General features: G+C 75.3%; 30 protein-coding genes (1 of these 30 only partly in view). 12 read left to right on the forward strand and 18 right to left on the reverse strand.

The window, feature by feature from the left end; translation table 11 throughout:
- Both GPA10_RS17110 and GPA10_RS17115 read right to left on the reverse strand, forming a co-directional pair.
- On the reverse strand, positions 1-336 hold the beginning of the coding sequence (locus GPA10_RS17110) for a polynucleotide kinase-phosphatase (RefSeq protein ID WP_246259233.1). 2,391 nt of this gene lie to the left of the window's left edge; only the first 336 of its 2,727 coding nucleotides appear in the window; it begins with the start codon at positions 334-336; the stop codon falls past the left edge of the window.
- A complete protein-coding gene (locus GPA10_RS17115; protein ID WP_343040990.1) occupies positions 333-1,925 on the reverse strand; it encodes a 3' terminal RNA ribose 2'-O-methyltransferase Hen1 in 1,593 nt (530 codons plus the stop codon). Before GPA10_RS17115 ends, GPA10_RS17110 begins: the two co-directional genes overlap by 4 nt.
- Positions 1,926-2,264: 339 nt before the next feature.
- Between GPA10_RS17115 and GPA10_RS17120 the strand changes: the two genes are divergently transcribed.
- Positions 2,265-2,747: a hypothetical protein gene (locus GPA10_RS17120; protein ID WP_157166250.1), complete on the forward strand. Its 483-nt coding sequence runs from the start codon at positions 2,265-2,267 to the stop codon at positions 2,745-2,747.
- A gap of 185 nt (positions 2,748-2,932) precedes the next feature.
- On the opposite strand, the gene GPA10_RS17125 is transcribed toward GPA10_RS17120, so the two are convergent.
- The gene (locus tag GPA10_RS17125) at positions 2,933-3,856 is read right to left on the reverse strand and encodes an LLM class F420-dependent oxidoreductase (protein ID WP_157166251.1); all 924 of its coding nucleotides are present in this window, start codon (positions 3,854-3,856) and stop codon (positions 2,933-2,935) included.
- 263 nt (positions 3,857-4,119) lie between these two features.
- On the opposite strand from GPA10_RS17125, the gene GPA10_RS42495 reads away from it, so the two are divergent.
- The gene (locus GPA10_RS42495; RefSeq protein ID WP_246259235.1) at positions 4,120-4,536 is read left to right on the forward strand and encodes a hypothetical protein; all 417 of its coding nucleotides are present in this window, start codon (positions 4,120-4,122) and stop codon (positions 4,534-4,536) included.
- Between the two features lie 22 nt (positions 4,537-4,558).
- Here GPA10_RS42495 and GPA10_RS17135 read toward each other — a convergent pair whose 3' ends face one another.
- From GPA10_RS17135 to GPA10_RS17150, 4 genes are all read right to left on the reverse strand, one after another.
- A complete protein-coding gene (locus GPA10_RS17135; protein ID WP_058849420.1) occupies positions 4,559-5,041 on the reverse strand; it encodes a DUF6099 family protein in 483 nt (160 codons plus the stop codon).
- A gap of 432 nt (positions 5,042-5,473) precedes the next feature.
- Positions 5,474-5,797, reverse strand: a complete 324-nt coding sequence (locus GPA10_RS17140) for a nucleotide pyrophosphohydrolase (protein ID WP_058849421.1) — start codon at positions 5,795-5,797, stop codon at positions 5,474-5,476.
- A 13-nt stretch (positions 5,798-5,810) separates the two neighbouring features.
- Entirely contained in the window at positions 5,811-6,998 is a 1,188-nt protein-coding gene (locus tag GPA10_RS17145) for an AAA family ATPase (protein ID WP_058849422.1), read from the reverse strand.
- A gap of 602 nt (positions 6,999-7,600) precedes the next feature.
- The gene (locus tag GPA10_RS17150; RefSeq protein WP_058849423.1) at positions 7,601-7,984 is read right to left on the reverse strand and encodes a cell division protein SepF; all 384 of its coding nucleotides are present in this window, start codon (positions 7,982-7,984) and stop codon (positions 7,601-7,603) included.
- A gap of 227 nt (positions 7,985-8,211) precedes the next feature.
- On the opposite strand from GPA10_RS17150, the gene GPA10_RS17155 reads away from it, so the two are divergent.
- The 6 genes from GPA10_RS17155 to GPA10_RS17180 all read left to right on the forward strand — a co-directional run bounded on the left by GPA10_RS17155 (position 8,212) and on the right by GPA10_RS17180 (position 14,560).
- Complete coding sequence (locus GPA10_RS17155; RefSeq protein WP_157166253.1) at positions 8,212-8,499, forward strand: hypothetical protein; 288 nt, start codon at positions 8,212-8,214, stop codon at positions 8,497-8,499.
- Between the two features lie 122 nt (positions 8,500-8,621).
- Positions 8,622-11,051, forward strand: a complete 2,430-nt coding sequence (locus GPA10_RS17160; protein ID WP_157166326.1) for a heavy metal translocating P-type ATPase — start codon at positions 8,622-8,624, stop codon at positions 11,049-11,051.
- A gap of 380 nt (positions 11,052-11,431) precedes the next feature.
- Complete coding sequence (locus GPA10_RS17165; RefSeq protein ID WP_058849425.1) at positions 11,432-11,926, forward strand: copper chaperone PCu(A)C; 495 nt, start codon at positions 11,432-11,434, stop codon at positions 11,924-11,926.
- A gap of 126 nt (positions 11,927-12,052) precedes the next feature.
- Complete coding sequence (locus GPA10_RS17170; RefSeq protein WP_157166254.1) at positions 12,053-12,691, forward strand: ATP-binding cassette domain-containing protein; 639 nt, start codon at positions 12,053-12,055, stop codon at positions 12,689-12,691.
- Between the two features lie 154 nt (positions 12,692-12,845).
- Positions 12,846-13,787 (forward strand): metal ABC transporter permease, encoded by a 942-nt coding sequence (locus tag GPA10_RS17175; protein WP_246259238.1) that lies wholly within the window; start codon positions 12,846-12,848, stop codon positions 13,785-13,787.
- Entirely contained in the window at positions 13,676-14,560 is an 885-nt protein-coding gene (locus GPA10_RS17180) for a metal ABC transporter solute-binding protein, Zn/Mn family (protein ID WP_157166255.1), read from the forward strand. Before GPA10_RS17175 ends, GPA10_RS17180 begins: the two co-directional genes overlap by 112 nt.
- A 256-nt stretch (positions 14,561-14,816) precedes the next feature.
- Here the strand turns inward: GPA10_RS17180 and GPA10_RS17185 are convergent, their stop codons facing one another.
- Complete coding sequence (locus GPA10_RS17185) at positions 14,817-16,580, reverse strand: class I adenylate-forming enzyme family protein (protein ID WP_157166256.1); 1,764 nt, start codon at positions 16,578-16,580, stop codon at positions 14,817-14,819.
- 1,100 nt (positions 16,581-17,680) lie between these two features.
- The gene (locus GPA10_RS17190; protein WP_157166257.1) at positions 17,681-19,549 is read right to left on the reverse strand and encodes a CoA transferase; all 1,869 of its coding nucleotides are present in this window, start codon (positions 19,547-19,549) and stop codon (positions 17,681-17,683) included.
- Positions 19,550-19,722: 173 nt separating this feature from the next.
- Between GPA10_RS17190 and GPA10_RS17195 the strand changes: the two genes are divergently transcribed.
- On the forward strand, positions 19,723-20,949 hold the full coding sequence (locus GPA10_RS17195) for an acyl-CoA dehydrogenase family protein (RefSeq protein WP_157166258.1): 1,227 nt from the start codon (positions 19,723-19,725) through the stop codon (positions 20,947-20,949).
- Positions 20,950-21,100: 151 nt separating this feature from the next.
- Here the strand turns inward: GPA10_RS17195 and GPA10_RS17200 are convergent, their stop codons facing one another.
- Together GPA10_RS17200 and GPA10_RS17205 are read right to left on the reverse strand one after the other, a co-directional pair.
- Positions 21,101-22,279 (reverse strand): sugar ABC transporter permease, encoded by a 1,179-nt coding sequence (locus GPA10_RS17200; protein ID WP_343040991.1) that lies wholly within the window; start codon positions 22,277-22,279, stop codon positions 21,101-21,103.
- A gap of 50 nt (positions 22,280-22,329) precedes the next feature.
- Positions 22,330-23,487, reverse strand: coding sequence for an MFS transporter (locus GPA10_RS17205; RefSeq protein WP_246259240.1), 1,158 nt, complete (start codon positions 23,485-23,487; stop codon positions 22,330-22,332).
- Between GPA10_RS17205 and GPA10_RS17210 the strand changes: the two genes are divergently transcribed.
- From GPA10_RS17210 to GPA10_RS17220, 3 genes are all read left to right on the forward strand, one after another.
- Complete coding sequence (locus tag GPA10_RS17210) at positions 23,474-23,695, forward strand: hypothetical protein (RefSeq protein ID WP_157166259.1); 222 nt, start codon at positions 23,474-23,476, stop codon at positions 23,693-23,695. The genes GPA10_RS17205 and GPA10_RS17210 overlap by 14 nt on opposite strands.
- Positions 23,696-23,929: 234 nt before the next feature.
- Positions 23,930-24,763: a hypothetical protein gene (locus GPA10_RS17215; RefSeq protein ID WP_157166260.1), complete on the forward strand. Its 834-nt coding sequence runs from the start codon at positions 23,930-23,932 to the stop codon at positions 24,761-24,763.
- Between the two features lie 261 nt (positions 24,764-25,024).
- A complete protein-coding gene (locus tag GPA10_RS17220) occupies positions 25,025-25,633 on the forward strand; it encodes a sigma-70 family RNA polymerase sigma factor (protein WP_157166261.1) in 609 nt (202 codons plus the stop codon).
- A 144-nt stretch (positions 25,634-25,777) separates the two neighbouring features.
- Here GPA10_RS17220 and GPA10_RS17225 read toward each other — a convergent pair whose 3' ends face one another.
- From GPA10_RS17225 to GPA10_RS17255, 7 genes are all read right to left on the reverse strand, one after another.
- Positions 25,778-26,692 carry a 3-hydroxyacyl-CoA dehydrogenase family protein gene (locus GPA10_RS17225; RefSeq protein ID WP_157166262.1) on the reverse strand — a complete coding sequence of 305 codons (915 nt, stop codon included), beginning with the start codon at positions 26,690-26,692 and terminating at the stop codon, positions 25,778-25,780.
- Between the two features lie 79 nt (positions 26,693-26,771).
- The gene (locus tag GPA10_RS17230) at positions 26,772-27,824 is read right to left on the reverse strand and encodes an HAD-IIIC family phosphatase (protein ID WP_157166263.1); all 1,053 of its coding nucleotides are present in this window, start codon (positions 27,822-27,824) and stop codon (positions 26,772-26,774) included.
- A complete protein-coding gene (locus tag GPA10_RS17235) occupies positions 27,821-29,083 on the reverse strand; it encodes an acyl-CoA dehydrogenase family protein (protein WP_343040993.1) in 1,263 nt (420 codons plus the stop codon). Before GPA10_RS17235 ends, GPA10_RS17230 begins: the two co-directional genes overlap by 4 nt.
- Complete coding sequence (locus GPA10_RS17240; RefSeq protein ID WP_157166264.1) at positions 29,080-29,364, reverse strand: acyl carrier protein; 285 nt, start codon at positions 29,362-29,364, stop codon at positions 29,080-29,082. Before GPA10_RS17240 ends, GPA10_RS17235 begins: the two co-directional genes overlap by 4 nt.
- A 65-nt stretch (positions 29,365-29,429) precedes the next feature.
- Positions 29,430-30,440 carry a 3-oxoacyl-[acyl-carrier-protein] synthase III C-terminal domain-containing protein gene (locus tag GPA10_RS17245; protein WP_157166265.1) on the reverse strand — a complete coding sequence of 337 codons (1,011 nt, stop codon included), beginning with the start codon at positions 30,438-30,440 and terminating at the stop codon, positions 29,430-29,432.
- Positions 30,441-38,093: a non-ribosomal peptide synthetase gene (locus GPA10_RS17250; RefSeq protein ID WP_157166266.1), complete on the reverse strand. Its 7,653-nt coding sequence runs from the start codon at positions 38,091-38,093 to the stop codon at positions 30,441-30,443.
- A partial coding sequence (locus tag GPA10_RS17255) for a non-ribosomal peptide synthetase (RefSeq protein WP_157166267.1) occupies positions 38,090-42,624 on the reverse strand: 4,535 nt, incomplete at its 5' end. The genes GPA10_RS17255 and GPA10_RS17250, both read right to left, overlap by 4 nt.

The following is a 42,624-nucleotide window of genomic DNA, read 5'->3' on the forward strand; positions in this document are numbered from 1 at the left end:
GTCGGCGACGAGCCCGCGGCAGAAGTCGCTGGACAGGACCTCGGTGGGCTTGAAGTGCCGCCGGGCGAACGTGGACTTGCCCGAGCCGGTGGCGCCGACGAGCACGACGAGGGAGAGGTCGGTGACGGCGAGGCGGCGGGGCGGGGCGGGCGTGCCCGGGGCCGCGGTGCGAGCACCGCGCTCTCCGGATTCCACCCTGGTGGCCGCCGCGGCTATGGCTGCGGCGGCTCTGTCCGCGCCGGCTGTGTCCGCGCCGCCGGTCGCCGTGTCTGTCATAGCCACCGAGGTCGTCGAGGTCGTCATGGCCGCGTGTGCGTCGTTGCGGTCGTTCGTCATGCGGCCCGCACTTCCTTCCCGTTTCCCGTGCTGTTGCCCGTACCGTTGCCCGTGCCGTCGCTCATACCGCTGTCCGTACGCGTGAAGACCGCCATCTGCGTCGGCGGCCCCACCTCGGGGTCGTCGGGGCCGACCGGGGTGAACTCCACCGTGTACGCGTGGCCGCGGGCGACCCCGTCCGCCCAGGCCCGGAACTCCTCGCGGGTCCACTCGAAGCGGTGGTCGCTGTGCCGGACGTGGCCCGCGGGGAGGGATTCCCAGCGGACGTTGTACTCGGCGTTCGGCGTCGTCACGAGAACGGTGCGGGGGCGCGCCGAGCCGAACACCGCGTGCTCCAGGGCGGAGAGGCGGTCCGGGTCGACGTGCTCGACGACCTCGCTGAGCACCGCCGCGTCGTACCCCTTGAGGCGCTTGTCGGTGTACGCGAGCGAGCCCTGGAAGAGCGCCACGCGCTCCGCCTGGCGCTCGCCCATGCGCTCCAGCTTCAGCCGCCGGGCGGCGTCGGTCAGGGCGCGCACCGACACGTCGACACCCACGACGCGGGTGTACCGCGTGTCCTTCAGGAGCGCCTGCACCAACTGGCCCTGCCCGCAGCCGAGGTCGAGGACCCGGGTGGCCCCCGAGGCACCGAGCACGGCGAGGATCGCCTCGCGGCGCCGCACGGCGAGCGGTACGGACGGCTCCGCTTCCGGGGCGGCGTCGGTGGTAACGCTCTCGGCGACAGCCGCGTCGGTGGCGTCGTCCATGATGGCCGCGTCGTCGTCGGTGACCGCGTTGTCGATCTCGTCGACGTCCGTGTCGTCGGCGTCGGCGAGCCTGACCAGTTCGAGCCGCTCCATGGCCGTACGCGTGAGGGACCAGCGGCGCGCGAGATAGCGGCTCGTGATGAGGCGCTGCTCGGGGTGGCCCGCGAGCCAGCCCGCCCCGGCGCGCAGGAGCTTGTCGACCTCGTCGGCCGAGACCCAGTAGTGCTTGGCGTCGTCGAGCACCGGGAGCAGCACGTACAGGTGGCGCAGCGCGGCGCCGAGGGTCAGGACGCCGTCCGGCACCTCGAGCACGAGGCGCACGTACCGCGAGTCGCCCCAGTCGGGGAACCGCTTGTCGAGCGGCACCGGATCGGCCGCGACCGTCCAGCCCAGCGGCTCGAACAGCGCCCGCACCAGATCGGGTCCGCCGCGCGCGGGCAGCACGGGCACCTCCACGCGCAGCGGCAGCGGCTGCCCGGCCCGCTCGGGCAGGGCCTTGCAGAGATCGCGCAGCGCGCTGGAGAACACCGCGCCGAGAGCGACGGCGAGCAGCGAGGACGCGGCGTACGGCCGGTCGTTCACGTACTGCGCGAGCGCCGCGTCCGGGGCGCCGCCGCGGCCCTTGCCCCCACCGCCCTTGCCCTGCCGCACCAGTGCCACGGGATCCACTTCGAGCAGGAGCGCCGCCGTGCAGCGCTCCTCGGTCGCCTCGGGGTAGAAGACGTGCGCCTGCCCGTAGGACGTGGAGAACGCCTGCGCCTTGCCGGGATGCTTGTGCAGCAGGAACCCGAGGTCGGTGGCGGGGTGTTCGGGGGAACCGGTGGTGGTGAGGGTCAGGAACACGGTGGTATGCCTCGATACCTGCTCTGGGGGTGTGGTGGGTCGCGCCAAGGCCGGCGCCGACTCCTTCCGGAGCCGTGCCCAGGTCCTTCGCCAACCTGTGGGACTGCCGTGTACGCCGTGGCGCGGCCCTCTCGCAGCTGACCGTCCTCCCCCGGCGCACCTGCACAAACGTACAACGAACACCCCGAAAGCACTCATGGATTTCTCGGCGCCCGCCGCCACTCGGTCCGAGCGATTCGCTCGCAAGCCGACCCATCCGCTCGCCGGTCGCGTGCGAACTACTGGCGACGGCGGTGTTGCCGCCGCTCGCCCCGCACGCCTCCAACGAAAGGAAAGCCCGTGAGCCGAACAACCGTCCCGGCGCCCAAGGCACTCTTGGCGGCGGTACTCCTCGCGCTCGTCGCGGTGGTCGGGGCCTTCGCCCCCCAGTCGCACGCGTCGGAGCCGGCCGCGCGCAACTCGCCGGCAGCGCACATGGCGCAAACCACCACGGCGCTCGGAACGACGACCCGAGCCGCGGTCGCCTCCGACTTCGTCATCACGTCCCTCATGTGTTCCGCGAATCGGACACAGGGCGGCCCGGGACAGATCACCTGTACGGTCAGGTGGACCGGTGGCGAGCCCAATTTCGACCCGGTGTTCAGGGCCGATCCTGGGGGAAGCACGCCGGTGACGAGCTCCAGCAACGCCAACCGGTTCGCGACATTCACCTTCGGCTGCGTCCGCAGCATCGAATACACCGTGACCGTGTTCATCCGCGACCGGAACGGCATCGAGACCCCGCCCCAGACGCGTCCCTACATCCCGTGCGGCAACTTCTGACACCACTTTCCGGCACCAGTACTGACAGCCTGTCGCCGCACGCAGGGTGAGGCAGCGGCGCGGGCATGATCCCGGTGAGGGCGAGGTGGTGCGGACGGGCGCGGGCGTGCTCGACGCCTGCGCCAGGTCGTGGGCGGTCGCCGGGCGCGGTGGCCGCCCACGACGCGGGGAACCGGCTCGCGCGGTCAGGCGAGCTGGGACTGGACCTGCGCCGAGATCAGCTCCAGGTGGTCCAGGTCGGACAGGTCCAGGCACTGGAGGTAGACGCGGCTCGCGCCGATCTCCGCGTACCGGCCGATCTTGTCGACGACCTCGGCGGGGGAACCGGCGAGGCCGTTGGCCTTCAGCTCCTCCACGTCGCGGCCGATGACCGCCGCGCGGCGCGCGACCTCGGCGTCGTCCTTGCCGACGCACGCCACCAGGGCGTTGGAGTACACCAGGTCGTCGGGCTCGCGTCCGGCCTGCTCGGCCGCGGCCCGCACCCGGCCGAACTGCCGCTCGCTGTCCTCGACCGAGGCGAACGGGATGTTGAACTCGTCCGCGTACTGCGCGGCGAGCCGGGGCGTGCGCGTCGCGCCGTGGCCGCCGATCAGGACCGGCACCTTGGCCTGCGCGGGCTTGGGGAGCGCGGGCGAGTCGGTGAGCTGGTAGTGGGTGCCCTCGTACGAGAACGTGCTGCCGGGCTCCGTCGCCCACAGCCCGGTGACGATCGCGAGCTGCTCCTCCAGGCGCGCGAACTTCTCCTTCGGGAACGGGATGCCGTACGCCTTGTGCTCCTCCTCGAACCAGCCCGCGCCGAGTCCGAGTTCGATCCGGCCGCCGGACATCTGGTCGACCTGGGCCACCTGGATGGCGAGCACACCGGGCAGCCGGAAGGTGCCGGCCGTCATGAGCGTCCCGAGCCTGATCCGCCGCGTCTCACGCGCGAGGCCCGCAAGGGTGATCCAGGCGTCCGTGGGCCCCGGCAGGCCGTCGGCCGATCCCATGCGCAGATAGTGGTCGGAGCGGAAGAAGGCGTCGAAGCCCAGGTCCTCGGTGGCCTTGGCGACGGTGAGCAGCGTGTCATAAGTGGCCCCCTGCTGGGGCTCGGTGAAGATGCGAAGATCCATGGGTCCATCCTGCACGCTCGAACGCCCGTCAACCTTCCCCGTACGGGCCGGGCGCCGCCGCCCCGGTCGGGTGAAATCCGCGCGCTCGACGGCCGGGGCGGGGCCGTCGCAGTGACTGGGCCGCACGGGAGATCGTTGGCCGGGGCGGAGCCGGGCCGCCCGGCGCCCGCGCCGGCGGCCTCGCCGGGGCGCCCCCGCATCCACCGCCTTGCCCGGCCGGGGCGCGTCCCCGGACCGGCGGGGCGCGGGCCGAGGAGGCCGTCATGTCCCAGGAAGCCGTGCCCGAGCAGACGCACGATCCGCGCGCGCCGGAGCAGTCACGCCGCGAGGTCGTGCCGGAACCGGCCCGCGGGCAGGCCCGTGCCGCGCGGCAGGGCGCGCCCAGAGGTCTGTTGCAGCAGATGGAGGAGCTGATGGCCGCGCTGAACGCGGATCTGACGCGCCTGGACGCCGATCTTCAGCAGTCCGCCCTCCAGCAGCCCGATGTGCAACGGCCTTGCCCTCAGCAGCCCGTTCTCCAGCCGCCCGGCTCACCGCAGCCCGGCCCCTCGCAGGTCGGCTCTTCACTGATCGACGCCCCGCAGTCCCACCCTCCGCGGTTCCACTCCCCGCAGTCCGTGCGCCCCGGTGCGGGCACGCCGGTGCGTCCGCCGGTGGACGGCGGTCCCGGCGGCGTCTGAGGAGCGGTCCGGGCTGTCCGGCTCAGCACATCGGCCGGGTCCCCGAGGGCTCCGGCGCGTCGCGCGCTCTGGCCGCGAGTCTGCGGAGCATCTCCAGGACGCGGTCCCGGGCCTCGTCGGCCGCGTCGATGGCCTCCATGCACTGCCAGTACACCCCCTCGTCGTCGGCGCCCATCGCTACCGTGACCAGGGCGATGCCCACTTCACCCAGGAGCACGCCGAGGCCGAGGAGGGTGTCGTGGGCATCGCCTATCGTCGTCAGCTTCGCCGCCCGTATCTCCTGGGGCTCGGGCGGGGGATGACTCAGGACCGCGCAGCCCCTGCCGCTCAGTTCGCTGAGGCCCAGCGCCTCGCCCCGTAACTCCGGGGGTCCCGCGACCGCCAGGCGGCTGCCGATCGCCTGCGCCAGAGCCTGGGACTGCCACACCTCCGCCACGAGGGAGGCGGACTCCTGACTTCGCGCCAGGGCGCACCTGCTCGCCTCGATGAGCCGCATCGCATCCATGCGCCGTCCCCATTCATTCCGCGCCCATACACAGCACGTGCAACCAAACTCCTCTATCCACTACCCACAGTGAGCGCCTTCAGGACGAAAAGCCAGAGGAAGCCTGAAATCTGTGGACAAAAAATCGCCAATGGACAATGCATCCACTTCGGAGAGTGACGATGAGGTGTCTTTGGGGGGCTTTCGGCATGTCCAACGGGTGGTGACGGCACAGGACTTGAGGGGCGGGGGTGCGCGCCGTGTGCGCCGTGAATGCCGGGGGCTCAGCACCGGTTGTGCGGTGGAGCGGCTCGGCGCCGGACGGCGGGGCCGCTCCCTCGGAGAGCCGCCGGGCGGCACGGCCGCTCCATCGAAGGTCCGCCGGGCGGCACGGCCGCTTCACCGGAGAGCCGCCGGGCGACGGGGGGCGTACTGAGGGAGTGCGGCGCTGCCCTAGGGCGCCGGGAAGCGATGCTCGTTCCGGTCGATCTTCGCGGCGAGCGCCGTGAGCGGATCGATTCCGAGGCGGCTGCAGAACTGCAGCAGATAGGCGAGGACGTCGGCGACCTCGTCGGTGACGCGGTGCGCCGACTCCGGTTCGTCCATGATCCGGGCCGACTGCTCGGGAGTCAGCCACTGGAAGATCTCCACGAGTTCGGCCGCCTCCACGCTGAGCGCGGCGGCCAGGTTCTTGGGGGTGTGGTACTGCTCCCAGTCGCGCGCCGCCGCGAACTCGGCCAGCCTGCGCTGCAGTCCCGCTACGTCATGATCTGTCACGGCCCCAAGTCAACTACATCCCGGCAGGTCCGGGGCGCCCCAGGTCCACCACGGTCACCCCGTCCGCCGCCGCGGCCCAGGCCGCGTCGGCGACGGCGCCGATCAGCCGCAGATGCCCGCGGGCGCACATCCGGGCGGCGAGGTCGGCGAGGGCCCGCTTCTGGCGCTGGTCCAGGCAGCGGTCGAAGCCGTCGGCGAGGACCGTGAGGCTCTGGTAGGCCTCCGGGACCTCCGCCACCGGGTCGACCTCCAGGACCCGGGGGCCGGTGAGCAGGACCAGGGCGAGGGCCAGATAGCGCAGTTCGCCGTCGCCGAGGCGGCCCATGGAGGTGCGTACGCCGTCACCGCGGTCGAGCACCCCGAGGAGCGCGCCGTCCCGTGTCTCCTCGGCCCGCACGTCGGCCACCGGCCCCGCGCAGCCGGCCCGCACCGCCGTCACCAGCTGGGCGTGCCGGGTGCCGCACTCGGCGCGGGTGCGCCACAGGACTTCCGCGAGGTTGTCGCAGCCCGTCAGGAGGCGGCCGGTGCCGACGAGGCCGGGCGGCACCGGCTCGCGCATGCGGGCGGGGCGCGGGTCGCAGGCGAACACCGACCGCAGGGCGACGACGACCTGCTCGGCGGCGGCGAGCACCAGCCGCTGGCCGTCGGTCTTGCCCGCGACGCGCAGCGGCAGCAGGGCCGTGCCCAGACGGTCGTCGGGCAGCGGGGCGCGGGTGACCGGCGCGGCGCCCGCCGTGTGCCAGGCCGCCTGGACGGCGCGCCGGCCCGGGTCGCGCAGGGCGGTCTCCAGGAGCGTGAGCCCGTCGCGCGTCAACCGTTCGCCCGCGATGCGCAGTTCCGGCTCGGCCTGCACGGCCACGTCCAGGCGTACGGGTCCCGCGGGGCCGTCGACCGTGCAGCCGATGCGGAAGCCGCGGCGGGCCTGGCCGTCGGCCCGTGCCCGCTCGGGCACGCAGCGGCCGGGCTGCGGGAAGACGTCGATCAGCTCGGCTCCCGCGCCGAGCAGCGCCAGCGCCTCGTACGCCCGGAGCGCGCTGGTCTTCCCGCTGCCGCTCGGCCCCGCGAAGAGAGTGAGCGGACCGAGCGGGAACGCGGCGCCCCGATGCCCCTCGAAGGCGGAAAGACGCAGCTCGGTGACGCGCGGCCGGACGCGGGCCGCCGTCCGGTCCTGCGCGAGCGCCCGGCGGGAGTGCACACTCATGACCGGACGTTATGGCCACCGATCCAGCCGAACCGTTCCGCCCGGCGGACCTTCGCACGAATGGGGGATCACGGGCCGAAGTTCCCCGGGGCGGGGGCCGATGCCGGGCCGGCGCCGGGGCGGGGGCCGGGGCGAGCGCCGGGCCGGGGCGGGCGGGGCTGCGGGCGGTCCGGTCGTCGGGCCGCGGGTCGGCGCCCGACCAGGGGTGGGCGCCGGGGCAGGCGTGCCACCGGGGCGGCGATGTCGCCAGGGCGGGCTTCTTCAGGCCGAGGCTGCCCCAGGGCGGAGCTTCAGCCGGGCTGCTGTGGACGGGCGCTGGGCTGCGCTGCGCGGCTGCTCGTCGGCTCCGGGTGGCTCCCGGTGGCTCCGGCCAGCGTCTGTCAGATACCTGACGGCGGCGCCTGCCAGATTGGGGGGCGCCGCCAGGTATCGCCGGTCGGCCGCCGGGCGGCGGTCGCCGGATGCCGAACAGCGCGCGTCCGACACCAGACAGCGCCCGCCCGAAGCCGGACAGCGGCAGGCGACGCCGGACAGCGGCAGGCAACGCCGGGCAAGGCATCCCAGATGCCGCACAGCACCCGCCCGGCGCCGGGCAACCCCGGTCAGATGCCCGTCGCCGCCTCCACCAGACCCTGGACCTCCGTGTCGGGCGGGGAGAGCAGGAAGACGTTCTTCTCCACGCGGTGCATACCGCAGCCGAGGCCGAAGACCACGCCGCTGCTGAAGTCCAGGACCCGTTTGGCGACTTCGGTCTCGGCGCCCGACAGGTCGAGGAGGACCGGCGTCTGCGCCATCAGGTACTCGGCGACGTCACGGGCGTCCGCGAAGATGTTCACGCGCGTGACGATGAAGCGCCGCCGCGCCTCCGTCTCCGCGTCGGGCAGGGCACTGTGGCCGGGCCACGACGGCCATTCGTTGCGGCCGCGCAGCGGTACGACCTGGGCGAGCCCCTCCCACTGTTCGTCGGTGGCTTCGTGGCTGGTCACAGAGCAACCCCGTCCTGGCTCGTCCTCAACGTCTGCACCTGGCAATTCTTACGCAACTCACCCGATCGGCCCAACCACGACACGGTCGCATGGCACGTGTCACATGTGCGGGCGGCGCGGGAACACCGCGAGAACACCCGGGAACCCGCCGCCCCAGCCGCACGACCACCTGCCCGGTGCCGGGTGTCCGCAGCCCCGTACCGCCAAACCAGTTCACGGGAGCGTCGATGGCAGACGAGCGTTCAACCCCCGCGCGCACGCCGGGTTCCGGCGGCGCACCGGACGGCGCGCGGAGGTGGCGGCCGCCGCCCGCGCTGCTCGGATTCCTCGTGCTGCTCGTCGTCGTCTTCGCCGTCGCGTACCAAGTCGGCTCGTCGGTGGGGCCGGTGGCGCCGGGCATGCGGTCGTCGGACCCCGGCGGCGACACGGGCCCCGAGGGCGGCACCGGTGGTGCCGGTGGCACCGGAAGGGACGAGGGCGGGCACGGCGGTTCGCACGGGGGGCACGGCCGGTGACCGCGGAGACCACTGCGGAGACCACCGCCGAGGACTCGGCAGGTGCCGGGACCTCGGCCCCGGCACCTGCGCCTGCCCCGGCACCTGCCGAAGGCACGGTCACCGACCTGCTCGTGGGCGGCATGACCTGTGCCGCCTGTGTGAACCGGGTCGAGAAGAAGCTGGGGCGGCTCCCCGGCGTCAGCGCCACCGTGAACCTCGCCACCGGCCGGGCCCGGGTTCACCACCCCCCGGACATCCCGCCGGACGAACTCGTCGCCGTCGTGGTCAAGGCCGGGTACACCGCCGAACTGCCGCCCCCGGCGGCCTCTCCCGCCTCTCCCGCCTCGCCCACGGGACCGGAACCGGAACCTCAGGGAGCCGGTACGGAGAGGGAGGCGACGGAGCGGTATGCCGAGCGGCAGCGGCTGCTCGTCACCGCCGCGCTCTCGCTGCCCGTGCTCGTCCTGTCCATGGTGCCCGCCTGGCAGTTCCGTAACTGGCAGTGGCTGTGTTTCGTGCTCACGGCGCCGGTGGCGGTGTGGGGTGCGTGGCCGTTCCACCGGCGGGCGCTGCGCGGCCTGCGGCACGGCGCCGCGACCATGGACACGCTGGTGTCGCTCGGTGTCGCGGCCTCCTTCTCGTGGTCGGTGTACGCCCTGTTCCTCGGCGGCGCGGGCGAGCCGGGGATGCGGATGGCGTTCGAGGTGCTGCCGTCCGCGGGTGACGGCGCCCACCACGTGTACCTGGAGGCGGCGGTCGGGGTGCCGCTGTCCGTGCTCGCGGGGCGCTTCCTGGAGTCGCGGGCGCGGCACGGCACGGGCGCGGCGCTGCGTTCCCTCGCTTCGCTGGCCGTCAAGGACGTCGCGGTGCGCGACGCGGACGGCACGGAGCGGCGGATCCCGGCCGGACGGCTGCGGGTGGGGCAGGAGTTCGTGGTGCGGCCCGGGGAGCGGGTGGCCACGGACGGCGTGGTGGTGGCCGGGGCGTCGGCGCTCGACCTGTCGCTCGTCACGGGGGAGAGCGAGCCGGTGGAGGTCGGCCCCGGCGGGGCCGTCGTCGGCGCCGCCGTGAACGCGGGCGGGCTCCTCACCGTCCGCGCGACAGCGGTGGGCGCCGACACGCAACTCGCCCGCATCACGCGCATGGTGACGGAAGCCCAGGCGGGCAAGGCGCGCGCCCAGCGGCTCGCGGACGCCGCGGCGGGCGTCTTCGTCCCCGTGGTCCTGACGCTCGCCGTGACCGTCCTCGGGTTCTGGCTGGGCGCGGGCGCCGCGCCGGAGGCCGCGATCACCGCGTCCGTGGCGGTCCTCGTCGTCGCCTGCCCCTGCGCGCTCGGCCTCGCGACGCCCACCGCGCTGCTCGCCGCCACGGGGCGCGGCGCCCGGCTCGGCGTGCTGATCAGCGGGCCCCGCGCCCTGGATACGCTGCGCCGTGTCGACACCGTCGTCCTCGACAAGACCGGCACGCTGACGACGGGTCACATGACCGTCACCGACGTCACCGCCGCACCGGGAGGGCCCGGTCGCGACGCGGTGCTGCGGCTCGCCGCGGCGGTCGAGGGCGGCTCCGAGCACCCGCTGGGGCGCGCCGTCGTCGCGTACGCGCGGAAGGAACTGACGGCGGAGCAGCTGCCACAGGTCACGGACTTCCGTGCGACGCCGGGGCGGGGTGTCAGGGGTGTGGTGGAGGGGCGCGAGGTGGAGGTGTGCTCGCCGGGCACGGGCCTGGGCGGCTCGGTTCCGGACTCGGGCTCGGTTCCGGACTCGGGCTCGGTTCCGGACTCGGGCTCGGGCTCGGGCACTAACCCGAGCGGAGCCCAGGGCGCGGTCCTGGAAGCGGCCCCGGGCGCGGCCCCGCACGCAGACCCGGGCACCGTGCTGCCCGACGTGCTCGGCCGCGCCCTCGCCGAGGCCGAGTCGGCCGCGCGGACCGTGGTCCTGGTACGGGTGGACGGCGTCGTCCGAGCCGTGGTGGCCGTGGGCGACGTGCTGCGGCCGGAGAGCTACCGCGCGGTGGACCGGCTGCGGCGGCTCGGGGTGCGGCCGGTGCTCGCCACCGGGGACCGGCCCGCGGTCGCGCACGCCGTGGCCGCCGAGCTCGGGATCGACGAGGTGCACGCGGGCTGCACACCGCAGGACAAGGCCGCGCTCGTCGGGCGACTGCGGGCCGCGGGCCGCCGGGTCGCCGTGCTCGGCGACGGCGTGAACGACGCGGCGGCGCTCGCCCGTGCCGACCTGGGCATCGCCATGGGCTGCGGCAGCGACGCCGCGATCGGCGCGGCCGACGTGACGCTGGCCACCGGGGACATCGGCGCGGCGGCCGTCGCGGTGCGGCTCGCCCGCCGCACCCTGGCCACCATCCGCACCAACCTGGTCTGGGCGTTCGGCTACAACGCCCTCGCCGTGCCACTCGCCGCGGTCGGCCGCCTCGGACCCATGACGGCGGCCGTCGCGATGTCCCTCAGCTCCCTGCTCGTGGTCGGGAACAGCTTGCGGCTGCGTACGTGGGAACCGGCGCCGCGGGCCGCGACGGGACGCGGACGGGCGGGCGTCGGGGGTCGGGGCCGGTGAGCGAGGTGGAGCAGGTGGGTTCGGTGGGTGCGGGTGCGGTGGGCGTCGGTGCGGTGGGTGCGGGCGGAGGCGGTGAACGTCCCGGGGCCGGGGGCGATGTCGGGGCCGGAGTCGATCCCCGGGCCGAAGCCGGTCCCGAGGCCCGAGTCGACACCGAGGCCGGAGTCGACACCCGAGCCGGAGTCGATACCGAGGCCGGAGTCGGGATCGATCCCGGAGTCGGGGTCAGTTCCGGAGCCAGCGCTGATGCCGGGGTCGGCGGCGCTGATGCCGCACTCGGCGGCTCAGGTGCCGGAGTCGGCAGCTCAGGAGCCGGACTCAGCGGCTCAGGAGCCGGACTCGGCGGCGCTGATGCCGGACTCGGCGCTGGTGCCGGGGCCGTGTTCGCGTGGGGACGGCGCGCCCTGCCCGGCGTGCTCGCGCCCGTGCTCGCGCCCGTCGTCGCCTGCGCCGTGGCCCTCTCCGGCCTCTCGGCCTGGGTCGCCGCCGGGGCCGCAGGCGGGCCCGCGCGGATCGCCGTCGGTGACGCCCGGGTGTTCCTGCCGTACGGCGGCAAGACGGAGACGGCGGCGTTCTTCCGGATCACCAACAGCGGGGAGTCCGGCGACACCCTGCTGTCCGTCGCCTCGCCCGAGGCGGACGACGTGATGCTGAGCCGGACCGTGGAACGGGCCGGGAACGTGGAGTCGATGCGGATGGTCGACTCCGCGGCGGTGCCCGCGCGTTCCGTGGTGCGGATGACGCCCGAGGGCCTGGACGTGATGCTGAGCCCCCGGCGGCCCCTGCGGCTCGGTGACGAGGTGCCCTTCGTGCTGCGGTTCCGGCACGGCGGGGACGTACGCGTACGGGCGGTGGTGGTGAGGCCGGGCAGCTGAGCCGCACGTACCCCCGGGGGCCCCTGGGGGAACTCCCGGTGCCCGTACGGGAACTCCCCGGGCCCGCCGTGCGACTACTGGCGCGCGAGCAGCGGAGCGGGTGCCGGAAAGGGGCGCGGGCAGCGGATGGGCGGACTTGACGTACGCATGCGTGAGGTGACCTGCGGTCATGGGCGCGTGGTCGCCGTCGACAGCGTGGATCTCGACATCGCAGCCGGGGAGCGCGTGGCGCTCACCGGGACGAACGGCTCCGGCAAGTCCACGCTGCTGCGGGCCGTCCTCGGGCTGCACCGGCAGCACACGGGCAGCATCCTCGTCGGCGGCCGCGGTACCGCGTCGGCGGTGGACCGGGCGTGGCGGCGGCAGGCCTGCGCCTGGGTGCCGCAGAAGCCCGCGGCCGGGCGGTTCCCGCTGCTCGCGGGCGAACTCCTGGACTCCGCGGGCGCGCCCGAGCAGACGGCGGAGGCGGCTCACGACCTCGGCGTCGGCGAGTTGCGGCGGCGGCCCCTGGACGCGCTGTCCGGGGGCCAGTTGCAGCGCGTGTACCTGGCCCGCGCCATCGGGTGCGTGGCCGCGGGGGCGGGGGTGGTGCTGGCGGACGAGCCGACCGCCGCCCTCGACTTCGCGGGCCAGGAGGAGGCCGCCGCGGCCCTCACAGCGCTCCCCGTCACGCTCGTCGTCGTCACCCACGACCGCGAACTCGCCGCCCGCTGCGACCGGGTCCTGGACATGGCGGCGGGACGGCTGCGGGAGGTGACGCCGTGACGTACGAGGTGTCGCGGGCGCCGGCGGGGCGTGGTGTCGCCCCCGGGCCAGGGTCCGGGTCCCGCCCCGGGGCCGGGCCGAGGGCGGGATCCGGGTCCGGCTCCGGTGCCACCGCCGGCGCCACCGCCACTCCCCCGCCGCCGGAGGCCCCCCGATGACCCTTGCCATCGCCACCACGGACGTCGGCGCGCTGCTGCAACTCGTACCGGTGCAGCGGGCCGGCTGGGCGCTGCTGCTCGCCGCCGTGGGGCTGCCGATCGTCGGGGTCGTGATCGTGGGGCTCGACATCATGCCGGTGCGGTTCGCGATGATGCATGTCGCGCTGCTCGGCATCGCCGTCGGGCTGCTCACGGGGCTCGACCCGATGCTGTGCGCCCTGGTGGCGTGCGCGCTCGCCGGTGCCGGTGTCGCACCGCTGGCCCGGTCCCCCGCCGGGCTCTCGGGGGCGATGGGGCTCCTGATGAGCATGGCGATCGCGGCCGCGCTGCTCGTCCTGTCCGTGTCCGGGGTCAACGCGTCCGGTGCGTTCGCGCTGCTGTGGGGGTCGATCCTGTCCGTGGGCAGCGCCGACCTCGTGGTGGTCGGGGTGCTCGCGGGGGTCGTCCCCGCGCTGTTCTGGTGGCGCCGCCGCGACCTCGCGCTGCTCCTGTACGACCGTGAACTCGCCCAGTGCTCCGGCGTTCCCGTCGGCGCGCTCACCCTCGTCCTGCTGGTCCTCGTCTCCGTGGCGGTGGCCGGTGCGATCAAGCTGACGGGGGCGTTGCTGGTGGACGCGCTCACCCTGCTGCCCGCGCTCGCCGCGCGCCGTCTCGGCAAGCGGCTCACCACCATCGCGCTGTGGGCCGTGGCCATCGGCGTCGCCGTGAACACCACGGGCTTCCTCATCGCCCTCTGGCTGGACTGGCCGCCCGGCCCCGTCCTCGTCCTGACCGCGGGGGCCGTCGTCCTCGCCGTCCATCTCCTCCCCGAACGGAGCATCACCACATGGCGCGCACAGGCGTCCCCACCGTCCCCTCCCCTCCCTTCCGTTCCTTCTGTTCCTCCCGGCGCTCCCGGCGCTCCCGGCGCTCCGCCCGCGTCCCGCTCCTCGCGCTGAGCGCCGCGCTCGCCCTGACGGCCGCGGGCTGCTCCGACGACTCCTCCGGTGGCGGTTCCGACGGCTCGGGCGGTTCCGGCGGCAAGAAGGGCGGGCCGGTCGTCGTCGCCACGACCACGTGGGAGGGCGCGTTCGCGAAGGCGGCGGGCGCGGAGGACGTCACGGTCCTGGTCCCGCCCTCCACGCAGCACGCGCCGGACTACGACCCCAAGCCGTCCGACCTCGCGGCGGTCACCAAGGCGGACTTCGTGCTGTACGCGCCGTTCGAACCGTACGCGGGCAAGATCAAGGACGCGGCGGGTTCGAAGGCCGACCTGGTGCGGGTGGACCTGGACAACGACGCCGCGAAGGTGCGCGGCGAAGTGGCCCGGCTCGGCAAGCTCTTCGGTACCGAGAAGGCGGCGGCGGACTGGCGCAAGACCTTCGACCGCGAGTACGCGCGTCTGTCGGCGGACCTCAAGGCGGCCTGGCCGGACGGGAGGAGCCCGGCCGTCGTCAGCCAGGTGTTCACCACGTGGTCGGCCCGCATGGCGGGCGCCCGGACCGTCGGCACGTACGGCCCGGAGGCCGTGACCGCCTCCCAGCTCGCGGGCCTCTCCGCGAAGAAGCCCGCGCTCGTCCTCGACAACGCGCACATGTCCACAGGCGAGGTCCTGCCGGACTCCGGCGCCCGGCAGGTGAAGATCGTCAACTATCCGGGGAAGGACATGGATCTGCTGCCGGTGTACCGGGGGGCCGCGGAGCAGCTCAAGAAGGCGATGAAGGGCGCCTGAGCGCCCCGTTCGGCCGTGCCCGGAGCCGGCCGGACGGCCGACCCGGGTCCGGGCTCGGGCTCGGGCCGGGGCTCGGCCCGGCACCGGCCTCGTCGTGGCCGCTGTGCGTTCCCTCGCGGAGCGCACGGCGGCCGTGCGGAGCGCACGGCGGCCGTGTCGGTCGGGGCCAGATGGGGCCAGACGGGGCCATACAGGATCAGACGGGGTCAGTCTGGAGCAGCCGCGGGCGCCCGGGGCGCCCGCGGTGGCCGGACGGTCAGGCGTGGGTGGCGCGTTCGCGCAGGGTCGTACGGTCCGGCTTGCCCGCCGGGGTCAGGGGCAGTGCGGGGAGCAGCAGGAGCCTTTCGGGGTGCTTGGCGCGTGCCAGGCCGCGTGCGGTGAGGTGGCGTACCAGGTCCTCCAGGGTCGGCGCCCCGGCGCCCGCCGCCCGCCCGGACGACGGCACCACGCAGGCCGCGAGGCGCTCCCCCATCAGCGGGTCGGGCACGCCCACGCACACCACGTCACGTACCGAAGGATGCGCGCTCAGCTCCCGCTCGACCTCCGCCGGGCTGATGTTCGCGCCGCCCCGGATCACCACGTCCTTGAGCCGTCCCACGACGTGCAGCACACCGTCCTCGTCCAGGAGACCGAGGTCGCCGGTGCGCACCCAGCCGCCGGGAGCGCGGTAGCGGGCGTCCAGTTCGGGGGCGCCCACGTAGCAGAGCGGACTCATCGGGCCGCGCGCCACGATCTCGCCGATCTCGCAGGCGGGCAGGGGCTCGTGGGTGGAGGGGTCGGCCACCCGGATGTCGGCGACGCGCGGGTCCGGGCGGCCCGCGACGATGCCGTGGTCCGTGGCGCGATCCGCTGAGGCGCGGGCGGGGCCGTCGGTGCGGGGGTGCGGGCCGCCCGGGGTGCCTTCGGTTCCGAGCCCCGTGTGGCAGTTGACGCCGTCCGCGGAGCCGTACAGGTTCACGACGGCGCAGCCGAACGCGCGGCGCGCCTCGGCGGCCGTGGTGGCGTCCAGCGGGGCGCCGCCGAGGACCAGGGCCGTCGGCGCGGGCAGCTTCCCCGCGTGCGGGTGCTGTTCGCGCTGCTCCTGTTCCAGGAGGTCGAGGATCATGCGGGCCATCGTCGGTACGCCGAGGATGTGGGTGGGTTCGTGTTCCCTGATGGCGTCGACCGCGGCCCGTGGGGTGAAGTGGTCGAGCAGGACGAGGGTGCCGCCGTGCCGGGCGAGGGCGACGGCGGTGCCGTTGGACCCGAACGCGGAGGCCAGCGGTACGAGGAAGAGGCAGCGGGGCGGGGTGGCCGGGTCCGGCATCAGCGAGGCGAAGAAGTTTCCCCGGCCGCCGGCCAGGGCGTTGTGCGAGTACGCGACCATCTTCGGCTCGGCCTCGGACCCCGAGGAGACGAGGATGCGGGCCGCTTCGTCCGGGTCCGGTCTCGCGGCCACGAACGCCGTGGGGTCGCTGCGGCGCAGCAACTCCGCGAAGGGGACGGCCCCTTCGGGGGCCGGGCCGGGGCCCGCGGCTATGACGTGGCGGAGGGCGGGGCCGCCCGTGGGCGGGGCGAGGCCCGCCACGAGGTCCGCGGCGGGGTGCGCGCCGCGGTGTTCGGTGGCGGCGACGACCGCCACCGCCGCGGCCCTGCGCAGCAGGCTCGCCGCCTCCGCCGCGCCTCGGCCCACCGGGAACGGCAGCGCGACCGCGCCGACGGCGGCCAGCGCCAGGTCCGTGATCACGGCGTTGCGTCCGTTGGGCAGTTGGACGCCGACGACGTCACCGGCTCCGACGCCGAGCTCCGCGAGCCCGACGGCCAGACATCGGACCTTGCGGTCGAGCGCCGTGTAGCAGAGCTTGCCCTTGGCGTCGACGACCGCGGTGCGGTGCAGGTCGCTGATCTGCCGCGCCCGGAACAGGCTGTAGAGGTCGAGATCGGGACAGGTGCCGTCGAGCGCCCACGCGCGCCGGAGGGAGGCGGGAAGGAGGTCGGGCAGGGGGAGGGGCGTGCGGGGCTCGCTGGGGGTGCGGGGCATGAAGGGCTCCTGAGGCTGGGGTGGGGTGAGGTTGGGGTGAGGTGCCGAGGGTGTGGGGTGAGGCCCGTGGGGAGGGCGGCGGGTGCCGGTGCCGGTGCCGGTGCCGCTGGTCCGCGGGTGGGGCGGGACGACGGGTGAGCGGCCCTCGGCCGGGCGGGGCGGGTTCGCGGCCACGTCGGGGGCGACCGGCCCTCGGTCGGGTGGGGTCGGTCGGCACGGGTTCGCGGCCTCGTCGGGTTGGGGCTCGGGGGTGTCGGGCGGAGCTTCAGGGGCGGCGGGCGCGGCCCGCGGGTCGTCGGGCGGAGCCGGGACACCCTCGGACGGGGCCCAGGAGCCGTCAGGCGGAGCCCGGACAGCCTCAGGCGAAGCCTCAGGGCGTGTGGGCAGGGGGGCATGGTTGTCAGGGGGAGCCTGGGCCTCGACAAGTGGCGCCCGGAGGCCCGGGGCCCGGGTGCCGGAGGTCCGGAGACCCGGAGCATGGAAGCCGGGAGCCCGGAGACCGAAGGCCCGGAAACCGGGAGCCCAGGTCCCGGAGGCCCAGAGACCCGGGGCCCGGGGGCCGGAGGCCCAGAGGCCCGGAGCATGGAAGCCGGGAGCCCGGAGACCGAAGGCCCGGAAACCGGGAGCCCAGGTCCCGGAGGCCCAGAGACCCGGGGCCCGGGTGCCGGAGGCCCAGAGGCCCGGAGCATGGAAGCCGGGAGCCCGGAGACCGAAGGCCCGGAAACCGGGAGCCCAGGTCCCGGAGGCCCGAAAGCTGGAGGCCCAAGGACCGGGAGCCCACCTACCGAAGGCCCGGAAGCCGGGACCCCACGTGCCGGGACCCCACCTACCGAAGGCCCAGAACCCGGAAGCCCACGTGCCGGGACCCCACGTGCCAGAGGCCCAGAGACCCGGGGCCGGGGGCCGGACGCCCGGGGACTGGGGGCCTGGAAGCCGGGGGCCCGGAGGCCGAAGGCCGGGAAACCGGGAGCCCAGGTGCCGAGGGCGCGAAAGCCGGGAGCCAGGATGCCGAGAGCCCAGGTGCCGGAGGCCCAGAGACCCGGGTCCCAGGTTCCGGAGACCCGGGTCCCAGGTGCCGCAGGCCCGGAGGTCGGGGGCTGTCAGGTGAAGGTCCATGGGGTCGGGACCTTCGGTGCCCCGTGCGTGTCGCGGTCGAGCGTCCCGGCGAAGCGCGCGTCACCGTGCAGGGACGCGAGATCCGTGGTGACGGCCGTCGCCGCCAGGCCGTGGGTGCCGAGCAGGCGCAGCGCCTGCGGCGTGGGCAGCCCGGTCAGGTCGTACGCCGCCGCTGCGGCCGCGCACCGGTCGGCCGGGGCCACCCAGCCGTCGGCCGTGCGCAGCGGACGGCGGAATCCCGCCGGACGCCGGGGCTCGGCGCCCCGGGCCGCACGGCGCAGGGCGGGCGCGGTGAGCGCGTCGGCGGCGGCGAGGAGGGAGGAGTCCACCCGCACGCCGCGGCCTCCGTTCCGCTCGCGCAGAAGCAGCCCCGCGAGCACCGCCTCCGCACCGAGCAGGCCGCCGAGTACGTCGAGGAGGGTCATCAGGGACGGCGCGGGCGGCTCGTCGGCGGGCCGCACCGCCGCGCCGACGCCGGCGCGCGCCTGCACCATGAAGTCCGTCCCCATGGGGGCGGGGTCCAGACGACCGGCCCAGCCGCTGGTGTACGCGTACACGATGCCGGGGTTCACGGCCGAGAGGTCGGCCGCGTCGAGGCCGAGCTGGGCGGCCTTGCCCGGCGCCCAGTTGTGCAGGAACACGTCCGCCTCCGCGACGAGTTCGCGCAGCCTGCGGCGCCCCGAGGGCGACTTGATGTCGGCCTCGACGGCACGCTTGCCCCGGTTGAGGGCGAGCCAGCGCGCCGAGACGCCGCCGCAGGCGGGCGGCATGCCGCGGAGCGGGTCGCCGCCCGGGGGCTCGATGCGGACGACGTCGGCGCCGAGGAGCCGCAACAGGTGGGCGGCGAGCGGCGCCTGGATGCGGCGGCCCGCCTCCAGGACGGTGACTCCGGCGAGCGGGCGGCCGGGCGTGGCCGGGTGGGAGCCGGGGCGGCCCGCAGGGACGGCGGCGGGGCCCAGCCGGGACAGCGTCCAGGGCGCCGCCCCGTCGTGTTCCGCGGCGCGCTCGGCGAGGGTGCGCAGCGCGCACACCTCCGCGCCGGAGGCCGCGGCGGCCTCCAGGACGCGGGTCCAGCGGTGGCCGCGGGCGGTGGTGTGCAGTGCGTCGGGGAAGGGCGCACAGGCGGTCGCGTACCGGAACTGGAAGGGTCGCCACCCCGCGCGTATCGCCTCGGCGGGGGCGCCGAGGGCCCGCCAGAACGCCGCCCAGGCGCCTGGGTCGAGGGTCTCCAGCTCGAAGAGGGTCCCGTCGGCGGAGGTGAACGGGGGTCCGCCGGGGACGAGTTCGGTCGCCTCGGTCTCGTCGGCTCCGGTCGCGGCGAAGTACTGGGACACGGAGAGGAGTCCGGCGCGGGCCGCGCTGACGTCCACCGCTCGTCCGTGGGCGGTGTCGGGGGCCGCGCCCCTGGCCCGTGCGAAGAGTTGGGCCAGCAGGCCCTGTACGGCGAGGACGCCCGCGGCGGTGGCGGTGTAGTCGGCGGCGAGGCCCCGCGGGGCGCCGTCGCGGCGGCCGTGCACGGCCATGACGCCGGTGGCCGCCTGCGCGGTGGCCTCGTCGTGGACCCCCGCGTACGTGCCGGACGGCGCCGGGTCCGCCCAGCGCACGTTCGCCGTGACCGGCCCGAACCCGGCGCCGCCGAGTGCTATGCGACCGCCGGCCGGACCGTCCGCACCCTGGCCGCGCCCGCGCCCCGTTCCGCCGTTACTCTCCGCGCCCGCCCGGGGCACGGCACCGAGCAGCCGCAGATGTTCGGCGGCGAGCCACGTCAACTCCGGCGGCCCGTCGACGTCGCAGCGGAGCGCGTCCAGGGGGCGGGCGGCGGCCTGTGCCGTGGTGAGGGCTGGTGACGTCATGTCGGGCGTGTCTCCTCTCCCCGCGCGAGGCAGCCCCCGCCGGGGTCGTTCCGAACGGGAACCCGGAGCCGTCGGCAGCCGACCAGTTCCCTGGAGAGACAGTCGGGCGCCCGTGCCCGCGGGTTCCCGGCGAATGGGAGGAACTGGTGGATCTGGTGGATCTGGTGGATCGGATGGAAGAGGCAACGGGAGCGGGGACGGAGACTGGTGCTGGGGAGGCCGGGGCCGGGGCCGGTCCCGGGGGCGGCCTCGATTCCGGGCTGCTTCGGAAGCGCGTCGTCGGCTTTCTGCGCGAGCACGTCCTACCGTGCGAGGACGTACTCGACGCCGGAGGGCCGAAGGCCGACACGGTGCTGCGAGGAGTACAGGAGCAGGCCCGGCGGGAAGGGCTGTGGGCGGTGCCGCTGCCGGTCGAACTGGGCGGTCAGGGGCTCGACCTGGCGCGCTACGCCGCGTACGCGGAGGCCGAGGGCGCCAGCGACCACGGGCCCGCCGCGCTCGGCTCCGCGCCGCTCCTCGACGTCCTGATGCTGCGCCGCCACGGCACTCCACGGGTCCGCGAGGAGTGGCTCCCCCGCGTCGTCGCGGGCGACCTCCGCACGTGCTACGCCATGACCGAACCCGGCGTACCCGGCACGGACCCCGTCGCCACCACGACCCGCGCGGACCTCCGCCCGGACGGGAGCTGGCGCCTCACCGGCCGCAAGTGGTTCACCTCCGGCGCGGCGGGCGCCGACCTCGTCACCGTGCTCGCCCGCACCGACGGCGCGTCCCCCGACCGCGACGGCCTGTCCCTCTTCGTGGTGCCCACCACCGCGCCCGGATTCCGTGTCGTACGGGAACTACCCGTCCTGGGGGCGAGCGGCGCGGGCGGGCAGTGGGAGATCGCGTTCGAGGGCGTACGGGTGCCCGGCGACGGACTCGTGGGCGAGCGCGGTGCCGCTCTCACCGTCGCCGGGGAGCGGCTGCAACTCGGCAGGACGCTGCGGTGCCTGCGGTGGCTGGGGCAGGCGCAGCGGGCCTTCGACCTGATGGCCGCCCGCGCGGTGACCCGCACCGGGTCGCGTGGCCCGCTCGCCTCCCACCAACTCGTGCAGGCCCATGTCTTCGAGTCGCTCCTCGCGCTGCGTACGGCGCGGCCGCTGGTGCACGAGGCGGTGGCGCTGCTCGCCGCGGGCGCCGACGCGCACGTCGAGGTGGGGCTCGCCAAGGTCGCGGCGGCACGCACCCTCCAGCAGGTCGTGGACGCCGCGATCCAGGTGCACGGCGCGGCCGGGCTCGGCCCCGACACCGCGCTGCCCGCGCTGCTGCGCACCGGGCGGGCGGCCCGCATCCTCGACGGTCCCGACGAGCTGCACATCACGTCGGTGGCGCGGCGGGTGCTGCGCGGGTACGCCTAGACCCTGTCGACGACCCCGGGCGGTACCGCGCCTGCCTGTGCCTCCGCTGCACACGACTGCCTCCGCTGCGCAAGACGTACGCCGCACCACGTATACCGCACCGCGTAAGCCGCACCACGTACACCGCACCACGTAAGCCGTACGTCGTGCTTCATACGTCGCGGAGGTCCACCAGGCCCGTGAGCGCGGCCAGGCCGAGGGCCAGGAAGAAGTCGCCCCAGACCAGTTCGTGCCGGACGGCGGTGCCGGTGGCGGCGTCGTGGCACCCGTCGAGCAGCATGCCGGACGGCGGCCGTCCGCCACCGCCGCCGCCGTCACCGCTCAGGTGCGCGGTGACCAGACGCCGGAGGACGGCTTCCGCCCGGCGCCCGCAGGCCTCGCCGCCGGGCAGGGCCGCGAGCTTGAGCAGGGCGACGGCGGTGATGGCGGCGGCGGAGGTGTCCGAAGGGCCGTCGGGGCGGGCTTCGTCCGCGGGCGGGACGAGGGGACGGGGCGGGGCGGATGCCGTGTCGGCGCCGGGCGCCGGAGTGGTGGCCAGGGGTGCGCCCAAGTGTCGCGCCACCGCGCGCAGCCGCGCGGGGGCACCGGCGGGGCCGCCGGGCAGGGTCAGCGCGTCCGCCACGGCGAGCAGCAGCCACGCCCGGCCGCGGCTCCAGCCCGCGGGCGGGTCCGCGAGCGGGCGCCAGCCGGTGCCGGGCTCGTGCCGCCACGCTGCCGCGCGCAGCGGTACCGGGGCGGATCCCCCGTCCGGCCCGGCCACGGGCGGCGGTGTCTCCCCGTCCGGCCCGGCCACAGGCGGCGGCGTCTCCTCGACTGCGCCCAGGCAGAGGTCCACGTGCCGTTCCAGATGGGACGTCGCCGCCTCCCTGCCCCGCGGGCCCGCCGACGCGAGGAGCGGTACCAGGCCCGGTACGGCGTCCGCGCGGGCCAGCGCGCGAGGGCCGCCGAACGCGTCGCCCCAGGGCACGAGGCCCAGTCGGGGGTCGTACGCGGTGAGGCACGTGCCCGCCGCGCGCGCCCGGAGCCGCGTCGCGGGAACCGAGTCCGGGGCGAGTGCGGTGCCGTACCAGAGAATCAGGCCGCGCGTCGCGGTGTCGGCGCCGGCCCAGTCGGCGAGACGGACCGTGCACGCCTCGGCGGCGGCCCGGTCGGCCGCCGCACCCGTGTGCCGCGCCCGCAGCCACAGCAGCCCCGCCCAGAACCCGCCGGTCCAGGAACCGCGCCGGGTGGTCGTCCACGTACCGGTGTCCGGATCGGCGGACAGCGGGAACCGCGCCCCCACGTCGGCCAGTCCGACGGCGACCCGCCCGAGCACCGCGTCCAGCGCCACCCCGGCCCACCCGTCGAACCCGGCCGTTCCTGCCTCATGGGCACCGTGCGTCACCGGCCCTCGGGCCGTCGCCTCCCCCGCACCGCCCATCCCACCCCCACCGCGCTCGCCGCGGCGAACTCCGCCGCCACCAGGGCCCAGCCCCACCCGTAGTGGCCCGCCGACGCGAGCAGGCCGAACAGAGGCGGACCCACCGCGAAACCGGTGAAGAAGCCCGCCGAGACCAGGGCGGAGTCCTGGCCCGCGCGGCCCGGGGCGGCGCGTTGCATGACGAGGACCATGGACACCGCGTTGGCCGACACCGCGAACACGCCCACCGCCACCGCCCCGGGCCACACCAGGGGCCCCACCGCCGCGGCCCCCGCGAGGAGCACCGCCGCGCCGACCGCGCCCGCCGCGAGCCCGCCGGGCAGCCACTCGGCGCGGTCGGGCGTGGCCGCCCGCGACCAGGCGACACGGCCCACCACCCCGGCCACGCCGAGCACCGCGACCAGCGCGCCCGCCGCACCGGGCCCCAGATCGAGGCGGTGCGCGCCGTACAGCGCGAGGTAGGTGTTCACGGACGCGATACCGCAGCCCAGGAACAGGGAGAAGACCGTGAGCCACGCGATCGCACCCCGCGGGACCACGGCGGCACCTGGCCCGGCGCCGGGCCGCGCGGGCGGATCCGCGGGCAGCGCGCGCAGCGCCCACCCGGCGGTCGCCACCGCCGCGCCCGCCGCCGTCCACACCGCTCCCCGCCAGCCGATCCCGCCCGCGAGGGCCGCGAGCGGCAGGCCCGCTGCGAACGCGCCCAGTTGGACGCCGGACTGCTTCATCCCGGTGACCGCGCCCCGGCGCGCGGGTTCCACGGCGGCCAGGATCGCCTTGTTCGTCGCCGGGTTGGCGAGCGCCTGCGGGAGCCCGCCGAGGGCCACCGCCGCCAGCAGGAACCCCGCGCCGGGGGCCGCGCCGATCAGCCCGAGCGCCACCGCCGAGAGCAGCAGCAGCGCGGCCAGGGCCCGGCGCGGACCCACCCGGTCGACGATCCGGCCGCCCACCGGTGAGAGGACCGCCGCCGTGCCGAAGCCGATCGTCGTGGTCAGGCCGAGAACGGTGGGTGAGATATCCAACTCGTCCACCAGGCGTGGCCCGAGCGCCCCGAGGAGGAACAACTGGAGCATGGAGAAGGCCATCGCGGACGTGAGGAGGGCAGTGGGCACCGGCATTCCCGGCGCCGCGCCCTTCGCCGCCGCGCCCGTCGCCGCCGAACTCTTCGCCGCCGCGCCCGTCGCCGCCGCGTCCCTCGCCGTTGCGTCCTTCGCCGTTGCGCCCGTCACCGGTGGCGTCGACGTCCCGGTCGCCCGCGTGTCCGGCCCGTCGCCGCCCTCACGCTCCGGCTCCGGCTCCGGCCCCATGCACCCGCCCCCCCACTAAGTCCCGTACCGAGTCCCGTACCGAGTCCGCGCTGCGTCCTGTCGCCGAGTCCCGTACGGGGTCCCGTACGCGCGGATACGGCCCAGCGGCCGAACAGGCCGTCGCAGGAGTCGGATCCGCGGTCCCCCTGGTTCCCGGCGATCTCCGTGACCCGGGCCACACGGCCGTCGCAGCGGCGGAACATTCCGGACCCGGGCGCTGCCGTCGCGGGACGGGTGCCATGATGAGCCCGCCATGACTGGGGGCCGAAGCTGTCGCACGGTACGGGCTGCGGTGTTCGCGGCCTCCTGCGTGCTGCTCGCGGCCACCGGCCACGCGCTCATGTCGAGCACGCCGCTGCCCTGGTGGGCGCTGCCCGGCGCGGCCGGCACGACCTTCGCGGGCGCCTGGCTCCTGGCCGGGCGCGAACGCGGCATCCTCGTCGTCACCTCCGCGTCCGTCGTGGCCCAGGCGGCGCTGCACACCTGGTTCTCGCTGGCCCAGGCCCTGCACCAGGCGCCGTCCGGCGGTGCGTCGCTGGCCCAGCAGTGGGCACGTCATCTGCTCTGCGGAGCGGGGGGCGCGGGGACCATGCCGGAGGCGGACGCGGTGCGCGCCGTCACCGACGCGGGCCTCGCGGACCGCCTGAACGGGCCTCCGCCCGGACACACCCGGCACTCCATGGGCATGCAGGAGACGCTCGCCTCCGGCGGCGCCTCCGACGTGCCCGGGTCGGCGGGCGGATCCGGCGCGGGCGCGCACGCGTTCGGCGGCCACGACATGGCGGGCATGCACTCCGGCCACGACATGGGCGGCATGTCCCCGTTCGGCATGCTCGCCGCGCACCTCCTTGCCGCGCTCCTGTGCGGCCTGTGGCTCGCGTACGGCGAACGTGCCGCGTTCCGCGTGGGCCGTGCCGTCGCCGGGTGGATCGCCGCGCCCCTGCGGCTCGTGCTGCGGCTGCCGCAGCCCCCGCACCGGCCGCGGCCGCGCCCGCGCCGGGACTTCGGCGTCCGCGGCGCGCGGCGTCTGCTGCTCGTGTACGCCATCACGTCCAGGGGTCCGCCCCTCGGGATCGCTGCCGGCTGACAGGAACCGCTGTCCGCCGGCAGCCGGTACTTCCCCGGCCCGCCACGGCACCGCTCGGCGCTCGCACGGCTCGGTACGGCTCTCCTCCCACGCACACGGCACGGCGCCACGGGCCCGTGCCCCGTGGTCGTGTTCCCGTACCCGGCTGCCGCTCCGCGCCCCGCCGTACGTCGGCGCGCCGGGCTCGACACCGCCCCGGCCACGCCCGCGCGCGGGCGGCCGGATCCCGAGCTCCTCCGGATTCCAGAAGGACACCAGGCGATGACTCCTGCCCTGACGGCACCCCCTGCCCAGAAGAACGGCGCCCCGGCGCGCACCCGCCGCACCGACGCCGCCGACGAACCCGTGACCCGCCTCGCCCTCGCCGCCCGCGACGGCGATCCCGAAGCCGTGGAGCGCTTCGTGCGCGCCCTGCACCGCGACGTACTGCGCTACGTCGCGCACCTCAGCGCCGACCCGCAGGCCGCCGACGACCTCGCGCAGGACACGTTCCTGCGTGCGCTCGGCAGCCTGCACCGGTTCGAGGGGCGGTCGTCGGCGCGGACCTGGCTCCTCTCCATCGCACGGCGCACCGTCGTCGACAGCCTGCGGCACGCCGCCGCGCGGCCCCGCCTTTCGGACCGCGACGACTGGCAGACCGCCGCCGAGCAGGCGCAGCCGCGCGGTCTGCCGGGCTTCGACGACGGGATCGCGCTCGCCGAACTCCTCGACGCGATACCGGCCGAGCGGCGCGAGGCGTTCGTCCTCACGCAGGTGCTCCAGCAGCCCTACGCGGAGGCGGCTGCTGCGATCGGCTGTCCCGTCGGCACCGTGCGCTCCCGCGTGGCGCGGGCGCGGGCCACCCTCCTGGAGGCCCTCGCCGCCGCGTGATCAACGCCCCCGCAAGGGGCGCGGGGAACTGCGCGACCAGCCACGAAAAAGCCGCAGACGCGTCTGCACTGTTGCTCGGCAGACGCGTCTGCGGCTTGTCGTGCGCTGAGCGCGCAGTTCCCCGCGCCCCTGACGGGGCGCCCCTCACATGGGCGAACCGTAACGGTGGAAGCCTCCGCCGGACTTGCGGCCGAGTCGCCCCTCAGCCACCATCCCCCGCAGCAGCCCGCAGGGCACGAAGCGTTGGTCGCCCGTGCACTCCAGGAGCACCTCCAAGGTGTCGACGATGGTGTCCAGGCCGATGAGGTCACCGGTGGCGAGCGGGCCCATGGTGTGGCCGAAGCACTCCTGGAAGACACGGTCGACGGTGGCGGCGTCCGCGGTGCCCTGCTCCACCACGGTGGCCGCCTCGTTGACGGTGAGCATCAGGACCCGGTTGGAGACGAAGCCGGGCGCGTCCGAGACGACGATGCCCGTCTTGCCGATGCCCGCGAGCAGGGCGAGGGCGGTGTCGAGGGTCTCGTCCGCGGTCCGCGGTCCGCGGACGACCTCCACCGCCTCCTTCAGCGGCGCCGGGTTCATGAAGTGCATGCCGAGCACCTGCCGCGGCCTGCCCGTGTGCGCGGCGAGCCGCTCCACGGGGATCGCCGAGGTCACCGTGGCGAACACGGCGTCGGCCCCGCACACGTCGTCGAGTTCCCGGAACACCTTCTCCTTCAGCGGGATGCGCTCCGGCGCGCATTCGAGCACGAACCGCGCGTCGGCCAGGTCCTGTGTGCGGCGCGTCCACGTGACGGCCTGAAGGGCCGCGTCCATGGGGACGGCCGCGGGCTGCTCGCGGAACATGCGGGCCAGACGGATGCCGTCGCGCAGCCGGGCCGGCGCGGTGGCGAGGGCCTGCTCCCCGGGGTCGACCACGACCACGCGGTGTCCGGCCTCGGCGAGGCACTGGGCGATGCCGGTGCCCATCGTGCCTGCGCCCACGACACCGATCACGTCCCCGGCGCCACCGTGGACGCCGCCTTGGACGCCCTCGGTGGCACTGCTCGGCTCGTTCATCTGCTGCTCCCTGTTCTGTGCTCGTCGGGGGTCGGCTCGTCGGGGACCGGCTCGTCGGCGGTCGGCTCGTCGGGGCCCGTCACGCGGTCACCACTCGGACGGGGTGCTTGCGGGCGGGCGGCGGTCTCTCCGGGTCGATGGCCAGGGTCACGCGCCCGCCGGTGTCCTCGACGACCGAGAAGCCGCTGAAGCGCAGCGTCACCAGCATCTGCCGGTTGACGTCGGTGGGGACGAACTCGGCGACCGGACGGCGACCCGCGGCCAGGGACTCGGCGACGATGTGGTCGATGAGGACGGCTCCGGCGCCGCGCGACATCACCCGGCAGGACATCAGGAGCAGTTCGAGCACCGTCGCCCCGTCGCGGAGCGCGGTGACCGCGAGGCCGATGGTGCCGTACGAGCCGAAGCGGTCCTCCAGGCTCGCGACGATCACCTCGTGGCCGGGGTCCGCGCACAGCCGCCGCAGCTCCTCCAGGTCGAAGGTGCGCCCCGTGGTGTTGAGCTGGTGCGTGCGCACCGTCAGCTCGTGCGCCCGCGCGAGGTCGGTCTCCGTGGCCCTGCGGACCGTGAGGACCAGGTCGAGGGAGGCGAGGAACTCGGCGGGCGGGCCGCTGTGCCCGGTCTCCGCCTCCTTGCGGCGGCGCTCGGTGCGGTAGAGGCGGCGGCGCTGCGCCGACTCGTCCGTGACGAACTCCGGCGTGAACTCCTCGTACGTGTCCAACTCCGCCACCGCGTCGGCGGCGTAGCAGCGTACGTCGGGCAGTGCCGCGGCCACCTCGGCCCGCTCCACCGCGTCGTTGTCGACGAAGGCGACGGTGTCGATGCCGATGTTCAGCTCCGCCGCGATCCGCTCGACGGCCGCCGACTTGGCGCCCCAGCTCACCTCCAGGACGGTGAACAGGTCGTCGAGGCCCTGCGCGGCCAGATGGCCCGCGGCGATGTGGTGCTCACCGCGGCTGGCGACCGCGTGCAGGATGCCCCGCCGGTCCAGGGTGTGCAGGGCCTTCACCGCTGTCGCGAAGGGGAGCGGCTCGTCGCCTTCGAGGACGACGCCGTCCCACAAGGTGTCGTCGAGGTCCCACACCAGGCACTTCACCTTCTGCTGCTTCTGTTTCCGCTTCCGGGCCGTCATCGCGGGTCTCCCTGTCCTCGTGCGGCTCCCCGAGGCCGCCGCACGGTCTGCCGGTGGCCGTGCGAGCGCAGCAGGTGGTCGGCGATGTGCAGCTCGGACACCTGTGCCGAGCCCTCGATGATCTCCATGATCTTGGCGTCCCGGTAGAACCGGCCCACCGCGCTGTCCGGGGCGCAGCCGGACGCGCCGAGGACCTGCACGGCGCTGCCCGCCACCGAGGACGCCGCGGCGGCCGCCGCGTACTTGGCGGCGACGGTCTCCGCGATGGCGTCGGGGTCGCCCGCGGCCCGCAGCCGCGCGGCCCGCAGGCACAGTTCGCGTGCCGCCCTGCTGTCCACCACCGCGCGGGCGAGCAGCGAGCGCACCTGCTGGTGCTCGGCGAGCGCCACCCCGCCCTGGCTGCGCCGCACGGCGTGCCCGGCGGCCTCGTGCAGACAGGCCTCGGCCATCCCGACGCAGCCCCAGGCGACCGTGAACCGGCCGTGGTCGAGGGCCCCGGCCGCCACGTGCGACAGGCCGAACCCCGGCGGGGCCACCGCGTTCGCCCGCGGCACCCGCACCCGGTCGAACGTCACGTGCGCCAACTGGGCCGCCCGCATGCCGAGCTGGCCCCGCACCGGCTCCCGTACGACACCGGGGCGGTCCCCCTCCACGAGCACCGCGGCCGGGCGGCCGTCCGAGGTGCCGGACACCCCGAGGACCAGGAACACGTCCGCGATCTCGCCGAAGGTGATCCAGCGCTTCCCGCCGGTCACGGTGAGCTCGTCGCCGTGCTCGCCGTGCTCCTCGACGGCCGTGGCGACCGCCGCCAGGTCGCTGCCCGCCTCCGTCTCGGTGGCGGCGAACGCGGCGAGCAGCTCGCCGCGGGCCAGAGCGGGCAGCCACCGCCCGCGCTGCTCGGCGGTGCCCCAGCGCAGCAGTGCCGCCGCCACCATGCTCTGTACGGTGACCAGGCCGCGCAGCGACGAGCAGACGCCGCCCAGCCGGGCGCACAGCTCGCCCAGTTGGGCGGGCGAGGCGCCGAGTCCGCCGTGGGCGTGCGGCAGCTCGGCCGCGAGCAGCCCGGCCCGCGCCACCGCGAGCCTGACCTCGGCGGGCAGCTCGCCACGGGCGTCCCAGGCGGCGGCTTCCTCACGCAGGGATGCGGCGAGGTCCGCGCCCAGGGCGTCCAGGGCGACGGAGGTGTCGGGGGCGCCCGGGGTGCCCCGAGTATCCGGAGTGTCCGGGGTCGTGGCGGGCGGCCGCGCGGTGGTGCTCACGCCGCAGCGCCGCGGTGCGCGGTCTTGGCAAGGACGAAGTCGCGCAGCCTGCCGAGGGTGCGGAAGTTGTCCAGGTCGAGGTCGTCGACCTGGACCTCGATGGCGTACTGCCGCTCGACGAACGTCACCAGTTCCATCGCGAACAGGGAGTTCACGAGGCCGAGCGTGAAGTAGTCGTCGTCGGGCGCGAGTTCCTGGCCGAGGTTCGCGGTCAGGAACTCGCTCAGCTCCTTGGTGACGACCGGCGCGGTGAGCACGTCGGCCTTGTTCGGTGTTCCCATGCGATCTCCCCTACAGATCTACGGCTCTCAGCTCTACGGCTCTACGGCTCTACGGCTCTACGGCTCTACAGGTAGTGGGTCGGGGTGGTGGCGCCCTCGCCCGACTCCACGAGCAGCAGGCTCCAGGCGGCGACCGGGCTCGCGCTCAGGAGCACCGCGCGGCTGCCGTCCCGGAGGCCGCCGCGTTCCTGTTCGGTGCGCAGGTTCAGCAGGACGTCGTTCGGGCCGAGGTGCCCGTACTGCCGGAGGTTGTCGTAGCAGGACGGAGCGATCTTGATGTCGAGGGCCTCCTCGGTGAACCGGAAGGCGCCGACGGACAGGTTGTGGCTGAGGTGGCAGTCGATGTCCTGCGGTCGCAGACCGTTGCGCTCCAGGAGGCCGCGGTACAGGTCGCGCAGGCGGTTGCGGGTCTCCACGGCGAGCCGGAAGGAGTAGCCGGGGATGTCCCGGCACTCCTCGCGCCACTCGGCGGTGGGCCGGTCCCGGTAGTCGACGTGGAAGAGGTCCCAGTAGTCGCCGTTGGTCTCCTGGACGATGTCGAGGATCCGTACGGGCCCGCTGCGGGAGACGATCGCGGCCGCGCCGCCGTCGCCGCTCACGGTCACCGGGTGCCGGTAGCGCAGCGGTGTCGGCGGTTTGCTGCCGTGCGCGACCAGGACGTGGTCCAGGCCCGGGTCGGCGGCGAGCAGTCCGCGGGCGGCGAGCAGCGCCGGCGTCAGGGAGACGCAGCCGAGGCCGCCCACGGAGAACGTCACCGCTCGCCGCGCGCCGAGGAACGCCTGCAACCGGGTGGCCGCCGACGTCATCAGCGTCTCCGGCGCGCGGGCGTCGACGAGCACGATCGCGCCGAGGTCGGCCGCGGTGAGCCCCGCGTCGGCGAGGGCCCGCTGGGCGGCGCGGGCCGCGAGGTCGAACGCCGACAGCGAGTCGTCCGCACGGACCTCGTCGATCCCGAGCTGCGCGCAGCTCTCCCGTTCGGCGTCACCGAGACCCCCGAGCCCCGGCAGCCCGGCGACGCGCAGCACGCCCTCGGGCTGGTGACACGCGACCGCCTTGAGCGCGGTGGGCGTGGCCATTCAGCGGCCTCCGTCGGTGTCCGTGCCGCTGCCGGTGACGCTCTCGGCGTTGGTGGCTTCGGCATGAGTGCCGGTGGCTTCGGCTGCGGGCTCGGTGGCTTCGGCCGCGGGCTCGGTGACTTCGCTCGCGGGCTCGATGGCTTCGGTCGCGGGCTCTGTGGCCGCTCCGGCCGCCCGGCCCGTCGCGTACTCGGCGAACGCCTCGACGAGGTGGTCGGCGAAGGCCTCCATGTCCGCGGTGGCGAACGAACCGCGGTGCACCACGCCCAGTTCGAGCACCCCGGCCCGCACATGCGTCTCGACGACGATCGGGACCTGGCCGAGCATGGAGTCCGGCAGGGTCACCAGGGTCATCGGGCGGGGCCTGATCGAGGCGCCGCCCAGCTTGGTGAGGCCGTCGTTGCCGCTGGCCACGTGCTCGACCAGGACCTGCGGCTCCGGCAGCGCGCGGAGCGCGTCGACCTGCGGGGCGGGCGGGCTGAGATGGCGCAGGACGCCGTACCCGATGCCGTCGTTGGGCACGGACCGCAGCGCCGCGGCGGCGACGGGCAGCGTCTCGGCCGTCCCGGCGCCGGAGGGCACCCGCACGTACGACGGGAACACGTGCGTGAACCAGCCCATCGACTCGGTCCGGTCGCCGTTCCACAGCGCGTTCGGCGCGGAACCCATGCCGACGGTGCTCAGGAAGGCGCCCGGCTCGCCGCGCCACCGCGACCACGCCACGGCGACGGCGGCCAAGGCCGCGTGCTGGCCCGCCGGGCCGTTCTCGGTGAGCTGCGCGCCGACCAGGCTGCCGTCGAGGGTACGGCGCACGAGCCCGGCCGGTGCCCCGTCGGCGCCGTCCTCGGGCACGGGCCGCGCGCCGGCGGCGGCGCCCAGGATGCCCTTCCAGTAGGGGAGTTCGCCCGCGACCTCGTCGGAGGTGGCCATGGCGCGCAGCAGGTGCGTCCACTCCCGCCAGGCGGCCCTGCGCGGCGCGGTCGGGGCCTCGCCCGCGAGGGCTGCGTCGAGGTCCTCCAGCAGCGGGACCAGTGACGTCGAGTCGGAGACGAAGTGGTGGACGACCAGGAGGACGAGGCCCGGCAGGTCGGCGCCCCGGTCGTAGAACCGGGCCCGCAGGACGGGGCCGCGGTCGAGGTCGACGGCGGCGACCAGCTCGTCCAGGTCGCCGGTGAGCCAGGCTTGCAGCGCCTCCTCGTCGAGGGGCGGCAGGACCGTGGCGTCGACGATCCGGGCGCTCTCCCGCTCCACGCAGTCGATGCGCCAGCCGAGGCTGTTCTGCCGGAACCGGTAGCGCAGCGGCTCCTGGAGCTCGACGAGGCGCTCGAACGCCGCCCGGACCGCGTCCGCGCGGATGCCGGGCGCCGTCTCCAGGATCAGCGGGGTGACGAAGTCCTTCGCGCCGTCCGGCGATCCGGTGAGCAGGGCGTGCACCAGCGGGGCGGGCGGGACGGGCTCGCCGGGAACCGTCGCCGACACGGTCGCCGGGGCGGTCGCGGGTGCGGTGCCGGGCGTCGCCGCCCCGGCGATGGGCGCGGGCCGCCGCACGGTGCCCGCCGACCCGGCGGTCCCGGCTGCCCCGGCTACCCCGGAGGCCCCGGAGGCCCCGGTGGCTCCCGCGGCTGCCGCAGCTCCCGCAGCCAGGAGGGCGAGTTCGCGCAGCGTCGGGTGGCTCAGCACGTCGTGCGGAGTGAGGGGCAGCCCGGCGCGGGTGGCGCGGGAGGCGATGCCCACGCTCAGGAGCGAGTCGCCGCCGATCCGGAAGAAGTTGTCGCCCGGTGCCACCCGGTCCACGCCGAGGAGTTCGGCCCAGATGCCGCCGAGGACGCGCTCGGCCTCGCGCCCGGCGTCGTCGACCACGGCCGCCGACGTCACGGCGGTCGTGACCGCCGCCATCTCCGCCGCCCCCGCCGCCGTCTCCCCCACCGCCACCGTCGCCGTCCCCGCCATCCCCGTAGCCCCCGTAGCCCGCGTAGCCCCCGTAGTCCCCACCATCTCCACCGTCTCCGCAGTCGTCGCGTGCTTCGTGTCGCGGTCGAGCATCTCCCTCTTCCTCATCCGCTTGCGGTCGAGCTTCCCGTTGCTCGTCCTGGGCAGGTCGTCGTGGTGCCGTACACGGCCGGGGACCATGTGGTCCGGCAGCTCCCGGGCCGCCCACGCGGTCAGCTCGGCCTCGGCGGGCGCGTCCGCGCCCGCGACGTGGGCCACGAGGAGCGGTGCCCCGGACGGCTGCCGCTCGGCGAGGACGAGGGCCTCACGGACGCCCGGGTGTGCCATCAGGACCCGCTCGATCTCGGCCGGTTCCACCCGGTGGCCGCGGAGTTCGAGCTGGTCGTCGGTGCGCCCCCGGAAGTCGATGGTGCCGTCGGCGCGGACGGCGGCCAGGTCGCCGGTGCGGTACATCCGGGCCCCCGGCTCGTCCGCGTACGGGTCGGCGACGAACCGCGACGCGGTCAGGCCCGGCCTGCCGTGGTAGCCGCGGCCCGTCGCCGTCCCGCCGAGGTACACCTCGCCCTCCTCGCCGCGCGGCACCGGCCGTCCCGCGGCGTCGAGGAGGTACACGCGGACGTTGGGGAAGGGCCGCCCGATGTCCGGCAGCCGGTCCGTCCCGGCGCCCCCGGCCACGGCCACCCGGCCCCCGGTGACGCAGACCGCGCACTCCGTGGGCCCGTATGCGTTGAGCAGCGCGAACGGCGTCCGGCGCAAGGGCCTGACCCGGAGCAGATCGCCGCCGGTGAGGAGGAACCGCAGGGCGAGCCCCGGCACCTCGGGGAGGTCGGTGAGCAGCGTCTCGGCGAGCAGCGTCGGGAGCCCGGCCACGGTGACGCGGTGCTCGGCGAGCGCGCCGAGGAGCGCCTCGGGGGTCTGGAGGAGGTCCTGCACGAAGCAGAGCGTCGCCCCGTGCAGGAGCGCCGACATGACTTCGAGCAGCGCCAGGTCGAAGCCGGGGGCGGCCATCTGGGCGATCCGGTCCGCGGTCGTGAGGCCCGCTTCCTCGCCGAACCAGTGCAGCAGGTTGAGCAGGCTCCTGTGCTCGACCTCGCAGCCGTGCGGGTGTCCGGTGGAGCCCGAGGTGTGCGTGACATAGGCGAGGTCGCGGGCGCGGGCCCGCTGCGGGGGCGGGGTGTCGCCGTACGCGGCCCCGTCGGCCCCGGCGGCCCCGGCGGCCCCGCCGTCGCTCCCGCCACCGGCACCGGCGACCGCGTCGGCGATCCGGACGACCGGGACGTCCGGGTCCGCGCCCGCCATGCCGGCCGTCATGCCCTCGCCGAGGACGAGGACGGCCGCGGTGATCCCGGACACGATGCTGTGCAGTCGCCCCGCGGGGAGGGCCGGGTCGAGCGTGGCGACGGCGCCGCCCGCCTTCAGGACGCCGAGCCAGCCGACGACGAGTTCGGCGCCGCGGGCCGCGAGCACCGGTACGGCCCTGTCGGGGCCGACGCCGTGCGCGAGGAGCCGGTGCGCGAGGCGGTTCGCGCGCCGGTCGAGCTCCGCGAAGGTGTGCTCGCCCGCCGCGTCGACGACGGCGACCTCGTCGGGGCGCCGTGCCGCGTGCTCCTGGAAGACCTCGGTGACCAGGCGGTTCTCCCCGGCCCACGTGCGCCGCTCACCGACCAGGAGGGAGGGGGCAGAGGGGTCAGAGGGGCCGGTCGAGCCGGAGGAGCCGCTCGGCGCCGGGGCCGTGCCGAGTTCCGCGAGGGGCCGGTCCGGTGTGCTCGTCGCGGCGGCGGCGATCTCCTGGAAGAGGTCGACGAGCCGGCGCGCGGTGGCCTCCTCGAACAGGTCGACCGCGTACTCCAGATAGCCGGTCATCGGGCCGCCGTCCTGGTCGTACAGGCCGAAGGTGAGGTCGAACTTGGAGGTGCCGGGGGCGACACCGGACACCCCGGAGAGGTCGTCGCCGACGCTCTCGGGGGTGAGGCCCGCGAGGTCGAGGGAGGCCGACACGGTGTTCTGGTGGGTGTAGCAGACCGTGAACACCGGGTGCCGTGACGGGTCGCGGTGGTCCGTGTCGGCGACGATCTTCGCGAAGGGGATCTCCTCGTGGTCGAGGACCCCGGTGGCGGTGGCCGCGCACCGGGCCACCAGGTCCCGGAAGCCGAGGCCCGGATCGACCTTCGTACGGAACGGCAGGAGATTGTTGAAGTAGCCGATCAGGCCGTGGGTCGCGGGGTTGAACCGGCCGGTGGTCGCCGCGCCCACGACGACGTCCGACTGTCCGGCCCACAGGTGCAGGACCGCGTCGACCACGGCGAGCATGGTGACGAAGCTGGTCGTGCTCTCGCCGACGCTGAACTGCCTGATGCGGTCGGAGAGGTCCTGGTCGAGGGCGAACTTCACATAGGCGCCGCGGTAGGACTGCGCCGCGGGGCGCGGATGGTCGGTCGGCAGCTCCGGGGCCGTGAGGCCGCTCAGCTGTCCGCGCCAGTAGGCGAGGCCGCGCTCGATCCGTCCGGCGTCCAGCCACTCGCGCTGCCAGGCCGCGAAGTCCGCGTACTGCACGGGCAGTTCGGGCAGCTCCGCGGTGCGGCCCGTGCGGCGGGCGGTGTAGCAGGCGGAGAGCTCGCCGTAGAACACGGCCGGGGCCCAGCCGTCGAAGACGATGTGGTGCCAGGTGTGCAGGACGACGTGGTCCCGCGCGCCGGTCCGCACGACGACGGTGCGGAACAGCGGGCCGCTGCCCAGGTCGAAGGGCTCCGTGGCCTCCGCGGTCATGACCCGGGAGAGCTCCGCGGCGCGTGCGGCGTCCGGCAGGGCCGCGAGGTCGAGGAAGGTGAACCGGGGCTCGGTCACGTCGGCGAGGGCGTAGGGCCTGCCGTCGTTGTCCAGGATGCGGGTGCGCAGCACCTCGTGCCGGTCCACGACGTCGCGCAGCGCGCCGCGGAACGCGGCGAGGTCGAAGTCGCCGACGTAGCGCGTGTTGGTGGGGATGTTGTAGAGCGGGGTGCCCGGCTGCAGCCGGTCCAGGTACCAGAGCTGCTCCTGGTTGAAGGAGAGCGGCAGCCGCCCCGGGCGGGTGACCGGCGTGATCGTCCAGTCGTCCTGTTCCCGGCCGGTCGAGCGCAGCGCGTCGATCCGGGCGGCGAGATCCCTGAGCACGGGGTACTGGTGCAGGTCGGCGAAGGTGAGGTGCACGCCGAAGTGGGTCTCGGCCTCGCGCAGCACGGTGATGCCGGCGATCGACGTGCCCCCCAGCATGAAGTAGTTGGCGTCGGGCCCGACCTCGTCGGCCTTCAGGACCCGCTCCCAGATGTCCGCGAGGCGCTTCTCGGTGTCGCCCGGTCCGCCCGCCGTCCCCGGCGCGCTCGCGGCGCGCCCGGCCACCGTGCCGGCGGACACCCCGGCCGCCGCGGTGAGCAGCGGCGCGCCCGGCGGCCTGCACCAGCAGGACACCTCGTCGGCGTCGAAGGGGTAGGTGGGCAGCTCGACGCGGCGCGGGCGCCGCTCGGCGTAGTAGCGGCTCCAGTCGATGTCGACGCCGTACGAGTAGAGCGCGCCCAGCGCGCCGAGCACGCCCTCGCGCGAGGGGTCGGCGAAGAGGCGTACGAGGGGCAGTTCGGGGGCGACGCGGGAGATCTCCCGGGCCAGGGTGCCGTCGGCGCCCATCTCCACCAGGACGGCGCCCTCGTCGGCGAGGCTGCGCACCGCACGGCGCAGCCCGGCCTCGTCGACCTGCCCGGTCAGCGGGGCCGTCGCCGCGGCCCGGCGGGACGCGTCGGCCGTCGCCGGGTTCTGGATGCCGCGTACGACGAGATTGCCGATGCCGGAGCCGACGAGCCGGGCCTCGGTCAGGCCGAGGGAGCGCGCGAGGCGGTACGCCGCGTGCTGCCGGGCGAGGAGGCGGGCACCGGGGGAGGCGTCGGCGGCGGCGTGCTCGGGGGCGGGGGCGGTGAGCCGGGGGAAGGCCTCGCCCAGTGCCGTCCAGGTGTCGTCGCCCAGGTCGGCGTCGCCGGAGAACAGCAGGACCAGCGGTGCGGCGGCGGCCGGGGCGCGCTCGCCGGGGCGGGCGGCGCGCAGCAGGTCCGCGAGGTCCCGGGTGTCGCGCGCGGTGCCCGCCCAGCGGTGCGGGTGGTCGTCGCGGCCGCGGTTCAGGGCGTGCGCGACCTGCGCGAGGGGGTGCCCGGTCCGGTCGAGGAAGGCGGCGACGCGCTCGGCGTACACGGCCAGTGCCTTCGGGGACTTCGCGGACAGGGTGACCAGTTCGGCGGCCGGTGCCGCGGCCTCCGCGGCACCCGGGGCCTCCGGGGCCCCCGGTTCCTGCACGGCCGGGGCGGGCGGCTCCTCGACGACGGCGTGCACATTGGTGCCCGTCAGGCCGAACGAGCTGACGCCCGCGCGCCGCGTGCCGCCCTCGGTGCGCGGCCACGGCGTGGCGTCGACGTCGACGCGGACGGGTCCGGTGAAGTCGATGAGCGGGTTGGGCGTCTCGAAGTTGGGGTTGGGGTACCGCGTGCCGTGGCGGAGCCCGGCGAGGACCTTGAAGAGGCCCGCGACACCGGCGGCGTGGTTGAGGTGCCCGATGTTGCCCTTGATGCCGCTGATCCCGGTCGGGGCACCGGACCCGGCCCCACCGCTTCCGGTCCCACCGTTCCCGGCACCGCCGTCCCCGGACGCGTCGCTCCCGGACGCGTCGGCGCCCACGACTGCGCCCACGTCGGCGCCCGCGTCCGCGCCCACGTCGGCGAAGGCCTGCCGCAGCCCCTCGGCCTCGATGACGTCGCCGAGCCGGGTGCCCGAGCCGTGGCACTCGATGTGGTCGAGCCGGGGCGTACCCGCCTGCCGCCAGGCCTCGACGATCACTTCGGCCTGGCCGCGGGCGCTGGGCGCGCTCATGCTGGTGGCGCGGAACCCGTTGTGGTTCAGGGCGATGCCCGTCAGGACCCCGTGGACGTGGTCCCCGTCGGCGAGCGCGTCGGACAGCCGCTTGAGGACGACGAGGCCGCCGCCCTCGCCGCCGGTGGAGCCGTCCGCGCGGGCGTCGAAGGGACGGCAGACGCCGTCGGGGGACTCCAGGCCGAGCATCGGCACCCGGTCCCGCTCGGGGATCATGACCGGGTAGAGGCTGAGGCCGCCCGCGAGCGCCAGGTCGGCCTGCCCGTTGCGCAGGTTCTCCACGGCCACGGCGATCGCCGTGAGGCTGCTGCTGCACGCGGTGTCCACGACGAGCGAGGGCCCGGCGAGGTCGAGGAGATAGGCGATGCGCGCGGCCACCGCGGACGGGTGCGCGCCGAGGAGCTGCTGCGGGTCGTCCCCCGTGTACAGGCTCGCGTAGTGCGGTTCGGGCGTGCTCAGGACGACGGCGGTACGGGAGCCCTTCAGCGCGCCGGGTGCGTAGCAGGCGTTCTCGAAGGCCCGGTGGGCGAGTTGCGCGGCCATGCGCTGGTGCGGGTCCATCAGCTCGGCCTCGCGCAGCGACAGGCCGAAGAACCGGTGGTCGAACAGGTCGATCCGGCTCAGGTAGCCCATCCTGAGGTAGTCGACGTCCGCGGGCGCCCCGGCGTAGTGCACCCGGTCCTTGCCGGGCTCGCGGATGCTGCTCCGCCCGTCGAGCAGGTTCTCGTGCAGGGTGTCCAGGTCGTCGGCGTCGGGCAGGGCCAGGGCCACCCCGATGATCGCCACGGCCTCCGGGCCGGGATGGCTCGGGTGTGTCATAGCTCGAACCCCATTTCGTCAGTGGTGTCTGCGGCGGTCGCGTCGTCGACCAGACGGGCCATCGCCTCGACCGTGGTGTGCTCGAAGAGCGCGCTGAGCGGGAGCTTGTGTCCGCCCAGTTCGGTCAGGCGGCCGCTCAGCGCGAGGAGGGAGAGCGAGGTGCCGCCGGCCTCGAAGAACTTCTCGTGCACGCCGATGCCGTCCCGGTCGAGCAGCTCCGCCCAGATCGCGGCGACCGCGCGTTCGGTGGGAGTGCGCGGGGCCGCCCCGGCGGTGCCGGTGCGGGCCGCCGGGCCGCGCGGGTCCGGCAGGGCACGGCGGTCGACCTTGCCGTTCCTGGTCAGCGGCAGGTCGTCGAGCCCTACGAAGACGGAGGGCACCAGGTACGGCGGGAGGCGCCGCGCCAGGTGGGCGCGCAGGCTCCCGGACACGTCGGCGGAGAGGATCTCCCCGGCAGGGGGCGCTTCCCTGGCAGGCGCTTCCCCGGCAGGCGCTTCCCCGGCAGAGGGCACCTCCCCGGCAGAGGGCACTTCCCCGGCACGGGACGCTTCCCCGACACGGGACGCTTCCCCGGCATCGCGGGCTCCCCCGCCACCGGCCGCCGCAGAGCCCCCGGCCACCGCCACCGGTACCACGTACGCCACCAGTTGGCGCCCCCCGGTCCCGCCCGGACTCTCCCGGGCGACCACGGCCGCCCGTGCCACGCCGGGATGCGTCGCCAGGGCCGCCTCCACCTCGGCGGGTTCCACCCGGTGCCCGCGGATCTTCACCTGGTCGTCGGCGCGTGCCTTGAACACGAGGTCGCCGTCCTTCGTCCACACCACCACGTCCCCCGTCCGGTACATCCGTTCCCCGGGCCCGCCGAACGGGCAGGCCACGAACCGTTCAGCGGTGAGCTCGGGCCGGTGCGCGTAGCCGCGCGCCAGGCCGGGGCCCGCGAGGTACAGCTCGCCCGCCACGCCCCTCGGCACCGGCCGCAACCGGTCGTCGAGTACGTACACGCGCGTGTTGTCCATGGGCCGCCCCACCGGCACCTCCTCGCCGATCGCGGTGGCGTCGGCGATGCGGTGCGTGGTGGCGAAGACGGTCGCCTCGGTCGGCCCGTACGCGTTGACCACCGTGGTGCCGGGACAGGCCCGCAGTACCCGCGCCACCGCGTCCGCGGGCACCAGCTCACCGCCGGTCAGCGCCTCCCGCACACCGGCGAAGCTCTCCGGGCGGGCGTCGGCGAGCACGGCGAAGAGCCCCGCCGACATGCACAGCGCGGTCACGCGCTGCTCGGCCACGACGGCGGCGAGCGCGTCGACGTCGAGGGCGCCGGGCGGCGCCACCACGATCCGGCCGCCGTTCAGGAGCGGCACCCACAGCTCGTAGCCGGAGATGTCGAACGTCGGCGCCGAGTGCAGCAGGACCCGGTCATGGGCGCCGCCGGACCAGCTCCGGTCCGCGGCGAGACCGACGACGGCCCGGTGGCTCACCCCCGCGCCCTTGGGCAGGCCCGTCGATCCTGAGGTGTAGATGACGTACGCGAGCTGATCGGGCCGCGCTGCGGCAGGCACCGCGCCGGTGGCCTCCTCCGCGTCCCAGCCCGGTTCGTCGACGAGGTCCCCGCCCTGTTCGTCGACGAGCAGCCGCGGGCAGCCGCCCGCGGGCAGGCCGGCCGCGACCTCCGACGCCGTGACGAGCAGCGCGGGACGCGCGTCGCGCAGCAGGAACTCCAGGCGTTCGGCCGGGTGGTCGTGGGCCAGCGGCACATACACGCCGCCCGCCTTCAGGACGGCGAGGACGGCCACGACGTACGCGGGCGACCTCGGTACGGCCACGGCGACGGGCGACTCCGGGCGCACCCCGTGTCGCACGAGGCGCCGGGCGAGCCGGTCGGCGCGGGCGTCGAGGTCCCGGTAGGTCAGTGTCTCCGCGCCGCTCACCACCGCGACGGCGTCGGGCGTCGCGGCGACCCGTCGCGCGAACAGCTCGGGCACCGTCAGGTCCGGTGCGGGCACAGCCGTGTCGTTGACGTCGCGGAGCAGCCGTTCCCGCTCGGCGGGCAGCAGGGCGTCCACGCCGTCGATACGGGCCGCCGGGCCTGCCGCCAACTCCCCCACCAGGCGTACGAATCGCTCCGCGAACTCCTCCGCGGTGTCGCGGTCGAACAGGTCGGTGGCGTACTCGACGAGCCCGGTGAGCCCCTGCCCGCCCCGCCGCGCCGGCTCCCCGGCCTGGAGGAGCAGGTCGAACTTGGCGGTGCCGGTGACGACGGGCTCGGGCACGGCCTCGACGCCGGGCAGTTCGAGGCCGTCGGCGGCACCCTGTTGCCAGGAGAACGCGACCTGGAACAGCGGGTGGTGGGCGGCGGACCGCTCCGGGTTCAGGGTCTCCACGAGCCGCTCGAACGGCACGTCCTGATGGTCGTAGGCCGCCAGCGCCTTGCCCCGCACCTGCCGCACCACCTGCGCGAACGACGGATTGCCCGACAGGTCCGCACGCAGCACCCACGTGTTGACGAAGAACCCGACCAGGTCCGCGAGGCCCTCGTCCGTGCGCCCCGCGATGGAGGACCCGACCGCCACGTCGTCACCGCCACCCATGAGCCGCAGCAGCACGACCAGGGCGGACTGGAGCACCATCGGCACCGTGGCGCCCTGGGCCCGCGCCATCTCCTCGACGGCGGCGAGGAGCCCGGGCTCGATGACGAACTCGACGGTGTCCCCGCGATGCCCGGCCACCGGCGGCCGCGGCCGGTCAAGGGGCAGCCGCAACGGCTGCGGGACACCCGCCAACTCATCCCGCCAGTACGCCAACTGCCCCGCGAGCACACTGCCCGGATCGGCCTCGTCCCCGAGCAGCTCCCGCTGCCACAGCGCATAATCCGCGTACTGCACCGCGAGCGGCTCCCACGAAGGCGGGGCGCCGTGCGTCCGGGCGGCATAGGCGGTGCTCAGGTCGCGGGCCAGCGGCCCCATGGACTCGCCGTCGGCGGCGATGTGGTGCATCAGGAGGACCAGTACGTGCTCGTCCGGGGCGCACCGCAGCAGACACGCCCGCACGGGTATCTCCACCGACAGGTCGAAGCGGCGGGCGACCTCCCGGGACACCTCGGCGGTCACCGCGTCCGGCGCCACGTCCCGCACCGGTACGTCCAGGGCGACGTCCCGCGCGGGCACCACGACCTGCGCGACGACGCCCGTGGCGTCCGGTACGAACAGCGTCCGCAGACTCTCGTGCCGCCCCACCACGTCCCGCACCGCCGCCGCGAGGGCGCCCGTGTCCAGGGCACCGCCGAGGCGTACGGCGAACGGGAGGTGGTAGGTCGGCAGCGGCTCCAGCTCGTCGAGGAACTTCAGGCGCTGCTGCGCGAAGGACAGCGGGACCCGCTCCGGCCGCGCCCCGGCCGCCCGCAGCACCGGGCGTGCCGAGCGGGCCTGCGCCCCCAACCGCTCCGCGAGCCCCGCCACCGTCACCGCCTCGAACACCACCCGTACCGGAACCTCCACCCCCAACTCCGCACGCACCCGGTTCACCAGACGCGTCGCCAGCAGCGAATGCCCGCCCAGGTCGAAGAAGCTGTCGTCGATCCCGACCTCCTCGACGCCCAGGACGGCCGCGAACAGATCGGCGAGACGGGCCTCCTGAGGGGTGCGGGGGCCGCGGACGGGCGTGTTGGTGGTGCGGTCGGGGGCGGGCAGGGCCTTGTGGTCGAGCTTGCCGTTCGGTGAGAGCGGCAGCCTCGGCAGGGCGACGAACGCAGTGGGGATCATGTACTCGGGCAGCTGCGCGGCCAGGTGGGCGCGCAGCCGCGCGGGTTCGGGGCAGGGGTGGCCGTCGGCGGGGACGACATAGGCGGCCAGGTAGGGGGTGGTGGCGTCGTCGCTCCTGGTGAGGACGGCGGCTTGGGTGAGGTGGGGGTGGGTGGTGAGGGCGGTCTCGATCTCGGCGGGTTCGATGCGGTAGCCGCGGATCTTGGTCTGGGTGTCGGTGCGGCCGAGGTAGTGGAGGTGTCCTTCGGGGGTGAGGCGGGCCAGGTCGCCGGTGCGGTACATGCGGGCGCCGGGGGGTCCGTAGGGGTCGGGGAGAAAGCGGGTGACGGTGGTGGCGGGCTGGTGGTGGTAGCCGCGGCCGACGCCGGTTCCGGCGAGGTAGAGCTCGCCGGCGGTGCCGGGGGGCAGGGGGGTGAGGCCGGGGCTGAGGATGTGGGCGCGCAGGCCCGGCAGGGGGTGTCCGATGGGGACGCCGGTGGGGTAGGGCTGGTGGGGGTCGAGTCGGTGGGCGGTGGCGTAGAAGGTCTCGCTGGGGCCGTAGCCGTTGACGATGCGGGCGTCGGGCCAGTGGGAGCGGATCTTGTCGACCAGGGCCGGGGGCAGTGCTTCGCCGGCGAAGACCAGGGCGGTGGGGTGGAGGCGGTCGCCGAGGTGGTCGACGAGTTCGGCGAAGGCGGAGGGGACGGTGCTGATGACGTCCACGTCCCAGTGGTCGCGCTCGGCGAGCGCCAGCACGTCCCGGACCACTTCCAGGGTCGCGCCGGTGGTGAGGG

This window comes from Streptomyces typhae (assembly GCF_009755605.1).
Classification (GTDB): Bacteria; Actinomycetota; Actinomycetes; order Streptomycetales; family Streptomycetaceae; genus Streptomyces; species Streptomyces typhae.

What these genes read in the sequence shown, in the direction of transcription:
- GPA10_RS17125 (WP_157166251.1), bottom strand. Translation starts at nt 3,856, where the DNA reads ATGGATCTTCGCATCTTCACCGAGCCCCAGCAGGGGGCCACTTATGAC.
- GPA10_RS42495 (WP_246259235.1), top strand. Translation starts at nt 4,120, where the DNA reads ATGTCCCAGGAAGCCGTGCCCGAGCAGACGCACGATCCGCGCGCGCCG.
- GPA10_RS17135 (WP_058849420.1), bottom strand. Translation starts at nt 5,041, where the DNA reads ATGGATGCGATGCGGCTCATCGAGGCGAGCAGGTGCGCCCTGGCGCGA.
- GPA10_RS17145 (WP_058849422.1), bottom strand. Translation starts at nt 6,998, where the DNA reads ATGAGTGTGCACTCCCGCCGGGCGCTCGCGCAGGACCGGACGGCGGCC.
- GPA10_RS17155 (WP_157166253.1), top strand. Translation starts at nt 8,212, where the DNA reads ATGGCAGACGAGCGTTCAACCCCCGCGCGCACGCCGGGTTCCGGCGGC.
- GPA10_RS17160 (WP_157166326.1), top strand. Translation starts at nt 8,622, where the DNA reads ATGACCTGTGCCGCCTGTGTGAACCGGGTCGAGAAGAAGCTGGGGCGG.
- GPA10_RS17170 (WP_157166254.1), top strand. Translation starts at nt 12,053, where the DNA reads ATGGGCGGACTTGACGTACGCATGCGTGAGGTGACCTGCGGTCATGGG.
- GPA10_RS17175 (WP_246259238.1), top strand. Translation starts at nt 12,846, where the DNA reads ATGACCCTTGCCATCGCCACCACGGACGTCGGCGCGCTGCTGCAACTC.
- GPA10_RS17180 (WP_157166255.1), top strand. Translation starts at nt 13,676, where the DNA reads ATGGCGCGCACAGGCGTCCCCACCGTCCCCTCCCCTCCCTTCCGTTCC.
- GPA10_RS17185 (WP_157166256.1), bottom strand. Translation starts at nt 16,580, where the DNA reads ATGCCCCGCACCCCCAGCGAGCCCCGCACGCCCCTCCCCCTGCCCGAC.
- GPA10_RS17190 (WP_157166257.1), bottom strand. Translation starts at nt 19,549, where the DNA reads ATGACGTCACCAGCCCTCACCACGGCACAGGCCGCCGCCCGCCCCCTG.
- GPA10_RS17195 (WP_157166258.1), top strand. Translation starts at nt 19,723, where the DNA reads ATGGAAGAGGCAACGGGAGCGGGGACGGAGACTGGTGCTGGGGAGGCC.
- GPA10_RS17205 (WP_246259240.1), bottom strand. Translation starts at nt 23,487, where the DNA reads ATGCCGGTGCCCACTGCCCTCCTCACGTCCGCGATGGCCTTCTCCATG.
- GPA10_RS17215 (WP_157166260.1), top strand. Translation starts at nt 23,930, where the DNA reads ATGACTGGGGGCCGAAGCTGTCGCACGGTACGGGCTGCGGTGTTCGCG.
- GPA10_RS17220 (WP_157166261.1), top strand. Translation starts at nt 25,025, where the DNA reads ATGACTCCTGCCCTGACGGCACCCCCTGCCCAGAAGAACGGCGCCCCG.
- GPA10_RS17225 (WP_157166262.1), bottom strand. Translation starts at nt 26,692, where the DNA reads ATGAACGAGCCGAGCAGTGCCACCGAGGGCGTCCAAGGCGGCGTCCAC.
- GPA10_RS17230 (WP_157166263.1), bottom strand. Translation starts at nt 27,824, where the DNA reads ATGACGGCCCGGAAGCGGAAACAGAAGCAGCAGAAGGTGAAGTGCCTG.
- GPA10_RS17240 (WP_157166264.1), bottom strand. Translation starts at nt 29,364, where the DNA reads ATGGGAACACCGAACAAGGCCGACGTGCTCACCGCGCCGGTCGTCACC.
- GPA10_RS17245 (WP_157166265.1), bottom strand. Translation starts at nt 30,440, where the DNA reads ATGGCCACGCCCACCGCGCTCAAGGCGGTCGCGTGTCACCAGCCCGAG.
- GPA10_RS17250 (WP_157166266.1), bottom strand. Translation starts at nt 38,093, where the DNA reads ATGACACACCCGAGCCATCCCGGCCCGGAGGCCGTGGCGATCATCGGG.